This window comes from Vibrio pomeroyi (assembly GCF_024347595.1).
Lineage (GTDB): Bacteria > Pseudomonadota > Gammaproteobacteria > Enterobacterales > Vibrionaceae > Vibrio > Vibrio pomeroyi.
In genome coordinates this window covers 2,306,856-2,364,526 of record NZ_AP025506.1, presented here as the reverse complement: position 1 = coordinate 2,364,526, position 57,671 = coordinate 2,306,856, and the positions used below count along the sequence as shown (strand labels likewise).

Genomic DNA, 57,671 nt, shown 5'->3' with positions numbered 1-57,671 from the left:
GGCTGAATGTCGGAGGTGATCACCAAGTCTAATTCACCAGCCATTAATGCGGGTAGAGGCTCAAAACCAAAGCCCGATGAAAAATCTAATGTCACGCTTGGCCAAGCAACTTGGTACTCCTTCAAAGCGGGCATTAACCATTGGAAGCATGAGTGACACTCGATCGCCATGTGTAAACGACCATTCACATCCTCTTTCAGGCTTGCGAGTTCGTTCTCTGCTTTAGCGATTCTTGGCTGTATCTCATCGGCGAGCTTAAGCAAAATCTCACCTTCAGAAGTGAACTTAACTGGCCTAGTTTTACGTAGGAAAAGCTGACCGCCAATACGCGCCTCAAGGTCTTTCAATTGGTGAGAAAGCGCCGACTGCGTCAAATGAAGAGAGGTTGCGGTTGCTGTCAGTGAGCCGCTGTCTCTCAAGGTAGTCAATGTTCGAAGGTGTTTAAGCTCTATCATGAGTATTCCTCATATTCCCTAAGCCAATTCAATATTTCTTAATAATCACCCTACGGGGTTTTTTATCATTTGTAAACGTCTAGATGTCCAGATGGATTTAATTACCTCATCTTTGGTTTATTCAAGATGAATATTTTTAATAAACAAGATGAATATTTGGACGTTGTTCATTATTCAGATTGGGTGGATAGTTTAGCCATCCAGACGCCTTTTTGAAAAAGCGAAATTTTCAACAGGTGGTCTGAAAAGATACTAACAATTATTGAATAAGGAACAGGTTCATGACTACGACAACGCATATTCTTGGCTACCCACGCATCGGTGAAAAACGCGAACTCAAATTCACATTAGAGAAGTACTGGCGTGGTGATATTGACCAATCACAACTTAAGCAGCTCGGCAGCGAACTGAGAAATCGTAACTGGAATGTACAAGCCGACGCGAATCTAAGCTTTGCAACTGCGGGTGACTTCGCATGGTACGACCATGTGTTAACTACGACTTTGCTTTTAGGTCATGTGCCACAACGCCACGCTGGTGGATCTGAAGAAGAAAAAGCCTTCCCAGACTTAGATACCTTGTTCCGAGTGGGACGTGGGCAATCACAAGTTGAAGCTACTTGTTGTGGTGGGAAGCATGGTTCAGAAAGCGCTCAAGACGGTGCTGCTGCATCTGACATGACCAAGTGGTTCAATACTAACTATCACTACATTGTTCCAGAATTCAGTAAAGATGATTCGTTTGAAGTGAGCTGGCCGCAACTGTTTGATGAGGTGAATGAAGCCATTCAAGCTGGACATAAGGTTAAACCAGTCCTTCTTGGTCCGTTGTCTTACTTGTACTTGGGTAAGGAAGTAGAAGAGGGCTTTGATCGCTTAGCCTTGTTGCCGCGCTTGCTGACTGCCTACCAAGCGATTTTAGCTAAGCTTGCCAAACTGGGTGTTGAGTGGGTGCAAATCGACGAACCTATTCTGTCGCTTGAGCTTGAAAAGCAGTGGGCCGATTCATTCAAATTGGCTTATCAAGTAATTCAAGGTGATGTGAAGCTACTATTGACCACTTACTTTGATTCGGTGACGGACACCTTAGACAAAATCGTCAAACTGCCAGTGAATGGCTTACATATTGATTTAACCGCTGCGCCACAACAGCTCGATGAAGTCGTGAGTAAACTACCGGACGAGTGGGTACTGTCTGCTGGTGTCATCAACGGACGCAATGTTTGGCGAGCAGACTTGGCTACCCAGCTAGCGAAACTGCAACCTGTGAAAGAGAAGCTAGGCGATAAGCTTTGGGTGGCGAGTTCATGTTCGCTGCTGCACAGCCCTGTTGACTTAGAGTTGGAAGATTCGCTTAGCGATGAAGTGAAAAGCTGGTTTGCTTTCGCGAAACAGAAAGTCACAGAGGTTAGCTTATTGGGTGCGGCGCTAGACGGCGATCAAAATGCCATTTTAGCGTGTGAGACTTATAGCCAGCCGATTGTTGCCCGCAAGAGCGCGACTCACGTAAATAAGCGGCAGGTACAGGCTCGTATTAATACTATTACCAAAGCATTAGCGGAGCGCAGTGCACCTTATGCAGAACGCGCTGCACACCAATCTGAGGTTTTAGGTTTACCTTTACTGCCGACCACAACCATTGGTTCGTTCCCACAGACTGGCGAGATCCGTGTTCAACGTAGCGCTTATCGCACAGGAAAGTTGAGCGAAGCGGAATACACCACCGCATTAAAAGGTCACATCGCGGATGCGGTGAAACGCCAAGAAGCACTCGACTTAGATGTGTTGGTGCATGGCGAAGCGGAACGTAACGATATGGTGGAATATTTTGCTGAGAATCTAGCAGGCTTTCAAACCACCAAATTTGGTTGGGTGCAAAGCTATGGTTCTCGCTGCGTGAAACCTGCGATTGTGGTGGCAGATATCGAGCGCGAAAAACCGATGACGGTGGAGTGGTCGACCTACGCACAATCTCTAACTTCTAAACAAATGAAAGGCATGCTTACTGGTCCTGTCACTATCTTGTGTTGGACGTTCCCACGTGAAGATATCTCACGTAAAGAGATCGCTAACCAATTGGCATTTGCGCTGCGTGATGAAGTGTCTGACCTACAAGATGCGGGAATCAACATTATTCAGATTGATGAACCAGCGATTCGTGAAGGTTTGCCTCTGAAAAAACGCGACCACGCAGAATACTTAGAGTGGGCGGTAGATGCCTTTAAGATCTCAGCCGCGAGTGCTAAGCCAGAGACGCAGATTCATACTCACATGTGTTACAGCGAATTCAACGAAATCATTGATTCAGTGGCTGCACTAGACGCCGACGTGATTACCATTGAGACTTCTCGTTCGAACATGGAACTGCTTAAAGCGTTTGAAGAGTTCAATTACCCGAATGCGATTGGCCCAGGTGTTTACGATATTCACTCGCCAAACATTCCATCGCAAGAGTGGATCATTGGTCTGTTGAAGAAAGCAGCGGAGAAAATTCCGGCAGAACGCTTATGGGCAAACCCAGATTGTGGCCTGAAGACTCGCAATTGGGCAGAAACAGAAGCAGCACTGACTAATTTAGTCTCTGCGACTAAGGAGTTGCGTAAAGAGTGGGAGTCAGCAGAAGCTTAACTATCATTAGAGCTAGATGACTCAAAACAAAAAGCCTCGCGACTGCGAGGCTTTGACGTTTATATATGTTCGAATCTAGCTGCTGCTCTGGCAAGTATCTTTGCTGATCAGCTTCTCAACCATCAATTGTCCGCGTGTGTTGCGAATCTTGATGTTGTAAGCCAAGCCCATGTCTAGGTTTGCTCTTACTTCTGAGTTAGTGCAGTAGCTGTTCACACTCATATCGACAACTTGGTTTAAAGGCTTCGCACCTTTAGCATCTTGGTTGTAGATCATCATGATTTCAATCACGGTGTTTTTTGCGAGTACTCGCATGACCGACAACGGGCCATACTCAATCGGTAGGCCTGCAGATAAAACGCCAGCACGGTGCTGCGCCATCATCTCGAGTTGTCTTTGTTGGTCTTGCTCACTTGAAGCACAGCCTGCAAGCAGAGCCATCGCCAGTGAGCCAATAATCCATTTTTTCACGTTAAAATACTTTCTTGAATGGTTTTACGATGACATTTTGGTAGACACCAGCTTCGATATACGGGTCCGCGTCTGCCCATGCCTGTGCGTCTTCTAAAGAGTTAAACTCAGCAATCACAGTAGAACCTGTGAAACCCGCTTCGCCAGGGTTATCCGAATCAATAGCTGGCATTGGACCTGCTGTCAAAAGTCGGCCTTCATCGTGAAGTGTTTGTAGGCGTTCTAGATGTTGTGGGCGAACACTTAGGCGCTTTTCTAATGAATTTTCGACGTCTTGAGAAAAAATCACGTACCACATATTGAGATATCCTTATTTTACTTCACTGAATTGGGGCGTTTAAATTCGCTATCTTGCTAATTTACGCGAACTAATTGGTATTGGAAGGGCTAATGATAAGAAATTGTGAAATGGTGCGAGAGAGCAGTATGGTCTTTAGCGATTTCATTTGCTGAAACTAAAGACCACTGACGTGTATGACTTAGTGAAAAGTACTATTTGTTGATAGGGCGAGGCTTGCCACTTTCATCAACAGCCACGTAGTTGAAGGTCGCGCCACAAACTTTGTAACGGTCGCCTATGCCGTGATCAAGCACAGGCTTAACCCATACTTCTAAGTCGATATTCATCGAGCTACGGCCAATTTTGGTACAGTCGCCATACACACACACCACATCGCCAACCGATACAGGTTGTTTGAATTCAATGCTTGATACTGAAACAGTCACAATCTTGCCGTTAGAGATCTCTTTCGCCAAGATGCCGCCAGCTAGGTCGAGCTGAGACATTATCCAACCACCGAAGATCTGACCCGCAGCATTGGTGTCAGAAGGCATCGCTAATGTGCGAAGAAGTAAAGAACCAATAGGGTTCAAAGTTGATTGAATCGTCATTGTAGTACTCTTGGTGGTATTGATTATCTTAAATAAAAACTGATGTGTTGACTGGTTAAGCACATTGGCAAATGAGTGCAATGAACAACAAGAGACCAGATGACCGCTAATTTAGTGAGATTGTCATTAAATAATAGGTTTTATTTTGACCAGTTTCCGCAACACAAAAAAGCCAGTGGCCAATGATCACGAGTATCATTGGCCACTGTTAAATAGCATATTGATAAGAATTGTATCAAAAAGGGAATGAGGACTCATCCCTTAGGGTTACTTCTCGTCGGTATTTTTATCCGTTAACTCTTTCTGCTGATCTTTTGGCAAATGCTTATAGATGTACACACCTGTCAGTAATGTGAACAACAAGGTCGCGATGAGCAAGCCAAACACCTTGAAGTTAACCCAGACATCCAACGGCAGGCTGAAAGCAACGTAAACGTTGAGAATGGCGCATAGGGTAAAGAACAGAGTCCAAGCCCAGTTGATTTTTCCCCATACGGCATCAGGCAGTGTGATCTCTTTACCCAACATGCCTTTAATGGCTGACTTGCCCATAAGGTGGCTGACTGTCAGGCCAATAGCGAACAGAGCGTAAACGATCGTTACTTTCCATTTAATGAAGTTGTCGTCGTGTAAGAAGATGGTCATGCCACCAAATACGGCAACCATAAGGAACGTGACCACCTGCATTTTCTCTACTTTTTTGTAGATTAAGTACGTCAAAACAATCTGTACTGCAGAGGCAACAATCAACGCACCTGTCGCGGTGTAGATGTCGTACATCTTGTAGAGCGCAAAGAAAATGATGAGAGGGATGAAATCAAGAATTTGTTTCATGTGGACTGACTATCCAGTTAGTTGAGTTGCAAACAGTCTAACTAAAATTGCCCCGATGCTAAATAGCCCGAGGCAATTGGCTGTAAAACTAATTTTGTTAAGAACTAGTCAGCGGATTGACGAAGTTTGGTAGCGAGGAATCAACTTCTTGATGTCTTCTAAATAGCCTTCGCTTTTTAGATTATCTAAGGTGTTCTCAAGCTCTTGCTCGCTCATGGCAAAACACGTTGATTTTCCTGTCGTCAGGTCGAGATATTCGTGATATTCACGTTCAGTAAAGTGACCAACTCTATCCATTAGCAAGGTCTTAATTCCGTGGTGAATCAAGCCGTAATACGTATGTCTTTGTAAGGTCATAGCCTATCCTCCGTGACAAGCTGCATGATGAATAAGATGCAACCTGCTGTATATTGGTTGGGTTATCTATGACAAAGCAATTCGAATGCCATTTTCTCTATGAGGACAGATCTTTTAACCTAACGAAATGATTTGATTTGTATTTTCATTGAGCTAATAGAAGGTTTCGTCTGCTCTCACCCAAACAATACGTTGTGGAAGAGGAATAGTTTTATTTTGAGAATCGATTTCTTACATCAATTTGGGAATCACTTGATTCTCATTCTGACGAGCGAGGGTGCTTTCCCTTTATAAAGCCTTGTTTAAAATAACCTTATTGGATTCGTTTCAATTATTCCTTTAATCAACGAGCCAATCTACCAGAGTCGATAATGACGCATTTTGACGATTTTTAGGTTGCAGCAAGAAGTAACCGTTGCCGGAGAACACACTGCCTTCGCTCACTTTCACCAATCTACCCAAATCGATATCTTGCTTAGCGAGTGTGATATCGCCTATCGCTATCCCAAACCCTTGAATGGCCGCGTTCATCGCTTGGTCGAGTGTGGCAAATTGTTGGTTATTCTTACTGGAAAGATCATGGCTGCCGATGTGTTCTAACCAAAGTCGCCAGTCACTTTGCTCATTGTTAGCGTGTAACCAAGTGTACTGAGCAAGCTTGTGCGGCTTGATGACAGTTGAAGTGCTATCAATCAAGTGGCTTGGAACAATACTCTGTGCTTGGCAGATAGGGGCGAGTTGTTCGTTGAACAGCAGTTGACTAACAATTGAGTGCTGGCTTGGTTTCTTGCCATAGGTGATTACCGCATCGAAGGGATCAAAGCTAGGCTCAAAAACGTGCTTGATGGTCGATGTGAGCTCGACATCAATCTCAGGGTAGGCTTGTTGAAACGACATTAACTTAGGTAATAGCCAAGAGGTAATACAACTCGGGGCATTGAGTTTTATCTTAGAGGGAGAACTCGCGACCTGATTAAGTGCTGATTGCAGCTGCTGAATGGTCCCTTGAATGAGAGGAACCAGTTCTTCCCCTTTAGGCGTTAATGACAAACCACGAGCATGGCGATAGAAGAGATCACACCCAAGGCTTTCTTCAAACGACAATACCTGACGACTCACCGCACCTTGCGTCACATTGAGCTCATGTGCCGCGCGTGTAAAGTTGAGATGCCTTGCGGTAGACAGGAATGCGAGCAAGGTTTTGGTTGAAGGGAGTGTGTTGTTCATATCGTTACCTATGATTTTTTATCATGGCTATTATGTGATTATTTCGATTCATTTATCAATAGTGTTCTGTTTGAATGTAAATACTTACTCATCATTAGTGATTCAATATGTGTATAAATCACATTTTTTGAATATGAAAGCAGTGGTGAAGACATTGTGATTATGTGAAAGGGATAGCTTCTTGACATCTTTTATTGATAACTTAGTGCCTCAGGCTGTAAAAAAATTAATACCTTATCAATCAGCAAGAAGAATTGGTGGTGATGGACGTGTCTGGTTAAACGCAAATGAATTGGAAAGCCCTCTGTTTCAAGGAGAAGCCAGCCATAATCGTTACCCAGACTTTTTACCGCAAGACATTGCCAAGGCTTACCAAGCTTATTGCGGAACTGATGCTGCAACCGTTGCGGTGCGTGGTGCCGATGAAGCGATTGACTTACTGATCAGAACATTCTGCAAACCCGCTCAAGATAATATCCTTATCTGTTCACCAACGTATGCCATGTATGAGTTTTGCGCTGATGCACTAGCGATTGAAACGCTCGACTCTCCTTTGCAGGAAGATTTCAGCTTAGACGTTGCTGACATCGTGAATAAAGCCGAGTTGGCCAATATTGTTTTCCTTTGTTCACCGAACAACCCAACAGGCAATGTGATTCCGAAATCGGATCTGATTCAGGTGCTTGAAGGGACTCAGGGTAAATCTTTGGTTGTGGTGGATGAAGCGTATATTGAGTTTGAACCTCAAACATCAGCGGTGAACCTGATTGAACGCTACCCACATTTGGTTGTGATTCGCACCTTGTCTAAGGCATTTGGACTTGCGGCAGTACGCTGTGGTTTTATCTTGGCGAGTCAAAATGTGATGCAGTATGTTTCTAAGCTCATTCCGCCATACCCAATGCCAGATTGCTCGTCTCAGATAGTTTTAGAGGCGTTATCTCATGAGCGTGTTGCCGTGATGCAAGAAGCAACGTCAAAGCTGGTTGAACTGCGTAATCGCTTTGCTTGCGAACTCAATCAGTTTGATTTCATTGAGCAGGTTTACCCGTCTTCAACCAACTTTGTGTTATTACGCCACAAGCCTGAATATGAGCTATTTAGTGCATTGGCGAAAGATGGCATTGTGACAAGGAATCAACATCATGAGCCTGCATTACGTCACTGCGTTCGAATCAGTATTGGTAGCCCAGAGAGCATGGCGGAAGTGATAGCGTCACTTACAAGTTACCAGACCGAATTAGAAAAGAAGCAACAAACTCAACAGCTTCAAGATAAAGAACCTCAATTTCAACTCGACAAAGATCATATCTAGGATGGCAATGATGAAAAAGATAATACTAGGACTTGCTTGTGCGGCCGCTTTACTTGGTACAACGGTACAGGCGAAAGAAATCCGTTTGGCGTCAGACTTTACCTATCCGCCATTCAACTACAAAAATAGTGAAGGCGTGCCTGTCGGGTTTGATATCGAGATAGCTGACGCTCTGTGCGAGCAAGCTAAACTCGATTGTACTTGGGTATCACAAAGCTGGGATTCGTTGATTCCAAGCCTATTGGCAAGAAAGTCAGATGTGATCATGGCTTCTATGCGTATTACCGAAGAGCGTAAGCGCAAAATCTTATTTACTGATAAGTACTACCAAACACCAGCCGTGTTTGTTGCAGCCAAAAGCACAGAATTTGCGATTGATGAGAAGGGCTTAGCGGGTAAAACCATCGGTGTTCAGCAAGGCACGATTCACGACCGTTATGTAACGGATAAGTTTGGCAGTGTTGCCAACATCAAGCGTTACACAGGGCAAGATGAAGTGTATCTGGATCTGCAAAATGGCCGTCTGGATCTTACCTTCGGCAATTCCGATCAACTGTCGCTCGCTTTCTTAGATAAGAAAGAAGGAGAGGGCTTTGAGTTCAAAGGTAAAGCGGTAACTGACAAAGCCTACATCGGCGAAGGCACGGCTTTAGCCCTAAGAAAACAGGATTCAAAACTGGCAAAACAGTTCAACAACGCCATCGAAGAGATCAGAGCGAACGGTACTTACGACAAGATTGCTTCGAAGTACTTCACGTTTGATATCTATGGTAGTGATTTGTAATTGAGCTAGCGTCTAAAGTTAAATCAATAAAAACAAAAATCCGAGAGCTGTGAGGCTCTCGGATTTTTGTTACAAACAATTCTACCCGGTAAGATTCCCGCCGTTGCTCTCATACCCGTTTATCCACTCTTGTTACCAAAGCTCTACCTTTATCACCTCTCCTAAGCGCAGTTAACATCCCACTTTTCAATCGATGAATCCTTCTTTGCCCATGCTTCGAAATTGATTTTAAGGTCTTAAAATAACACAAGTTTGTATCCGGTTTTTAGTTAAGATCTTGTTCTTAAAGCAGTTGAAATCCCCAGAATTCCAAATAAATCCTAAATTAGGCTAATTAGTGGCTTAAATAGTGCCAAGTATGATTGGTATCACAATCAAATCAAGCATCAAGCACACATACGAACCTTAGTTCACAAAATATACAGATATTATTGTAATACAAAATTCATAGGGTAAGAATATTGTAATGAAGCGTTACACGGGTAAGCGGTATGCAATTGATTTTTTGACCTCAAGCTCGGTTCTAACGTGACATATAAAACTGTACCTCTTACAAAAATGGATTCTGGAGAAGAACATGAAAAAACACCTACTGACGATTGCTGCAGCATCAATTCTCATGACATTTGGAGCTCAAGCAAAAACTTTGACCCTAGGGCATGCAATGTCTCTAGAAAGCGCTGCTCACCAAGGCATGGTGATCATGGCTGATAAAGTTAAAGAAAAATCGAATGGTGACCTTACGATTAAGATCTTTCCGAACGGTCAACTAGGCTCTGAGCGTGACCAAGCTGAGCAAGTTGTTACTGGCGCGATTGATATGGCGAAAATCAATGGTGGATTAGCTGAATCTTTTGAACCAACGTTTAAAGTTAATGCACTGCCTTTCTTATTCCGTGATGTTCCACATATGAGAACGTTCATGCGAAGTGAAGCTGCACAAGAGATGCTGCTTTCAAGCGAAGGTAAAGGTTTCATTGGACTTACATTTTATGATTCAGGTACACGTAGCTTCTACGCTAAAAAAGCAATTAACTCGCCGGCCGATCTAGCAGGAATGAAAGTTCGAGTTCCTGGCTCTCCAACCATGATGGAAATGGTCAACCTATTAGGTGGTAAAGCAACACCTGTACCTTTCAATGAGGTATACACGGCACTGCAGCAAGGCGTAATTGATGGTGCTGAAAACAATATTTCTAGCTTAGTTGAAATGAAACACAGTGAAGTTGCTAAATTTTACTCTATGGACCAGCACATGATGACACCTGATGTGATCATCATTTCAGAATATAAATGGGCTTCACTAACGGCAGACGAACAAAAAATCTTAAAGGAAGCAGCAGCAGAGTCTCTTGAAGAGCAGATCAAGATCTGGGACGCAACAGATGACATGAACAAAGAGAAAGGAATCAAAGCAGGCGTAACGTTTGTTGAGGTTGATAAAGCCCCTTTCCGTGCAGCTGTTAAACCTATGATTGATGAAGCGAAAAAAGACCCTAAATTAGCTTCATTCATTGAAAAAATTGAAGTTCTTTAACCAGTATTAGTGAAAATAATTTTGCCTTGGTTCTGCTAAGGCAAAATTTTTGAGGTATCACCCCATGTTAGCAACTTTCAGAAACCTACTTGATAGGTTGATTCTTTTTGTCTCTTCTTTTGCACTCATGTTACTTGTCGTGACGGTCACTTGGCAGGTTTTTAGTCGCTATGTGTTGAATGACCCAAGTAACTGGACTGATGAACTTGCTCGTTATGCGATGGTATGGCTGGGGTTATTGGGAGCAAGTTACTTATTTGGTATCAAAGGACATTTAGCAATAACGTTATTGGACGGTTATCTTAAGGGCAAAGCACACATAGCACTGCATTTACTCATCAATGTAATTTCTGGCGCATTTGTCTCTTTAGCAATGCTTCAAGGTGGTATTGCCTTAATGGGAAGAACCACACAACAACTATCTCCAGCACTGCAATTACCGATGTCGACGGTTTATTCAATATTGCCAATTTCAGCCGTTATTATCCTCATCTATTTGGTCATGAATACGTTTGATCTTTTTTGTGAACCCAATAAAAAGTAAGTTATAAAAGGACCTTATATTATGGATTTGTCCATTGGTGTTTGGCTGCTAGGCCTCTTCTTATTCATGATCGCGATAAGCATGCCCATTGCGATTGCAATTGCTATGTCATCTTTAACGATCATGTATTTCATCTTACCGTTTGAAGTCGCAAGTATTACTGCGGGTCAAAAAATTATTACCGGTATCGATAGTTTCAGTTTATTAGCAATCCCTTTCTTTATCCTCGCTGGGAATATAATGAATGTGGGTGGTATAGCGAGTCGACTGATCAACCTTGCAAAGCTCTTGGTGGGTTGGATTCCTGGTTCACTTTTCCACGTTAATATCTTTGCAAATATGATGTTTGGCGCCGTTTCAGGATCAGCCGTTGCAGCTGCAGCAGCGGTAGGCAAAACCTTAGGCCCTGAATTAGAAAAAGATGGTTATGATAAAAACTTAGCAACAGCAGTAAACGTTGCATCTTGCCCTGCTGGTTTATTAATACCGCCGAGTAATTCGCTGATCGTATTTTCAGTGGTATCGGGTGGAACATCCGTTGCGGCACTGTTTATCGCAGGTTATGTCCCAGGTATTTTAATGGGTTTAAGTTGTATGGTCGTAGCCTATTTTATCGCTAAAAAGAAAGGCTATAAAACAAGTGCCAATGACGGCTTTACAACGAAAGATGTGCTCAATATTGTTTGGCAAGCAACGCCAAGCTTAGGGCTTATTGTTGTTGTTATTGGCGGTATTATTGGTGGTGTGTTCACTGCAACAGAAGGGGCATGTATAGCGGTTCTGTACTCTTTTATACTGTCACTCTGTTACCGAACCCTCAAGTGGGAGCACTTCCCGGTAATTTGTAGAGAAACCGTTCAGGTTACTGGCATTATGTTGTTCTTGATTGGTGCTTCTACCATTATGTCATGGGCAATGGCTTTTACTGGTCTACCAACAATGATCAGTGATTGGATGCTCTCTATTTCAGATAATCCGATTATCATCTTTATTCTGATGAATTTGATTCTACTGATTGTGGGTATGTTTATGGATCTAACGCCAGCCGTATTGATCTTTACCCCTATCTTTATGCCGATAGCCGAGCATTTAGGCATGCATCCCATTCATTTTGCGATGATGATTATCTTCAACTTATGTATTGGCATTGCAACGCCACCCGTTGGTACTGCGCTATTTGTAGGTTGTAGTGTCAGTGGTTCTAAAATTGAGAATGTTATAAGAAGTATCATGCCGTTTTGTGCCGTATTGATCGTCACACTGCTGGCTATTACGTTCATTCCTGAAATTAGTTTAGCGTTGCCTCGTGCATTTGGGTTAATCAATTAACCTTTCAAGTACGAGATTAATCGACTCAACCAGAATAAGTATCTAATAAAAAACCGCCTTAAAATAAGGCGGTTTTCATTTATTCATTCAAAGTGAACGACAAGATTAAGCTTGCTGTTTTTGTAGCTCAGCTTCTTTTGCTTCGTCTTCGATTAGAGAATCAACGATTACGGCACATGCTGCATCACCAGTGATGTTTAGAGCAGTACGGATCATGTCGAAAATACGGTCTAGAGCGAACAACAGAGGTAGACCTTCGATAGGGATGCCAGCTGCTAGAAGAACTGCAACCACTAGGAAAGAAGGACCTGGAACACCAGCTTGACCAACCGCACCTAGCGTAGACGTTACGATGATAGCAACGTAAGCACCCATAGATAGGTCGATGTTGAATAGCTGTGCGAAGAAGATAGCCACTAGGCCGTAGTAGATCGCGTTACCAGACATGTTGATCGTCGCGCCAAGAGGCAGAACGAATGAAGCGGTAGAGTTACGAACGCCAAGTTCTTTCTCAACTGTTTCCATTGTTACTGGCAGTGTTGCCATTGATGATGCTGTTGAAAGAGCAACCGCTTGAGGCTTCTTCATTGCTACTAGGAACTTCTTAGCAGAAGTCTTAGTGAAGATTTGAATCATCAGTGGGTAAGCAACAAAGCCGAAGATCAGGATCGCAGCGATGTAAACGATGAACAGTTTGAACACAACCATTAGTGCGCCGAAACCGAACGTACCTACTGCTTCTGCCATCAGGCCGAACACGCCAAGTGGTGCAATGATCATAACCTTGTTGATCATCCAAACCATAGCGTCAACAATCGCGTTTACGCCATTGATGATAGGGTCACGTTTTTCTTTCGCTTGCTTAGAAAGCGCGATACCAAAGAATAAGCAGAAAACTAGGATTTGCAGAATGTTTGCTTCATTCAATGATTGGAAAACGTTGGTAGGGATCATGCCAGTGATGGTTGCCCAGAACGTTGGAAGTTCGCCTTTCGCAGCGTATTCAGAAGAGAACATGCCTTCTACGCCAGAAACATCGATACCACGACCCGGTTCGAATACTTCACCCATTACAAGCGCTAGTGCTACAGCAAGTGCAGACGTTAGTGCGAAGTAACCCAGTGTTGTTACACCGACTTTACCAGCCGATGAGCTATTACCTAGACCAGCAGCACCTGAAATTAGGGCAACCGCGACTAGAGGGATAACCAGCATCTTGATCAAGTTGATGAAGATAGCACCCAGTGGAGCGAACATAGTTGCGCTGTCACCCATCATCGCGCCGACTACGGTACCGATGATCATTGCAATAACGACTTGAACGCCGATGTTGCTTAGTAAACTCTTTTCTTTTAACACTTCCATAACCTCTGTGCTACTAAATATAAAAATCCCAGAACTACCTACCAATGTACGATATACCATTGGATAAATATTTCGCGAAGAGTTTTACACGTATCCTTTACATTTATCAATATGAGCAGAGGTGAAAGACGGCTAAAAATAGGAGGTCTAATGTTATTTGGCGTTTTTTTGTACCGATGCAAACGTTTGCTTTTGTTTTTTATTGGTCGGTTATTTGTTGAGTTTATAAATGTAAATCTATCCGGTGTTTTGTGAATAATTTCTGTACTGCGGTGTTTAGTTGGTTTTGTTAACATTTGCGTTTCATTTTTGAGCTTTTTTTGCTCGTCACGATCGAGGTGAGATTTTGAGCTGTGTGTTGTGGGAAATTCAGCCTGAACTATGCTTAAGGTATCTATTTATTACCAAGATGTTACCTCTACGCTTTAAATAAAACGTCTATCTAGCATCTCAGTTGTAAGGAGAGGGGCTATGACTTTTATATTAAAGTGCTTGTTCGCGTTTCTTCTGTTGTTCGCCTCTGCGAATGTTCAGGCCGATGATGTCTGGGTGATAGAGGTGAATGGAGGTATAGGTCCAGCGACCAGTGATTACCTCACGAGAGAAATAGAACAGGCTCACGACGAGCAAGCTAAGCTCATTATATTGAAAATGAACACGCCCGGCGGGTTAGATACGTCGATGCGCGACATTATCAGATCCATCACCACGTCACCGATTCCAATAGCTACTTGGGTTGGACCAGCAGGTTCACGCGCAGCAAGTGCAGGGACTTATATTCTACTCGCCAGTCACATCGCTTCTATGGCTCCCGGAACCAATTTGGGTGCAGCCACTCCAGTGTCTCTTGGCGGAGGTAAAGGCCCTTCTAATCCGTTATCTCCTCAAGAAGACGCCAATAAAGACGACAACGCCATAGCCAGTGAGCAAAGTTCACCTCAAGAGGATAACTCTGAGCAAGTAAAAGCCACCACGGCGATGGAGAAGAAGGTGATCAACGATGCGTCCGCTTACATTGTTAGCTTGGCTAAATTGCACAATCGTAATGAAGAATGGGCAGAAAAGGCGGTAAGAGAAGCGGCGAGTTTAGATTCAGAGAATGCCCTCGCACTCAACGTCATTGATTTCATCGCGAGTGATTTACAACAGCTAGTGGAAATGAGCAATGGACGTACTATCACCATTAATGGCGTCAGTCAGCAAGTTCAACTTAGTGATGTGGCGTTTGTCGAGCGAGAACAAGATTGGCGTTTTAGTTTGCTTTCGGTGATCACCAATCCAAATGTCGCTTACATTCTCATGCTTATCGGTATCTACGGTTTGTTGCTTGAGTTCTATAACCCTGGTGTTGGCTTACCGGGCGTATTGGGCGGCATCTGTCTGTTATTGGCGATGTACTCCTTACAAATGCTGCCTGTGAGTTACGCGGGTCTTGCCTTAATCCTATTGGGAATAGCCTTAATGGTTGCAGAGGCGTTTAGCCCGAGCTTTGGTATTTTCGGCTTGGGTGGCGTGGCTGCATTTACATTGGGCTCAATCATGCTGATGGACACTGAGGTGCCGGGTTACCAAATCGCATTACCGTTAATTATCGGAATCAGTTTGTTCTCTGTAGCGTTTATCGTCGTAACAATATCAATGCTAGTCCGAGTGAGAAATAAGCCAGTAACCACGGGAATGGAAGCGGTTGTCGGTGAGATTGGTAAAGTCGTCAGTGGTTTCCCTGGTGCGGGTCGCGTGCTGGTAGAAGGTGAGATCTGGCAAGCTAAATGCGCGAATGAACTGAAAGCTGGACAGAGTATCAGAGTTACCAAGCTGACAGGGCTTTCTTTGGATGTTGAAGCGCTGCCCGATGAGACACCATCGAAATCTGGTTAGCGCGAACTGCTAGCACGGGCTGTTAGCGCGGAATGTTAGGACAGACTTGATTGAATTATTAATTGCTTAACCATCGTTACCATTAGGGGGCGGTTATGTTTATACACACTATAGGTATTGTCATTGTGCTCGTTATCTTGTTGATAGCCAGCATGTTCAAAGTACTGCGCGAGTACGAGCGTGCAGTGGTGTTTTTCCTTGGACGCTTTTACGGTGTGAAAGGGCCGGGGTTGATTATCATCATTCCATTCATTCAACAAATCGTAAGAGTGGATCTACGAACTATCGTGTTGGACGTACCGACGCAAGATTTGATCACACGCGATAACGTGTCGGTCAAGGTGAATGCGGTGGTCTATTTTCGAGTGCTGGATCCGAAGATGGCGATTAATAACGTAGAGAACTACCTTGAAGCGACCAGTCAACTTTCGCAAACAACGCTGCGCTCGGTGCTCGGTCAGCATGAGTTGGATGAGCTGTTGTCTGAGCGTGAAGAGCTCAATCGAGACTTACAAGCGATCTTGGATCAACATACCGACAATTGGGGAATTAAGATTGCCAATGTCGAGATCAAGCATGTTGATCTGGATGACAGCATGGTGCGAGCTCTTGCAAAACAAGCGGAAGCCGAACGTTCTCGTCGAGCCAAGGTGATACATGCGACGGGTGAGTTAGAGGCATCCACTAAGCTAAGAGAAGCTGCAGAAGTGCTGAACAAAGCGCCTAACGCCATTCAGTTACGCTATATGCAGACATTAACCGAGGTAGCGAATGAACGCACCACGACCATCGTATTCCCGATGCCTGTCGATTTGGTGGATAAAATCACTGACCCAATCAAAGCGACATTCAATGAGGCCGCGATTAAGAAAACGATGAAAGTGGAAGATTAACAAGTTTTTCCGACAGAAATAAGAAAGGCACCACAACTGTGGTGCCTTTTAGAATCTAAAGTCATGTTTAGCGAATGCTAAAGATTACCTCTGTGTTGCGGCTTTCATTGGCGTTACAAACTCAGCTAGTGCTTTAAGCATTGCTTCTGGCTGTTCAACGTTGTTCTCAATGATTTTTACAACCGCTGAGCCAGAGATAGCGCCAGCAGCGCCAGCTTGAATCGCTTCTTTTACTTGCTCAGGCGCTGAGATGCCGAAACCAAGCAGTGCTGGTGGCGCATCGAACTTGTTCAAACGATCAAGTAGCGCCGTTACTGGCATGTTTGCTTTTGTTTCTGCACCCGTTACGCCAGCACGAGAAAGTAGGTAAGTGTAGCCACCACCAAGTTCAGATACTGACTGAAGTGTTTCATCGCTCGCTGTTGGTGGAGCAATAAAGATTGGATGAACGCCAAATTTCTTCGCTGCCGCAACAAACTCGCCGCTTTCATTGGTTGGTACGTCTGCAATCAGTACTGAGTCGATACCCGCATTCGCACAACGCTCGTAGAAGTTCTCGATACCACGTGCGTAAACCAAATTTGCGTACATCAGTAGGCCGATTGGCAGCTCTGGGTATTTAGCGCGAATTTGACCAATAAGATCAAAACATACATCTGGCGTTACTTTAGAATCTAAAGCACGAATGTTCGCGCCTTGGATTGTTGGGCCATCAGCAAGCGGATCTGAGAATGGAATACCAAGCTCAAGTGCATCAGCACCCGCTTCAACTAAAGTTTCCATGATCTTAAGAGACTGCTCAGGGTTAGGATCGCCAACCGTTACGAATGGTACAAATGCGCCTTGATTCTTTTCAGCTAAGCGAGTGAAGAGTGATTGATAGCGATCCATTATAATGCTCCTTTCTCTTTAAGAATGTCGTGTACGGAGAAGATGTCTTTATCACCACGACCAGATAGATTAACCACTAATAGCTGTTCTTTCTCTGGGTCGTCGTGAGCCATTTTAACAGCATGAGCCACAGCATGAGATGACTCTAGCGCTGCGATAATACCTTCTTTACGTGCAATCAATTGGAACGCTTCTAGCGCTTCGTCATCGGTCACGTTGTCGTATTCAGCACGGCCAATGGCATTTAGGTGCGCGTGTTGAGGACCCACTGATGGGAAATCTAGACCCGCAGAAACAGAGTAAGACTCTTCTACTTGGCCGTTCTCATCTTGCATCAATGGTGCTTTCATACCAAAGAAGATACCGGTTTTACCGTGCTTAAGTGGCGCGCCGTGTTGGTCGGTATCAATACCTTTACCAGCAGGCTCTACACCGATTAGGCGAACAGACTCTTCTTCAATGAAGTCAGCGAACATACCGATAGCGTTTGAACCACCGCCGACACAAGCGATAACCGCATCTGGAAGGCGACCTTCACGAGCCAGGATTTGGTTCTTTGTTTCTTCACCAATCATGCGTTGGAAATCACGAACGATTGTTGGGAATGGGTGAGGGCCAGCCGCAGTACCTAGTAGGTAGTGTGCTTCTTCGTAAGTTGCAGACCAGTCACGTAGAGCTTCATTACATGCGTCTTTTAGCGTAGAAGAACCAGAATGAACAGGGATAACTTCTGCGCCCATCAGCTTCATACGGAATACGTTCGGGCTTTGACGCTCAACGTCTTTTGCACCCATGTAAACGCGACACTTAAGGCCCAATAGAGCACACGCTAGAGCAGTCGCAACACCGTGTTGGCCTGCACCAGTTTCAGCGATGATTTCTTGCTTACCCATACGTTTAGCAAGCAGCGCTTGGCCAAGTACTTGGTTTGTCTTATGTGCGCCGCCGTGAAGTAGATCTTCACGCTTTAGGTACAGTTTGGTTTTTGTACCTTTAGTAAGGTTACGAGCCAGCGTTAGTGCCGTTGGGCGACCTGCGTACTCTTGCAGAAGCGTCATGAATTCGCTGCGGAACTCAGGATCGGCTTGTGCATCGATAAATGCTTGTTCAAGTTGGTCTAGTGCTGGCACTAGGATCTGCGGTACGTATTGACCACCGTATTCACCGAAGTAGGCATCGAGTTTAGCCATTATCTTATTCCTTCAATTCTATTGGCGTGTCTTCACACCAAGTCGTTTAGTCTTGTTTGAGCCTCGCTAAGGCAAAGCTCATAAATAGGTTTTTAGTTTCTGCGTTTAAAGCCAGACTAGTAATTTCGAATCGCTGCAAAAGCGCGTTGTAGCTTGTCTGCGTCTTTTTTACCTGGAGCAGATTCAACACCAGAGTTTAGATCTAAGCCTAAGCAGCCCAACTTAGCCGCTTGGTTAGCATTTTCTGGGTTTAGACCACCTGCCAACATGATCGCACTTTGGTTGTTGATCAGGCTCCAATTGAACGCTTGACCTGTACCACCAGTTTGAGAACCCACTTTAGTATCTAGCAGGTGACGAGTCACGTTGCTTTCCAGTAATTCTGGTAATGCGCTCTCAGCGCCGCAAGCAACACCGTAAGCTTTCCAAATCTCAACGCTTTCAGGCAGTGATTGTTTTAGCTCATCGACATACGTTTGAGACTCATCACCGTGCAGTTGTACTGCAAACAAACCGAGCTCAGAAACCGTGTTAGCAACATCTGCCACGCTGTGGTTTTGAAACACACCCACGTAGTTCAATGGCGCGCCGCTCATCGTCAAACGAGCGGCTTCGATATCCACATGACGCTTAGACGCTTCAACGAAAATCAGACCGCCGAATACCGCGCCTGCTTGATACGCTTTGGCAGCATTGTCAGAGTGAGTTAAACCACACACCTTGTTTTCGCCCAGCGTTACTTTACGAACGGCCAGTTCAAGGTTCTTTTCAGCCATAAGAGAGCTGCCGATTAGGAAGCCATCTGCAAATGTTGAAAGGTCACGCACTTGTTGGTGGGTGTAGATACCAGACTCTGAAATCACGATGGCGTTTGGAGCCAGTTCGCGAATCAGTGGAGCCAACTCTTTGGTACGATTCAAATCAGTCGAAAGGTCACGTAGGTTACGGTTATTAATGCCGATAACCTTAGCGTTTAGAGCCACAGCACGGTGAAGCTCTTCTTCGTTGCTGACTTCCGTAAGCACGCCCATGTTAAGTGAGTGAGCAACCTCAGCAAGCGCTTGGTACTCTTCATCATTCAATACCGATAACATCAACAAGATCGCATCAGCTGAATAGTGGCGAGCTAGGTAAACTTGGTAGGTATCCACCATGAAGTCTTTACACAGGATTGGCTGCTTAGCAATGCTGCGAACCTTAGGTAAAAACTCAAAATCACCTTGGAAGTACTTCTCGTCGGTCAGAACTGAAATCGCGTTAGCGTGGTTGTTGTAAACCGATGCAATGTAGTCCAGGTCAAACTCGTCACGGATCAAACCTTTTGACGGAGAGGCTTTCTTACATTCAGTAATGAAAACCGTCTGTTCGCCGCTCAGTGCATCATAAAAGCTGCGGTCTGTTGCGGTTAACGCTGCTTTAAACTCTTCCAATGGTTGAGTTTGCTTACGCGCTGCAACCCATTGGTATTTATCACGAACGATTTTTGCTAGTACTTCTGCCATTTCAGCTTCTTTGACTGAAACGTGGGTCGACAGTTTATCGGTAGTCTGTGTCATGTTCTTTGTCTCAATTCGTCGTTCGTTAGGCGTGTGCAGCAAGCTTTTGTACAAGCTCGTATGCTTTGCCAGAGTTCATCGCGTCAATGGCTTGTTGTGCATTGGCTTTTAGGTCTTCGTGACCAAATAGACGCATCAATAGAGCAACGTTCACGGCTACTGCGCCAATTTGGGCTTCAGTGCCTTTACCTGTCAGGATATCTGTTGTGATAGCTTTGTTTTCTTCTGGCTCGCCGCCCTTGATTGCTTCAAGAGGGTGAGTGTTCAAACCAAAGTCTGCAGGTGTCACTGTGTATTCGTGAATTGCGCCATCTTTGATTTCAGCAACGATCGTTTCGCCGTGAATAGCCACTTCATCAAGTCCGCTACCGTGAACAACCGCCGCGCGCTTCATGCCCATTTGCAGCATGGTTTCCGCGATAGGGCGTACAAGCTCTTTGCTGTAAACACCCATTAGCTCGATGTTAGGGCGAGCAGGGTTAATCAGTGGGCCAAGGATGTTGAAGATTGTGCGTGTTTTCATTGTTTGGCGGACAGGCATCGCGTGACGCACGCCACCGTGGTATTGCGGAGCAAATAGGAATGCTACGCCAAGTTCATCGACAGCCGTACGTGTATCTTCGGCTGTCATCGCTAGGTTGATACCAAACGAATCCAGTAGGTCAGAAGAGCCTGATTTGCTCGATACACTGCGGTTACCGTGTTTAGCGACTTTTAAGCCACAAGCGGCTGCAACGAATGCTGAAGTCGTCGAAATATTAATGGTGTTGTGACCGTCACCGCCTGTACCTACGATGTCTGCAAAATCGTAATCAGGGCGTGGGAACGGATTTGCATTGGCAAGCAGTGCTTTCGCCGCGCCAGCAATTTCGTCTGGCGTCTCGCCTTTGATCTTAAGTGCAGTCAGTGCAGAAGCCATCAGGATTGGGTCTAGTTCACCCTTGATGATGACATCAAATAATTGTTGGCTTTCTTCTTGAGTAAGAGACTGCTGTTCGTAAAGTTTATTAATCTGTTCCATGATCGTTTCCTATATCGTCTTTTTCTCAAGAGCCCATTCGATTGCGTTCGCAAGAAGCGTTGCACCGTAGGTCGTCATAATTGATTCAGGGTGGAATTGGAATCCACACACCTTGTCTTGTTCTTGAACCACAGACATCACCAAATCATCGACTTCAGCTGTCACCGTTAGGCTATCTGATACATGCGTTGCAACTAAAGAGTGGTAGCGAGCAATAGCCAGTGGAGAAGGTAAGCCTTGGTAAGTCGCATGGTTTTGGTGTTCCATCATCGATACCTTACCATGAATGATTTCGCCTGCGCCTGCAACGGTACCGCCATAAGCTTCAACGATCGCTTGGTGGCCTAAGCAAATACCAATCATTGGCACTTTGCCTTTTAGCAGCTGAATCAGCTCAGGCATACAGCCCGCGTCTGCTGGAGCACCAGGGCCTGGTGAAAGTAGGGCTACAGGGTTGTCTAATTCGTTGATCGCCGCTTCAACGACCTTCGCAGAGATGTTGTTACGGTAAATTTTTACGTTGTGACCCAATGAACGGAACTGGTCTACAAGGTTGTAAGTGAACGAGTCGAAGTTATCGATGAATACAATATCAGCCATGATTACGACTCCTTCTTGTTAGAAATGGTTTTAGTATGTGCAGCTTGAATCGCTGAGATGACCGCTTGTGCTTTGCCGCGAGTCTCATCAGCTTCTGCTTGTGGGTCTGAATCGAATACTACACCAGCACCAGCTTGTACTTGTGCCACACCATCTTCAACGTAAGCAGAACGAATCACGATACACGTATCTAACGTGCCTTCACCTGTTAGGTAACCGACCGCACCGCCATAGCTACCACGACGCGTTTTTTCTACATCACGGATAAGCTGCATTGCACGGATTTTAGGGGCGCCTGTTAGCGTACCCATGTTCATACAAGCTTGGTAAGCATGCAGGGCATCTAAGTCTTCACGCAGTTGACCAACAACACGAGAAACCAAGTGCATCACATGGCTGTAGCGGTCAACTTTCAGTAAGTCTGCTACGTGGCGAGTGCCAGCTTCGGCAATACGTGCTACATCGTTACGCGCTAGATCGACCAGCATCATGTGTTCGGCGTTCTCTTTCTTGTCGGTGCGCAGTTCAAGCTCGATACGGCTGTCTAGGTCGAAGTCGATTTGACCGTCAGGACGCTTACCACGACGACGAGTCCCGGCAATTGGGTAGATCTCAATTTGGTTGGTTTCGGTTTCGTATTTCAGCGCGCTTTCTGGAGAAGCACCGAACAGAGTAAACAGCTCATCTTGCATGTAGAACATGTAAGGACTTGGGTTGCTTTGCTTAAGTTCTTTGTAGGCTGCCAGTGGAGCAGGGCAAGGAAGTGTGAAGCGGCGTGAAGGTACCACTTGGAACACATCGCCTTTTACTACGTACTCTTTTAGGTCGCGAACCGTTTGGCAGAAGTCTTCATCTGAAACGCTTGGTACGGCGTCAACATTGTCGAGTGGGGTGACTTCTGTAATAGCTTTCAGTGACTGACACTGTGTTTGAATGTCGGCTAGGCGATCAGTTAGCTGTGCTTTGATGCTCTCGTCTTGAGCGAACAAGCTTGCGTGTAGCAGGCCTTCATTCTCTTGGTGATCAAAACGTAATAGGGTTTCAGCCACGTAGAATACAAAGTCAGGACAATTGTTGGTTGCTTCAGCATCGCCTAGCGGTTCAAAGTTCGCCACGATGTCGTAAGCGAATAGGCCAGCCATGAACAAGGCGTGCTTATTATCAGTGTCTTGCTCAAAGCTGTGCTGAACCAAACGCAGTGCATCGAAAGAAGAAGCTTCTCTTAAGCGTGAGTCTTCGTCTAACTCGTTGCTTGGCTCGACAAAAGTCAGCGTCAGTAAGTTATCCGTCAAATCAGATTTAATCTCTGCTTTAACGTTTTGAGTCAGATGTTCGATAAGCGCTTGACCGTTTTGAGTCAACGCTTGAAAGGTTACTTCATGTCCGCGACATACAATACGAACAGCAGAGTCGATAAGGAGTAGGCTTGTCAGGTTCTGTTTAGATTCAATCTCAGCAGATTCCAACAGCAAACTGTCTGTTTTGTTCTCACACAAAGTATGAAAAACACTGGTTGGATCTTGCGAGTAAGGAACTGAAGAATTGATGACCTCAATAGTTCCCAGCTTTTTGATTTCAATGGCCTTGTTCACAAGACCTCCTTTATGATTCTTTAAATTTCCTGCCGTACATAGTCGCATAAAGATACCTTTCACCCAATCTAGAATATGGTCAATTCGATGATTTGTTAGTCAGTTGAATGTGAGATGTTCGACAAATTAAAAAGCCCGCTATTAAAGCGGGCTTAGTGATAACTTTTTTATAAACAAACTGTTTAATTAGAAGTACACGTTAGCCCACCAAGAACTTGTCCAAGTGCGCCACCAATTAAGCTCTGAACTTGCTTCTACTGAAGAAAGTTCTAAAACTTTATCTTTATGGTTTTGGTTAAATTCTTGTAACATGGTGAACCTATCAAATGTGATACTTCGTATTTGTGTACTAGTTAACTAGTTTTCCGCTTGCGGGTCAAGTGTGTTGACACAAATATAACGATAAAAATTGAAAACAATGAAAAAGAATATATGAGAATTGATCTACATAGTCATACAACAGCCTCAGATGGCCGACTTACTCCACCTGAGCTAATTGACCGAGCGCTAAGCTTTAACATCGAAGCGTTAGCGATTACAGATCATGATACGACTGATGGGCTTGCTGAAGCACGTAGCTACATTGCTGATAACAACCTTCCTATTCAGTTGATTAATGGCATCGAGATCTCAACCGTTTGGCAAAACAAAGATATCCATATTGTTGGGCTAAACGTTGATCCTGAATCGCCGGAATTGAAAGCACTGATTGAACAACAGAAGCAACACCGTATCGGGCGTGCCGAGCTTATTGCTCAGCGTCTTGAGAAAGCGACTCGCGAAGGGGTGCTGGACGAAGTGAAGTTAATTGCTGGTGATGCGCCTATCACTCGCGCTCACTTTGCTAAGTGGCTAGTCGATAATGGCTACGCGAAAACCATGCAGCAGGTATTTAAAAAGTTTCTGACTCGCAATAACCCAGGTTACGTTCCGCCAACGTGGTGTTCAATGAGTGATGCTGTCACGGCGATTCATGCGGCTGGTGGACAAGCAGTATTGGCTCACCCGGGGCGATATGGCTTTACAGCGAAGTGGGTTAAGCGCCTGTTAGCGGCATTTGTTGAAGCAAAAGGGGACGCGATGGAAGTCGCTCAACCTCAGCAAGCGCAACAAGAAAGACGCACACTTGCGGATTATGCTATACAATACAAACTATTAGCCTCCCAAGGCAGCGATTTCCATTACCCATCTCCGTGGATGGAACTTGGACGTAATCTCTGGCTACCTTCTGGGGTAGAAGAAGTATGGAAAGATTGGGAGTTTCAACCGGTTTCACCATCTGAATAGTCTTTAGGTGAGCCAGCTCCTTCTGATGATAGAGTCGAGAGATTCGATAACGAGGATCAACAATGAGCCAGTTTTTTTATGTACACCCAGATAACCCACAAGCACGTTTAATCAGCCAAGCGGTTGCGATTATCCGCAATGGCGGTGTTGTGGTTTATCCAACGGATTCCGGTTATGCACTGGGTTGTCAGCTTGAGAACAAACAAGCACTTGAACGTATTTGTAAAATTCGCCGTATCGACGATAAACATAACTTCACCCTGTTATGCCGTGACCTGTCTGAACTGTCACTGTACGCACGTGTAGATAATGTTGCTTTCCGCCTACTTAAGGCGCATACGCCGGGTGCTTACACGTTTATTTTCAAAGCAACCAAAGAAGTGCCAAAGCGTTTAATGAACGCGAAACGTAAAACCATTGGTATTCGTGTACCAGACAACAAGATCGCGCTAGACCTGTTGGAAGCGATGGGTGAGCCGTTGATGTCGACGTCACTGATTCTACCGGGTAACGAGACAACTGAATCGGATCCAGAAGAAATTCGTGACAGCCTTGAGCATGCCGTTGATGTCATTTTGAATGGCGGCTACTTGGGCGAGCAACCAACGACCGTTATTGACTTCAGTGACGATGACGCCGTGATTCTACGTCGTGGTGCTGGTGATCCTGCGCCGTTTGAATAATCGCTTTACTGATTAACAGTCTGTAACGATACAACGAACCTGCTATAGCAAATAACAAGTGCTTTTTAGCGGGTTCTTTGAGATAATACGCGACCGCGATTTGGTCGCGAAAAAATTCATTCGACGTCTGTGAAGACGACAATTAGGTAGAAAAGAGTAAATGAGCGAAAAATTACAGAAGGTTTTAGCGCGAGCTGGTCACGGTTCTCGTCGTGAACTAGAAGGTTTAATTAAATCTGGCCGTGTAAGTGTTAACGGGCAAGTTGCGAAACTGGGTGAGCGTCTTGAAGACGAGAACTCAGTGATCCGTATCGATGGCCATACTGTTTCAGGCAAAGCTTCAGAAGAAGTTGTTTGTCGTGTACTTGCTTACTACAAACCTGAAGGTGAGCTTTGTACTCGTCACGACCCTGAAGGCCGCCGTACTGTTTTCGATCGTCTACCTAAGATCCGTGGTTCTCGTTGGATTTCAGTTGGTCGTCTTGATGCAAACACATCGGGTCTTTTGCTTTTCACTACTGATGGTGAACTTGCAAACCGTCTAATGCACCCAAGCCGTCAGGTTGAACGTGAGTACCTAGTACGTGTATTCGGTGAAGTGACTGAGCAGAAGGTTAAGAACCTTGTGCGTGGCGTTGAACTAGAAGATGGTATGGCTCGTTTCGAAGACGTGGTTTACGCTGGTGGTGAAGGTATGAACCATACTTTCTACGTAGCAATCAACGAAGGTCGTAACCGTGAGGTTCGTCGTCTTTGGGAATCACAAGAAACAACAGTAAGCCGCCTGAAACGTGTACGTTACGGTGATATCTACCTTGATAAGAAATTGCCTCGTGGCGGTTGGAAAGAGCTAGATCTTGAAGAAGTTAACTACCTACGTCAGCTAGTTGAACTGAACCCAGAGAAAGAAACGTTGTTGGATCTTGATCCTTCAAACACTTCTCGTAAGCGTGAGCGTTCTCGTAGCCAAAAAATTCGTCGTGCTGTTAAGCGTCACGAAGAGCGTGCAAACGCACCTAAAGGCCGTAGCAACCAACCTAAGCGTAAGAAGCCAGCGACTCGCGGCACTACAACACCTGATTCAGGTCGTAGCGCTCCAGCAGCTAAAGGCAAGCCTCAGGCTAACAAAAGCAAGCCTAAGATGAACAATGGTCGTCCGGCTAAACCAGCTAAGCCAAGAACACGTCAGTAAGTTCTTAACTTAACGCTTTATTAGCTGAAAGCACTGAATACTAAAAAAACCTGCTCATTGAGCAGGTTTTTTTACATCTAAATCTTAGGTTTTATCCGCTCAATACCGCTTGGCATTGAAGCTCACCTTTCACAACTAACAAAGTATCAAGCCGTTTTGAGCCGTCATTCCCTAGAACGAGGAACGAGTGTCATAGGGAATCTCAAGCGCGGCCGAAACAAAAGTCGCTTACTATTTGTGGTTCGAAAAGTTATCGCCTTTCGCCAATCGATCGTAAAGCACAACGTTCACTGATGCGGCTAGGTTCATACAACCATTCGTTGGGACGTAAATCGTCTCGCGACAGAAGTCGGTGATCTCTTTCTTCAGCGTGCCGTCTTCAGGGCCAAAGATGTAAAACGCGCGTGGTGGATGCTTGTAATCAGGTAAAGGCTTAGCGCCCTCAATCAGATCGACAGCAACAGGTACGCAGCCTACTGGAATAATGTCTTTCAGATCTTCAACACCAATGAGAGGCAGCGCTAGGTGCTTCTCTTTGGTATCGGTATGGAATTTTCGCGCGTGGTCGTAGCGTGTGCCCGTGTAAAACACAGAGTTGGCGCCGTAGCAGCCAGCTGCTCGCATTACTGAACCTACGTTTTCAGGCGTCTTTGGGTTAACTAGGCCAATGCAGGCATAGCCTTTCGATTGTGTGTCTGTTTTTGCTTTGGTCATAATCAGTGAATCTAACGTTGATGATGAAAGTGGGTAGTCACGATGAGAAATAGCGCGATAAAAATAGCCGAGCAATGGGCTCGGCTAACTTTTAACTCGCGTACATGAATACTTGTTTACTCATGTAAATGAGCGTCGACAGCGGTACTAGTCGCGCTTCCACAGCATGTGACAGAACTTATGGTCTGGATCACGGCTGATTAGCATACGAGCAAATACGTCGTCTAGAACGTCATCAGCTTCATTCACAAGACCAATGCGCACTTCAGCGTAGATTTCTTTGTCGACTTCAAAGCCAACATGTTCAACCCAATCATCGCCAGTTTCAACAAGCTCTGCTGCGCCACGATCTTCAAACTGAGCCGTGAAAAGAATCACGTCTGCTGGTTCTAGGTTGTCAGGTGCCATCTCTAGGAAGATGTCGTATGCAGTGTCAATTGCGTCGTCATAAGACATTAGGTCGTTAGCTTCGGTCATAATAAGTATCTTAGCTTGCGCGGTTCATGTATTTACGTTCAGCAGTGTTTACTACTACTTTGTCGCCAGTCGCGATGTACTCAGGTACTTGGATAGTAAGACCTGTAGAAAGACGAGCAGGCTTAGTACGAGCAGACGCTGACGCACCTTTGATTGAAGGGTCAGTCTCTTCGATAACTAGCTCAACAGAGGTTGGTAGCTCAAGCGTTGCAGCGTTACCATCGATAAGGATCGCGTACATACCTTGAGTTTCTTCGTTGATGAACAGTAGTTCGTCTTCGATAGTTTCACCGTTGAAGATGAATTGTGTGTAATCTTCGTTATCCATGAAGATGTACTCGTTGCCATCAACGTAAGAGAACATTACTGCACGCTTAGTTACGTCGATAGTTTCAACGATTTCGTCAGCCTTGTGGCGAACTTCAGTTTTAACGCCAGTTGCTACATCGTTACCACGGAAGCGGTAAATCTTTTGGCCGCCGCGGCCGCCTGGTGTTGTTACTTCGATATCTTTAACGATCACTGTTTTGCTTTCTACTGTGATAGCAAAACCTTTTTTAATTTCACTTGCTCTAGGCATTTTGTGTTTGTCCTTATTGGGTCTATCCGCTGATTATATCTCGGAGATGCTATAAATAGGAATAGCTTGAATCATAAAGTCACCTAAGCGATCATAGAGTCACAGTTAAATCATGATTTTATTTGCCGAAACGACCTATGCAGCTACCTGTTATTGACCCAACACAGCCTTTTCAACCTGAATTCCAACCTGTGGTTAACGATCTGATTACCTTCTTAAAAGGTGGGTTAGGTTCTAATCTACACAGTGTCTATATTTATGGCAGTGTCGCTCGCAAGCAAGCCGTTGTCGGTCGCTCAAATCTTGATGTGGTTGTGGTGACACACCGCCCGTTTCCTGATCAGCGAACCACGCTGTTGAATACCATTAAATGGCGCTTCCAAAAAAGCTTCCCGCAAGTCACTCAAGTGGCAATTAAAACTACCTTAGTGAGTGAGATAGTCGACTTCGACAATATCTTCACTTGGGGCTTTATGCTGAAGCATTTGGCCGTGTGTGTGCACGGTGAAGACTTATCGGATTGCTATGGTGATTTTGAAACGAGTTGGGAAATTGCCAAGCATTGGAATATGGATGCGGAAAACTGGTTAGCGGTGTATCGCAACAAGATTGCCCGAGCAACAACGCCAGAACAACAAGTGGCCGCGCAAGTCATCATTGCCAAGAAGCTGCTAAGAGCGAGCTACTCTTTGGTGATGTATCGCGATAAGTATTGGTTTGATGATCCTGTCGAATGTGGCCAACAGTTCTTGAAGTATCACCCAGATAGAGAAGTCGAAATCCAACGATTGGGCATCTTACTTTCTGGAAGAGCGATTCCGAAGCGTTCGGTTATCGGCATTCTGGATGGTTTTGGAGAGTGGCTGGTTAAGCAGTATCAGAAAACAGAATTTCGAATCGGATAGAGCTTCATAACCTATCGATATAAAAAAGCAGAGCGAATTGAACATTCCTCTGCTTTTTTGTTTTGATGGAACCTCGACAAGAATCTTAGAATAGACCTAACTGCTGCCCGCTGACTCTCTCAAAATCTAAACCGATGAAGGGCAAAATAGCCTCTGCGACCGGTTTAATCTGTTTGTCGATGTAATGCTGATAATCGATACCACTCTTTAAATACTCTTTCGGCTCAGGGCCACTCAGAGTAATCAGATATTCAATACGCCCTTTGTTCTGGTATTGAAGCGGACGACCGAGCTGAGCGTTGATCTCGTCGGCCAATCTTGCGGCGCGAACTTGTGGCGGAATGTTCTTCTGGTACTCATGCAGTTTACGACGCAGACGCTTCTGATAAACCAATAAATCATCGTGTTTACCTGCTGAAGTCTCATCAACAAACTGTCTTACGTAGTCGGTTGGGTCTTGGTCATGAAACACCATCTCATATAGCGTTTGTTGGAACTGTTGTGCCAGCGGTGTCCAGTCTGTTCGTGCACTTTCGAGCCCTTTGAAAATGATCTTCTCTTGGTCGCCTTGATTGATTAAACCTGCATAGCGCTTCTTCGAGCCTGTTTCTGAACCTCGAATGGTTGGCATCAGAAACTTGCGATAGTGAGTCTCATATTCCAATTCAAGTATCGAGGTTAGGTTGTAGGTCTCTTTGAGATGATTCGTCCACCAATCGTTAATGTAAGCGACAAGTTCATTCCCGATCTCGTCGGCTTGTTGTTGATCATAACTGCCATTCAGAGACACGAAGGTTGAATCGGTGTCTCCGTAGATAACTTGATAGCCTTTATCTTCGATAAGCACCTTGGTCTGCTTCATGATTTCATGACCACGCATGGTGATCGATGAGGCTAGGCGAGTATCAAAGAAGCGACAACCAGACGAGCCTAACACACCATAAAAAGAGTTCATGATGATCTTAATGGCTTGAGAAAATGCCTTTTCGTTGTTCTTCTTTGCTACATCACGAGCAGCCCATAAGTTCTCGATCATTTCGGGTAGAAAGTGCTTAGAGCGATGGAATTGACCGCCTCGAAAACCATCAACCGCTTGATCTTCTGCTGGGCCAAGTTCTAACTTTAAACCCTCGATTAGCCCCATAGGGTCAATCAAAAATGAGCGAATGATTGATGGATACAGGCTCTTAAAATCGAGAACCAAAACCGAGTCGTAAAGGTTAGGGATTGAATCCATCACGTAGCCACCGGGGCTAGCGATCCAATTCTCAGGCTCTAAGTTAGGCGCGACATAACCCGCCCTGTGTATCTGTGGTAGGTATAAATTAGTAAAGGCAGCAACAGAACCGCCAACACGATCAAGCTCTACACCAGTCAGTCGTGAACGCTCAATCGCAAAATCGAGTAGGTGAGTATGTTCGAAGATTCGGTTTACCAACACACAGTCTTGAAGGTTGTACTTGGCGAGTGAAGGCTTATCGAACTTAAACATCCGGTTGATCTCATCCATGCGGTCATGAACGTTGTGGATGTCTTTGCCTTCGCCGAGTAGCTCTTGCGATACCGACTCCAGTGACCATGAACGGAAGTGGTAGGTCGCCGTTTTAAGCATGTCGATACCATCCAATACAACACGTCCTGGAATAGTGATAAAGCCTTGCTGGTTTTGTGCAGAGCTGCGAAAGAAGCTGGGTTGATTGTCTCGACCAATAGTTAATTTCACTTCGTTCCATTCTGAACGTTTGTGCAGCAGCCTAAAGTCGAAATCAATGACGTTCCAACCAATGATGATGTCAGGGTCAAACTCGGAAAACCAAGCAATCATCGCCTCTAGAAGAGCTTTTTCGTTGGCAACCCATTGGATGTTGGTGTCTGCTTGTTGCGGTTCGCCGACCATGATCACTCGGCTATCCATTGGGCTGTCTAAGCCAATGGAGTAAAGCACGCCTTTCTCGGAACACTCGATGTCCAGTGAGACCACCGACAAGCTAGGTAAGTAGTTTCCAGCGCGACATTTCGCTCTTGATACTCTGCGATGCTGATTCTTTTGTACCGCGGTGCCTGTGAACTCAACACTTCCTTTGATAAAGCGTTCCATCAAGAATCGGTCAGCGAGTCGAATATCGCTTTCAAAGGTTTGAATTTCTTCGTTATGGAAGGCTTGCGCTAAGCCAAAGCTGCTTCTTGAAAGCGATGTGTAACAAGCCGCGAGAGGCGTTTGTTCGAAGGTCGCGAGGTCTAAAGGCTTAAATTGGCAGTCTATCGATTCTTTGGTCGCAATAGTCTGACATGCTGGTACATCAGATTGAGCGACAAAAAATACAGGCTTTTCATTTTGAATAGTCAGCAGAGTTGGGCCTTGAGGGGTACTTAACCACAAATCGATTTGTGTGCGCCCTGAAAAATCTCTTGCTTGTCTAGTGAGTACAAAGCCTTGCTGAATATCCAATGTAGTAACCTATTGAAACTGGGAATCGAATACTACCATCTAGCGCTGGATTCCGCACAATAGGCTGGGCAAATAGTCATTAATTTATCGTTAATAGCATTGAATAACGGGACGATATAAGCAAATAAGTGAAATTGTCACGAATGGTTATTCAATGGTATTGAAAATATCTTTATCTTGTGTAATTTTATTGGGTGTTGTTTTAACTAGTTGATTTTTACCAAAAGCTTGTTGTTTTAGCTGGCTTATTTATAAATAAGTACTTGCTAAAGTTCGTGTTTCAGCACATATTCAACAGAGCTTTTTTTTACTAATTAAGTTAAGATGTACTCAATGCTGCGATCCACTGTTCCTTTGTTCAATTGTTTCAAACAGATGAAACGACACAGTGGTTGCAGAGCCAATTAATAGTGTGGAGATACAAGTTTGATAAATGTTTTCCTTGTAGATGATCACGAGCTGGTTCGCACAGGGATACGACGTATTATTGAAGACGTCCGTGGAATGAACGTAGCAGGGGAAGCTGAAAGCGGTGAAGATGCTGCAAAATGGTGTCGTACTAACAATACTGACGTTATTTTGATGGATATGAATATGCCTGGTATTGGTGGCTTAGAAGCAACCAAGAAAATCTTGCGTTTCAACCCTGATATTAAAATCATCGTTTTAACTGTTCATACGGAAAATCCGTTTCCAACTAAAGTGATGCAAGCTGGAGCTGCAGGTTACCTTACTAAAGGTGCAGGTCCGGATGAAATGGTAAATGCAATTCGAGTGGTTAACAGTGGCCAACGATACATTTCACCAGAAATTGCGCAGCAGATGGCATTGAGCCAATTCTCGCCTGCGTCTGAAAATCCATTCGCAGACTTATCTGAACGTGAACTTCAAATCATGATGATGATTACCAAAGGTCAGAAAGTGACGGATATTTCAGAACAACTCAATCTAAGTCCTAAGACAGTCAACAGTTACCGCTACCGTTTGTTCAGCAAGCTGGATATCAGTGGCGATGTAGAGCTGACGCACTTAGCGATTAGACATGGAATGTTAGACACTGAGACCCTTTAACACTGAGATCGTATAGTGACCAACTTGTTTGACTCAGTCTCATTCCTCAAGACAGTAACAGAACAGCCCGGCGTTTATCGAATGTATAACGCCGAGGCTGTCGTTATTTACGTCGGTAAAGCTAAGAACCTCAAAAAACGCCTTTCCAGTTATTTCCGTAAAAAAGTCGACAGTGAAAAAACTCGCGCTCTAGTCAGCAATATTGACAAGATCGATGTCACTGTAACGCACACGGAAACTGAAGCTCTTATTCTTGAGCACAACTACATCAAGCAGTATCTACCGAAATACAACGTACTTCTGCGTGATGATAAGTCGTACCCTTATATTTTTATTAGCGGTCACAAGCATCCTCGTTTGTCGATGCACCGTGGAGCTAAAAAGAAAAAGGGTGAATACTTTGGTCCTTATCCTGACTCCGGTGCTGTGCGTGAGACGCTACACCTAATTCAAAAAATCTTTCCTGCTCGTCAGTGTGAAGACACGGTTTATGCCAACAGAACACGTCCATGCTTGATGTATCAAATTGGTCGTTGTGCTGCGCCATGTGTCAGCTCGATTATCTCTGATGAAGAGTACAGCGAGCTTATCGACTATGTTCGTCTATTCCTGCAAGGGAAAGATAAGCTGGTGCTAGAGACGCTCATCGAGAAGATGGACACGGCCAGCCGAGAGCTTCGCTTTGAACAAGCCGCTGCTTTTCGCGATCAAATCCAAGCGATTCGACGTGTGCAAGAACAACAGTATGTATCTGACGACTCTATGGAAGATATGGATGTGTTGGGCTTTGCTCAAGAGAATGGCGTGGCGTGTATTCATATCTTGATGATTCGGCAAGGTAAAGTCTTAGGTAGCCGAAGCCACTTTCCTAAGATTCCAAACAATACGGTACGCGAAGAGGTCTTTTCGAGCTTTTTAAGTCAATATTACTTAGCGCATAATGAAGCGAGAACCATTCCAACCCGCTTGATTCTAAACGCAGACCTAATGGAAGACGTCACTCCGATTCAAGAAGCTTTGTGTGAGGTTGCGGGTCGTAAGATCCATTTCAACACTAATCCTTCTGGTACTCGTGGTCGTTACCTTAAATTGTCGAACACCAATGCGTTAACGGCGATTACGACCAAGATTAACCACAAGATGACGATTAATCAGCGCTTCAAAGAGCTACAAGAAGTGTTGTCGATGGATGCGATTAAACGCATGGAATGTTTCGATATCAGTCATACTATGGGTGAAAGCACGATTGCGTCTTGTGTGGTGTTCAATCAAGAAGGTCCTGTTAAGCCGGAATACCGCCGTTACAACATCACGGGCATTACCGGTGGTGATGATTATGCGGCGATGGCTCAGGCGCTTGAGAGACGTTATTCGAAGCAGCTTGATGTAGACAAAATCCCAGACATCATCTTTATCGATGGTGGTAAAGGTCAACTTAACCGCGCTCATGAAATTATTTCCCAATATTGGGGTGACTGGCCGTTTAGACCGAGAATGATGGGTATTGCGAAAGGGGTAACCCGTAAACCTGGTTTAGAGACTCTAGTGACCCTTGAAGGGGAAGAGTTTAATTTACCCAGTGATGCACCAGCGCTGCACCTTATTCAACACATTCGAGATGAAAGCCATAATCATGCGATTGCAGGGCACCGAGCGAAACGCGGTAAAACGCGCAGAACCAGTGCTTTGGAAGGAATTGAAGGGGTAGGGCCTAAGCGTCGTCAAGCTTTGCTGAAATATATGGGAGGCTTACAAGAACTTAAGCGTGCAACTGTCGAAGAAATAGCCAAAGTGCCGGGCATTAGTCATTCTTTGGCAGAAAACATTTATCAAGCATTGAAACAATAGTAAAAATCCCGCACCATTAAAGCGCAATTAATAAGAGCCCAATAATATGCGTTTGAATATACCTAACATTTTGTCCTTACTGAGACTATTTTTGATCCCAGTATTCGTTGTTGTTTTTTACCTACCTTATCAATGGGCTCCTTTTGCTGCTGCGATGGTGTTTTGGGTAGCAGGTTTTACTGACTGGCTAGATGGCATGCTTGCTCGTAAGTTAGGGCAAACCTCTCGCTTTGGCGCATTTATTGACCCAGTGGCCGATAAAGTGCTGGTGGCTACGGCTCTTATTCTGATTACTGAACACTATCATTCGATTTGGATAACTATCCCCGCGGTGACCATGATTGCTCGTGAAATTATCATTTCAGCGCTTCGTGAATGGATGGCCGAAATCGGTAAACGCGCAAGTGTTGCGGTATCTTGGGTTGGTAAAGTCAAAACGGTTTCTCAGATGTTCGCTCTTTGGGTACTTATCTGGAGATACGACGACTGGATGGTGTGGGTAGGTTACATTGCACTGTATGTTGCAACCGTTCTTACTTATTGGTCAATGGCGCAATACTTGATGGCCGCCAAAGACGATTTGTTAGACGAAAAACACCATTGATGAAGAAGCGAGCTGAGGCTCGCTTTTTTGATCTTTAACCTAAGGCTAAGTTATCAATACTCGATATCTAATGTGATATAGATCTCCTTTGAATAACCTGCTCACAGTGTCTTTTGCACATAAAGTCAGCTATTTGGCCTGTTTCGTATGAAATCTATTCAAACGAATTAAAAATACAAAAATAATATTGACTCAATCGTCTGAATCCGTAGAATGCATCCCGTACCCAAGAGGATGGCAACGAGCAATTCGATTGGAGTTACTAAGGCGCCTTGGCAGAGTGGCTATGCAGCGGATTGCAAATCCGTGGACCTCGGTTCGACTCCGGGAGGCGCCTCCATTCTCTCTTTCATTTTAGAAAGTTGATGAATGAAAATGCGATACTAGCTCAGTTGGTAGAGCGCAACCTTGCCAAGGTTGAGGTCATCGGTTCGAACCCGATGTATCGCTCCAAATTTTGTAATGTTGATTGGCGTCAGCATTAAGATGGTGTTTTACTTTTCAGTAATCGGCATCGCAATAAAGAATTGCGTGCCCTGGTGGTGGAATTGGTAGACACAAGGGATTTAAAATCCCTCGACGTTCGCGTTGTGCCGGTTCAAGTCCGGCCCGGGGCACCATCTATTAAAGTCTTTATCTCGATAAAGCAAATGCGATACTAGCTCAGTTGGTAGAGCGCAACCTTGCCAAGGTTGAGGTCATCGGTTCGAACCCGATGTATCGCTCCAAATTAAAAAGCCCGAACAGAAATGTTCGGGCTTTTTTGGTTTTTTTCGTTTAGTGTTTCTATGTCTGTATTCATTTTTTCGAATCCGCGCCCAAGCTTTATTTCTATAGCAAAACCTTCGTTATCAAATTCGTTTATATCACTCAGCTTTTAAAAGCGAGATTCCCGATGAACTCGTTCCTCGTTCTAGGGAATGACGTAAATGCGAGCAGGTGATTAACTTTTCACTCCCTTATCGTGTAGTGAGCTTTGATGGTTTCGGTGCAAGGTTCGCTATGAGGTCGTTTCCGATTTTAAGGAGTGACGCAAGCATCCAGCTTTAAAGCTTCTCTAGCAACGGTTATAACACCACGTCGTCATCCTCGGCCGTGAGGAACGAGCGAACCGGGGATCTCTGTAATGAAAGGACGTGTTGATGATATTTTCAACGATCTTTCCGTCACTTCCGTTATTTATTAAGCCATCATTAAAAACTATTGATAGTTCGTTTCACTTTATGTTACTTTCCCGCGCAATCTCGGAATGACCGATGCTCAAAAAGAGCCGTGATTGCTTCTGGGGGATACGCGTGATGACCATTCTTGCTGATTGGGACATTACGTAGGGTAGGTATTGGCTAGTCCTTTAGCTGATAGACGGGATACTTATGGCGCAGTTCGCCATGTTAATGGGAAACCCAACATTGAACACACTAACTACAACATTGCTAATCAGCTCTGCATTTCCAAAGGGACCAGCTCCACATAGCTGCCCGATCCTGCAAAAATGTCCAATTCTTCAAAACAGTAGCATTACTGAACCTTGAGCTTTCGCTAACAATTTTTCGCTGTCTTAAGACGGCCTAATTTCGTATTCGTCATTTGACTTATGCGAGCGTACAGCTATATCTCATTTCTAGACAATACGCGTGCTTCACCATGAACTCTCTCTAAATCAACAGAGGGTCGGTGTGTAATTGCGTCTGATGGAGGTGAGTATGAACACATTCAAGGGGACTTTTATGACTACCGCCTTTGAAGTCGATATCAATACTATCGCAAATTCATTTTCAACTATGGTTCCTATCGTAGAGGGAACTTACGACCTAACACCTGACGCTATTTTGCTTGAGCAAGAACAGCATGAGTCGGATGTTCGTTCTTACCCAAGACGCCTTCCTATTGCTATTAAGCGAGCATGCGGTGCTTTAGTCGAAGATACTCGTGGCCAACTCTTTCTCGATTGCTTAGCCGGTGCAGGTACACTTTCTTTGGGTTATAACCACCCGGAGATTAACCAAGCACTTAAAGACCAACTTGATTCCGGTCTGCCATACCAAACTCTTGATATTACGACTCAAGCAAAAGAGACGTTTATCAAGCGAGTTAAAGCGTTTCTTCCTCAAGACTTTTCAGATAACTCGGTTCTTCAATTCTGTGGCCCGTCAGGCGCTGATGCCGTTGAAGCGGCAATCAAGCTAGCGAAGCAAACCACAGGTCGTAACACCATGTTTGCTTTCCGTGGTGCTTACCACGGCATGACCAACGGCACCATGGGCATGATGGGCAACTTAGGCACAAAAGAACGTCGTAGCGGCTTGATGTCTGACGTGCACTTTATGCCTTTCCCATATAACCTACGCTGCCCGTTTGGCATTGGCGGTGAAGCGGGTGCGAACGCAAGCATTCGTTACATCGAACGTATGTTGAATGATGACGAATCTGGCATCATGAAACCGGCTGCGATGATCGTTGAGCCTGTACAAGGTGAGGGCGGTGTTATTCCTGCTCCTGCTTCTTGGTTACAAGGTCTACGTCGCATCTGTGATGAACACGGTATCTTACTGATTTTTGATGAAATCCAATGTGGTGTAGGCAAAACAGGTCATCGATTTGCGTTTGAAGAGTCAGGCGTTAACCCTGATATCTTATGTTTATCTAAAGCGATTGGTGGCGGACTGCCGATGTCGCTGCTCGTATTCGATAAGAGCATCGATACATGGAAAGCGGGTGAGCACACGGGTACTTTCCGTGGTAACCAACTGGCTATGGTGTCTGGTGCGAAAGCGTTAGAAATCATCGAGCGAGATGGTTTGGTTGAGCACGCGAATATTGCAGGCCAATACCTGCGTCATGGATTAGAGAAGATTCAATCTCGCGTGAACTGCATTGCTGAGGTTCGTGGTAAAGGCCTAATGCTTGGCGCTGAGATCAAGCAACCAAATGGCGAACTTAACAAGTTTGGTGAGCCGAAATCAGACGGCGAACTGACCCTAGCGATTCAGCGCGCAGCATTAGAGCGCGGTTTGATGGTCGAGAAGGGCGGTCGTGATGGCTCCGTGATTCGCTTCCTACCACCGATGATTATCTCTTTCGAGCAGATAGACTTTGCACTGCGCGTGATGGAAGAAGCCATTATTGCTGCTGGCGGAGGCGTTCAAGAAGATCAAGCTTCAAGTGAGCCAGCAAACCAAGAGTGGAACAAGCACTTCATTCACACAGGCTTAGGCGGTAGCGACGAATTCGCTAACGTGATGAACCAAACCACTCAAGCAATGAAAGCCGTTTTTGAGCAGGTTGAAACGCCATACTCAGGTCTAGAACCAAAAGTGCTAGAGGCTGCAATCAAGGCTGTCGACCTAGACAACAACCAACACGCTTTGGTTGACGTTGTAGATAGCACTGCAGACCTTGTCGCTGCTAACTCCATCTTTGTGCAACACCCTGACTGTATTGCACATCTTCACACACCTCCTCTTATGGCATCGGTAGCGGCGGAGTCCATTATCGCGGCTCTGAATCAATCAATGGATTCATGGGACCAAGCATCGGCTGCAACTTATGTTGAGCAGCGCGTGGTTGATTGGATGTGTGACAAGTACCAACTTGGCGAGAAAGCGGACGGTGTTTTCACCAGTGGTGGCACGCAAAGTAACCTAATGGGCTTATTGCTAGCGAGAGATTGGGTTGCGGATAAGCACGATGGTCACTCAATCCAAAAGCTGGGTTTGCCAGATTACGCGAGCAAGCTTCGTATCTTGTGTTCAAACAAATCTCACTTCACGGTTCAAAAATCCGCTTCACTACTTGGTTTAGGCGAGAGCGCGGTGTGTTGTGTTGAAACGAACGCAAACGGCACCATCAAACCTGATTTGTTGGACGCAGAAGTCAAAGCACTTAAAGCTCAAGGCCTGATTCCTTTTGCTGTAGTGGGGACGGCAGGTACTACTGATCACGGTGCTATCGACGACCTTGATGCGATTGCAGACATCGCAAGCCAACAAGGCCTTTGGTTCCATGTCGACAGTGCTTACGGTGGCGCGCTTATCTTGAGTAGCCACAAGGCTCGTTTACAAGGCATCGAAAAAGCGGACTCTGTGAGTGTCGATTTCCACAAGCTTTTCTACCAAACAATCAGCTGTGGCGCGGTGTTGTTGAAAGACAAAGCGAACTTTAAGTACCTTCTGCATCACGCAGATTACCTAAACCGTGAACACGATGAGCTGCCGAACTTAGTCGACAAGTCTATCGCGACCACCAAGCGTTTCGATGCATTGAAAGTCTTCATGACGATGCAAAGCGTTGGGCCAAAGCAGTTGGGAGACATGTACGACCATCTTCTTGAGCAAACGCTAGAAGTGGCAGACCTGATTCAAAACCAAGCTGACTTAGAGCTACTCGCGGAGCCTTCACTATCAACAGTGCTGTTCCGATCTAAGCCGAACAATAAGCAGTCAGTAAACGGTGAGCTAGATTTAGACAAACTGAATCAAACGCTAAGACTGGAAGCGCTGACTCGTGGTGTTGCGGTATTGGGTGAAACGGTCGTGGATGGTAAGAGTGCGCTTAAATTCACTATCTTGAATCCGTGCCTAAAGACTTCAGATTTCAAATCTCTAATTAACAAAATTCAAACTCTAGCCACTGAGCTAGCAGAACAACAAGGGTAATTAATACTATGGCTATTCTACAAATTGGTGCAGGCGGCGTTGGTTGGGTTGTTGCACATAAAGCAGCACAAAATAACGAAGTACTGGGTGATATCACAATCGCTTCTCGCACCATCGCGAAGTGTGAAAAAATCATCGAATCGATTAAAGGTAAAAACAACCTTAAAGATTCAACTAAAAAACTAGAAGCTCGCGCAGTAAACGCTGACGATGTTGATGCACTTGTTGCTCTGATTAACGAAGTGAAACCAGACCTAGTCATCAACGCAGGTCCTCCTTGGGTAAACATGGCGATCATGGAAGCGTGTTACCAAGCAAAAGTATCTTACTTAGATACATCGGTAGCAGTTGACCTATGTTCTGAAGGCCAACAAGTACCACAAGCTTACGATTGGCAGTGGGGCTACCGTGAGAAGTTTGCAGAGGCAGGTATCACAGGTATTCTTGGTGCGGGTTTCGATCCAGGTGTGGTTTCAGTATTTGCAGCGCACGCGGTTAAGCACCTATTCGATGAGATTGATACGATCGACGTAATGGACGTAAACGCAGGCGACCACGGTAAGAAATTTGCGACTAACTTTGACCCAGAAACGAACATGCTTGAGATCCAAGGCGATTCTTTCTACTGGGAAAATGAAGAGTGGAAACAAGTACCTTGCCACTCACGTATGCTTGAGTTTGATTTCCCTAACTGTGGTTCTCACAAAGTTTACTCAATGGCGCACGATGAAGTTCGTTCAATGAAGGAATTCATCCCAGCGAAGCGTATCGAATTCTGGATGGGCTTTGGTGATGCTTACCTTAACTACTTTAACTGCATGCGTGACATCGGTCTTCTTAGCCCAGACCCGCTAACACTGCACGATGGCACTGTTGTTCAGCCTCTACATGTTCTTAAAGCGCTACTGCCAGATCCAACGTCTTTGGCTCCGGGTTACACAGGTTTAACGTGTATCGGTACTTGGGTTCAAGGTAAGAAAGATGGTAAAGAGCGCAGCGTGTTCATCTACAATAACGCAGACCACGAAGTGGCTTACGAAGACGTAGAGCACCAAGCGATTTCTTACACAACGGGTGTTCCAGCTATTACGGCTGCACTTCAGTTCTTCCGTGGTGAATGGGCTGATAAAGGCGTGTTCAACATGGAACAGCTAAACCCAGACCCGTTCCTAGCAACGATGCCAGAAATCGGTCTAGATTGGCACGTTCAAGAGCTAGAGCCAGGACAAGGTCTACCTCTAATCCATACTTTGAAGTAATACATAGTTAGGTTCTTACCTCGCTTTGAATTACTGGGGAATGACGAAGGTGATGGTTACTTCTTCCATGAGATGACTAAGAACATCGTTGTTCCCTATAGAGAGGGGTGAGCATAATAGGGAATCTCAGTTGCTGTCGATTTCTATTGAACGACGGGTGGCTTTGGAAGATCCCCAACTCGCTCATTCTTCCCTCTTGGGGATGACGAAAGGTGATTATTTTCTCTGGTATTTGACGAAGACGATATTTGCTTCATCTAATCGGTAATGCAGAAATCGTCATTCCCTAAAGCGAGGGACGAGTGTAATAGGGAATCTCTAATACACTTAAATACTTCCAATGTACTTACTTATATCGAGCCGATGCATTAAGCGTCGGCTTTGTTCGATTATCATGTGCCTTCGTGAACTCGAGGGCCGCAAGGTATTAACATGCAAAACAACGAACTAAAAACGCCGTATTTCATGATCAATGAAGACAAGTTGATCGCGAACTTAGAGAAAGCCAAGCAGCTGAAAGAGATTTCAGGTGTGAAGCTGGTATTGGCACTGAAGTGTTTTTCTACATGGGGTGTGTTTGACATCATCAAGCCTTACCTCGATGGTACGACAAGCTCTGGCCCATACGAAGTGAAACTTGGTCACGAAACCTTTGGCGGTGAAACGCACGCTTACAGTGTGGGTTACAGTGAAGATGACGTGAGAGAAGTTGCGGATATTTGCGACAAGATGATCTTCAACTCACAAAGCCAATTCGAAGCGTACCGTCATATTGTTGAAGGTAAAGCGTCGCTGGGTTTACGTCTAAATCCGGGCGTGAGCTACGCAGGGCAAGACTTAGCAAACCCTGCGCGTCAATTCTCTCGCTTAGGTGTTCAAGCTGATCACATTAAGCCTGAGATCTTTGACGAGATTAATGGCGTGATGTTCCACGTGAACTGTGAGAACAAGGACGTCGATGCATTTATCGGCCTGCTTGATTCAATCTCAGAACAGTTTGGTGAGCACTTAGATAAGCTGGACTGGGTGAGCATGGGCGGTGGTGTGTTCTTCACATGGCCGGGCTATGACATCGACAAACTTGGCTTTGCGCTAAAAGCCTTCTCTGAAAAGCACGGCGTGCAAATGTACCTTGAACCGGGCGAAGCCATCATCACGAAAACGACAGACTTGGTTGTGACCGTGGTGGATATTGTTGAGAACGTGAAGAAAACGGCGATTGTGGATTCAGCAACCGAAGCACACCGTCTTGATACGCTTATCTACAATGAACCAGCATCGGTATTAGAAGCATCTGAAAACGGCAGTCATGACTACGTGATTGGTTCGTGTTCTTGTCTGGCTGGTGATCAGTTCTGTGAAACAAGCTTTGATGAGCCGTTGAAGATCGGTCAAAAGCTTCACTTGTTGGATAGTGCGGGTTACACCATGGTGAAACTGAACTGGTTCAATGGTTTGAAGATGCCATCAATCTACTGCGAGCGCAGCAATGGCGACGTTCAAAAGCTGAATGAATTCGGTTATGAAGACTTTAAACGTTCATTGTCACAATGGTCGGTTAAGTAACTGAATATTGTATTAGAACAATAAAAAGAGCAGCCGATGAGCTGCTCTTTTTGTTTTTATGTAACGCTTGGTTTGTGTCGTTAAATACTAACAACTAGCCCTCAATCATCACTCGAGTATCTTCACTGAGGGTTTCTAGTTCATTAACCACATCATCAATTTGAACTTCGATTGGTAGCTTAACGGCGATCTTTGAAGTAAATAGGCTTGAGCTCACACCACCGCCACCTGCGATAAATACTCGGTGACAGTCCATATCGAGAATGCTGATACCTTGTCTATCCAGTACATGAGTCACTTCATTAACGATACCTGCTCGGTCGTTTGAGTCGAGTCTTAGGTGATGGATTGTGTCTTGCACATTGTGTGAATGGTCTGAATCAACAAACTGCACGATGAGATCAGGATTAGCGCTGAAGGCCTCTTTAACAATCGATTCGTTGATGGCTGGAAGTTGAACCTTGAGTACGCCTGCGACTTGGTCTTCAATAAAATTCACTTTACTGATGAGCCATTTTCCGTCGTTTTCGTGAGTAACCGCAGCAAGTTGTTTGATTGTTGCTGGTGATGCTTTTCCGATAAAGTTTACGATAAATGTACTGTTCATATCAGCCCCCAAAGTCTCAATAAATCGTTGCTAATTAAATGTTTGATATCACGCGATAAAGTTCTTTAATTTCAGTGTAGAAGGTTACATCGAACAATGTTTGACCTGTGTCAATTTTTGAAACTAAGCTGTGATGCAAAAAAAGAGAATGAAGAGTAGGGCACAAAAAAAGCGGCTAGAGAGCCGCTTTTTAGAAGAGTTTTGTTTTTACGAAAGTAATTAGGTCGCTGGATTAGAAGGTTACTTTAAAGTTCATACCAACAAACTGAGAATCGTATGGTGCGCCAGCATCGTATGCGAATCGGGCTGCGTCTTGGTTATCCCACCAAGGATTAGTATTCAGATTAACTTCTGCGTCACCGCCCCAAGCATCACTTACCCAGTAGTGGATGTGTCCAACAGGGTTTAGGAAAAATAGAGACACATCACCCATGGTTTGAGAGCCCATCACTTCGCCGCCTGAAGCAATGATGTCTTGCTCTGCTTCTAGCATCATTTCACCAACAACCGCACCGAAGAATGGAGTGATGAACAGATCTTGCCATGATGGTACTTCAGCAAACGCTTCTACACCGTATTCCCAGAAGAACGTCGACATAGTCCACGAATATAAGAAAGACTCAAACTCATCGTAACCTGCGTGTCGAGCTGCGGTGTAGTAAACACCACCAAAATATGGGTGCATCACGTAGTTTAGGAAGTGTTCATCACGGTCCCATACTGGGCCATCAGACACGTTATCCTTCCACTTTTTACCTAATGAGCTGATGTCACGTTGGTCATCATCCCACTTGGTGATACTTTCAGGGAGTAGAGTCATTAAACCCACCGTAGCGACACTTAAGCCCAAAATGGTGTAGGTTTGGCCCATTAGGTAATCCCAATCCTTCTCTTGACTCACCAACATGTGTTTTGGTTGTTGGATTGAGAAGTCGTACTCGTCACTTGATTCGCTCAGTGCGTAATTGGTATTCGGCTTGTAGGTGTACAAGCTATCATTAACACAGTAATCTTGAGCACATTCATCCGAATAAGAAAGGTTGATTGGCTGGTCGAAGTCGTATTGGCTTGCAACCGAGTTAACTGACATTAGCATTGAAAATGCAGCAGTAACCTTTGCTAGTAACGGTGATTTGGCCACAAGGGTCTCCATGAGAAGTTAAGAATTGATCAGAGTCACAATTATCTATTAAACGTCTGATTTAGGGAACTAATAATTTGTCGCTTTTCCTAAGAAAACCTTAGATTTAACATTATTAATATTTGTGAAAAGCTGAAATGTCTCAAATTCAACCATAGACCAGTTTATGAATAATGCAGTGTCTTTTTATGACCACAAGGGATAGAAATATGACGAAAATCGCAATGTTAAGCACAGGTGAAGAAGTTCTTCATGGAGACATTGTAGACACAAACGCAGCTTGGATGTCTGGTGAGTTTTATCAGCATGGTTTTGCTCTCGCGAAACGTTCCACTGTGGGTGACCAAATGAGTGCTCTGGTTGAAGAACTGCTGATGCTGAGCTTTAACTATGATGTGGTTATCGTCAATGGTGGTTTAGGGCCGACAACCGATGACATGAGTGCAGCCGCTGCTGCCGCTGCTTCCGAGCAAAAGTTAGTCATGTTCCCTGAATGGCTCGCTCGTATGGAAGAGATGTTCTCAGGACGTGGTATGCCGATGCCTGACAGCAACCTTAAGCAAGCCTTGCTGCCAGCAAGTTCTGAGATTGTCGATAACCCTGTCGGCACTGCATGTGGCTTCAAGCTGAAAATCAATGATGCGACTTTCTATTTCACGCCGGGTGTACCGAGTGAATTCAAACGCATGGTGACCTTTGAAATCCTACCCGATTTGTCTCGCACGTATCCTCAAGTCGTTGCTTCAGAATGCAGTCGCTTGTTTACGTTTGGCTTATCTGAGTCGGGTATCTCGGATGTGTTAGACCAATTAAAGCTGCCTGAAGGTTATGAGTTGGGCTATCGCTCTTATCTGCCCTTCATTGAGGTGAAACTGTTTGGGCCTAAGTCTGGCTTAGAAACGCGCGTTAAACTGCTACAAATGGTGTACAAGCTGTTAGAGAGCAACGTAGTCAGTGTTGATGAACCGATGATTGATCATATTGGCCACATCATGGCAGAGAGAAAGAAAACCTTATCTGTATCTGAAGTGTCGACCAAAGGTGCGCTTTCGGCTTGGCTACAATCGAATGAGCAAGTTGAAGATTGCTTCGATCACTCATGGGTGATGGCTGATCCAAAAGAGAGTGAGCTCGAAAAGAGCGACCCATTGGCGGCGACTTTTGCCTTGGCGGGCGCAACCAGAGAAAAGTGCGGCACGGAATTGGCCTTGGTGACGGGCAAGTTAGACGGCAATACATTCAGTATCGCGTTATCGAGCGAAGCGGGTGAGTGGGGACAAGTGCTAGAGTTCTATCGCCAATACAATCGTGAAGATGCGCGTACCATTATCAAAACCGTAGCGGCTGACATGTTGAGAAGACACCTAGATAGCAAACCTATGTTTGGTGACTATTCATCACTAAAACGCGTGAAGGATATGTTTATCCCTTCAGCTATCATCAAGTAAGCAGCTCTTGCTGCTAACCAAGTTTTCTTGAGCCAAGACCTCTTGAACTAAGGTTAAGACAGAACAAATAAAAAGGCCCCACATCCATATGGTTGTGGGGTCTTTTGTTTATCTAGCCTTCTAGATAAGCCAACAAGTGGCGAATAGCATTGTAACCTGCACTTAAACTGAGTAAGTGATTACAAACCGCTTGTCATGTGTAAGCTGTAGAACAAACCACGGCCGATTAACTCTGAAGCTAAGAACAGTACCAATGCTAGGCCTAGGTTTACTGGGTTCACTTTTGCTTTGTTCAGCATAGGTAGAATCCAAATCAGTAAGCTTGCCATCAGTAATGCAACTTGAAGAATCACATAGCTGCCTAAACCGTCAACCAACTCAGAGGCTTTTGCTGCTGAAGTTTGGATGTCACCGATTAGGTTCAGTTTGCCTACTGTTACAAGTAAGCTGATCGCAACCGCAATCACAGCCAGCATGGTGATGTTACGGTCAACCGTAAAGCGGCTGTCGTTAGCAAATACAATTACGAACTGAGATAGCAGCAAGCCACCCACAACCATCGTCATGATGAAGCTCATCGGTGTGTAGATGTTGTCCCATGTAGGTACTGTGTTGATCATGTATACGTTGATCATCGCGTACATGAAGATAACACCCAGTACCATAGCGCCAACCATCAGTGCTTTTTGGATAGCTACACCACCTTTCTTAACCACAGACAGTAGCCACTGCAGGCCGCCTACTGCGAAGAATGCCGCGCCGAAGAACACTTCGTTAGACAACCAAGCCGAACCTAATTGGTTAAAGGCATTAAATGCGCGTAGTGGAGAGCCCAGGTGCGTTGTCGAGAACATAAAACCAAGACCCATTAATGCCCACAGAATGAACATTGGAACCTTGTAGCTGTTCAGTTTCTCTTCGTCATGACCAAGTACCAGTGCACGTGCGCCAATAAGTAAGTAACCACCCACAGCTGTTTGAGCCAGCACCGTAAAGAAGATCAAAGACCACTCATGAAAAATCATCTTACACCTCCTTCGGGTTTGCTAGGTGACCACTGGTATCGCCAGTCGGCTTCGCGTTTTTGTTTAGCTTAATCACGATGTTTGGCAGTGTTTCGGTTGAAGATGGCAGTGGCGCCACGTCTGCACCAGATCCGTACTTCTCGCGAAGTGTATTGATTTCACCAAACTCCAATGCACGAAGTGGGCAAGACTCAACACAGATAGGTTGTTTGCCTTCTGAAACACGTTGGTAACAACCATCGCATTTGGTCATATGACCTTTCTTCGCATTGTATTGTGGTGCGCCGTAAGGACACGCATTGCTACAGTGCTGACAACCAATACACACACTCTCGTCAACCACAACCAAGCCGTCTTCATCACGTTTGTGCATTGCGCCCGAAGGACACACTTTCACACATGCAGGGTTAGTACAGTGGTTACAAGCGATAGATAGGTAGTAAGAGAAAACATCTTTCTGAACCCAGGTATCGCCATCTTGAGTGAAGCCGCCACCTGCGTATTCGTATACACGACGGTAGTTCGTTTTGATGTCTAGATCGTTATAATCTTTACAAGCAAGCTGACAGGTTTTACAACCCGTGCATTTACTTGAATCAATGTAAAAGCCGTATTGTTTCATTCCAACCTACCTTATGCTTTCTTTAGCGCTTTGATTTGAACTAGGTTTGTATGCTGAGGGTTACCCTTAGCAAGTGGGCTCGGGCGCTGAGTCGTCAGCACGTTGATAGAGCCTGCATGGTCAATCTTCTGACCATCTGGTGCGTACCATGCACCTTCGCCTAGTGCGACAACTCGAGGAAGAATCCTTGGTGTCACTTTCGCTGGAATATGTACTTCGCCACGGTCGTTGAAAATACTCACCATGTCGCCGCTTTCAATACCACGTTCTTTCGCATCGATTGGGTTGATCCACAACTCTTGCGGTGCCGCAGCTTTGATCTCTGCAACGTTGCCGTAAGTTGAGTGCGTACGAGCCTTGTAGTGGAAGCCTGTTAGCTGAAGTGGGTACTTCTCTGCTAGTGGATCGTTATGACCTTCAAAAGAATCCGCGTAAATCGGAAGTGGGTGAATCACTTCGTCTTCTTTCAGCTTCCACGTTTTCGCGATATCAGCCAGTTGCTCTGAGTAAATCTCGATTTTGCCACTTGGTGTGGTAAGTGGATTCGCTTCAGGGTCTTTACGGAAATCTTCGTAAGCGATGTAGTGGTGGTCGTAACTACGCTTGTAGATACCCAGTTCTTTCATCTCTTCGAAGGTTGGCAGTGTTGGATCGTTCTTACGAGTTTCCGCGTAAAGGTGCTCAATCCATTGCTCTTGAGTACGACCTTCTGTGAACTCTTTTTCTACGCCCATGCGCTTAGCAAGTTGCGTACACATCTCGTAGATAGATTTTGCTTCAAACTGAGGCTCAATCGCTTTTTGTGCGTAGATGAAGTAAGGCATGTTCGATGCTTTACCATCCATACACCAGTCGTCTTGCTCTGATGTGGTTAAGTCAGGCAGGATGATGTCGGCGTATTTCGCTGAAGAGGTCATGTGGTTATCAACTACAACAATCATTTCACACGCACTCTCATCTTGAAGAATCGCGTGCGTCTTGTTGATGTCTGAGTGTTGGTTGATGATGCAGTTACCTGCGTAGTTCCAGATCATCTTGATTGGGTTCTTAAGGCGCTCTGCACCGCGAACACCATCAGTGATGTCTGTCATTTCGTGGTGACGGTGAATTGCGTCTGTCCACATGAACATTGAAATTGATGTTTCAACAGGGTTTGGCACAGTCGGGAATCGAACAAACGGAATGTTGATGTCACTTTCACGAGCACCTGTCGAACCGCCAGATACACCCACAGAACCAGTGAGTAGCGACAGCATTGCGATTGCACGACAAGCTAGCTCACCGTTCGCAGTACGTTGTAGACCCCAACCTTGGTGGATAGCACACGGTTTCGCTGTGCCCATCTCGCGGCCCAGTTTAACGATAGTATCAACTGGAATGCCTGTGATCTTAGAAGCCCACTCAGGTGTCTTCTCTACGCCATCTTCACCTAAACCTAGGATGTAAGATTTGTAGTCACTGTTTTTAGGCGCTGATGCAGGAAGGGTCTTCTCATCGTAACCGACACAGTATTTGTCTAGGAACGGTTGGTCGACTAGGTCTTCAGTGATCATCACGTGTGCAAGACCCGCTACCAATGCAGCATCGGTAGAAGGGCGAATTGGGATCCACTGATCTTCACGGCCACCGGCAGTATCGGTGTAACGTGGATCGATGATGATCGTTCTTGCGTTTGATTTGTTTTTGCTTTCTACGTAGTGGTGGATCAGACCGCCGCCAGACATACGAGTCTCAGCAGGGTTGTTACCAAATTGGATGTTAAGCTTAGTGTTCTCTAAGTCAGAGAAAGAGTTGTTGTTTGCCCAACCACCGTAGGTGTAGCTCAAGCCTTTCGCGATTTGCGCTGTTGAGTAGTCACCATAATGGTTTAGGTAACCACCACTTAGGTTCATTAGACGCGCAATCAGCGTTTGTGCTGGTGGCCAAGACTTAGTCACCGTACCACCAAGCGTACCTGTACCGTAGTTTAGGTAGATAGTGTCGTTACCGTAGTCTTTGATAAGGCGTTGCATAGTGCCAGCGACTTCATCATAAGCCTCTTCCCAGCTAATACGCTTAAACTTACCTTCACCACGTTTGCCCACACGTTTCATTGGGTATTTCAGGCGATCTGGGTTGTAAACACGGCGACGCATAGAGCGACCACGTAGACACGCACGCACTTGGTGATGACCGTATTCGTCAGTACCCGTGTTGTCTGTTTCTACGTATTTGATTTCACCGTTTTGCACATGCATACGCAGTGGGCAGCGAGAGCCACAGTTTACTGTACATGCACTCCATACGATTTTCTCATCCACATTCTCAGCAACCGCAGCCGCTACTGGTTTGGATTTGAAAGGTAAAGCGATACCGCCCGCGAGTGCGGCTGCACTACCTACCGCCGAAGAAGCTTTCATGAAGCCTCTTCGAGTAAGATTCATTACCCCAGATTCTTTCTTATTCGTCATTCTAAGATGCCTATTGTTATTGATAGCTAGCACTTTATAGGTAGTTTGGCTTCTATGTTTTTATTTCTAAATATTGATTGATTGGCATCAAATAAGAGAGAAATTTAAATTTTATGAATCGAATGTATAAAATAGATCAAAGAATCTAGTCGTCGTATTTATATAATTGTCGTTAAACCAATTACGGTATAAATAAGAATGATTATTGATACGCATAAATTGCTCGGTTCATTATTTTATCAAGCAACAAATAAAGAACAGTTATTAGATATTGTTCAGGCACTAGTAGAGAGCCAAGTCTTATCAGAAGATTGTTTACTGGCACTTCAAAACGAACAGGAAGACGCTCTAGCTGCAGAGTTTAGCCGCTTGTTTGAAGGCGTTGGAGACATGCCAGCTCCGCCTTGGGGCTCTGTGTACCTAGATAAGGACCGTGTGGTGTTTGGTGCATCGACTGTGGAATATCGACAGTTTCTAGAATTAAACCAAATTGAATTGGATACAGGTTTAAGAGAGCCAGAAGATCAATTTGGTTTAATGTTATTCGCCCATGCGTATTTGTTAGAAAATAATAATATTAATTCAGCTCGTGAATTACTCGAGTGTCACTTATTGCCTTGGTCTTCTTCTTATTTAGATAAATTAAATACAGCATCAGGTTTATCATTTTATAAGAAGCTATCAAGCGATGTAATTAATTGGCTTAATAAATTAACATCTGAATATAATTTAAACGTTGCTAATAAAAAGTTATATATCGATTAATGTCTGAGCAAATAAATTCAAATAGGCGTGGTTTCTTAACTCGACTCTCTAAGCCGGTTAAAGCTGCGGCAAGTTATGAAGAGAAATCACAGCGCTTACATGCTAGGCCACCTAGAGCTGTCGATGAGGTGCTGTTTGAGCGTCTTTGCGACGGTTGTGGGTTGTGTGAGCAAGCGTGTCCGAATAGCGTTATTGAGATGCTAGAGGGCAGTGCGTTGCTGAATTTGGATTACAACAGTTGTTCGATGTGTAATAAGTGCAGTGACGTGTGTCCGACTGGCGCGCTTCATCAAACCGTGACGCCTTATGTCGACCTGAAGCCCAGCTTTGCTGATAGCTGCAATAACTACATGCAAATGGACTGTAATGCGTGCCAAACCGCTTGTTCTGCCGGTGCGATACACATTGAAGTAGGAGAGTTGCCTACGGTCGTTCAAGATAAGTGCAATGGCTGTGGAGAGTGCCGAAGCGCTTGTTACATTGGCTCTGTGACTCTGAACCTGACTCAACAGTAGCCATCTAGTTTGGCTCGGTGGTTTAGAGCTAAAGAGACGAATAGAAAAAGGGTCCGCATTCCAAGAGGAGGCGGACCCTTTTTAATACTTATCATCTCTGATGAAGCGTTTGAACTTACGTGATTCTATCTAAAGCGAAAGCAAATGAAACTAAGCAAGCGAACTTAAATCGAATAGATTAGGCGCGCTTCTGTTTGCTTCTGTGAATCACGTTACTCAGCGATAAATCGGTTTTTGCTTTGCAGATGCATGGCAAAATCTCATCGCCTTGTGTGTAAGCCATAGCAAAACCAACGTACTCAACCTCACCAGAATCCAACGTACAGCGGCATGCGCCACAGTGGCCATCTCGGCAGTTGTATTCTGGTTCTAACCCAGCTTGTTCCATTGTTTCCAACAGAGTGTTTGAAGGGTTAGATTCAATCGAAGTCAGCTTGTTGATTTTGATTGTTGGCATTACAGCTCAAATCCTTCAAAGTCGTCAGCTTTTACTTCGTTGTCGATTTGGCCAACTAGGTAAGAACTGATTTCAGCTTCTTGTGGAGCAACTTGTACGTTATCTGAAGATAACCAAGCGTTGATCCATGGGATTGGGTTTGATGTTGCTGCTGGGTAAGCCGCACCTAGACCAACCGCTTGCATACGGATGTTGGTAATGTACTCAACGTATTGGCAAAGAATGTCTTTGTTGAGACCAATCATAGAGCCGTCTTTGAATAGGTATTCTGCCCATTCTTTCTCTTGCTCTGCTGCTTCTTTAAATAGGTCGAAACACTCTTGCTTGCACTCTTCAGCGATTTGCATGAATGCGAAGTCGTCTTGACCGTTACGTAGCAAGTTGATCATGTGCTGAGTACCAGTCAGGTGAAGCGCTTCATCACGAGCGATTAGCTTGATGATTTTAGCGTTACCTTCCATTAGCTCACGCTCAGCGAATGCAAATGAACATGCGAAACTTACGTAGAAACGGATTGCTTCTAGTGCGTTTACCGACATTAGACATAGGTAAAGCTTCTTCTTCAGGTCGTGAAGTGAAATCTTAACGTCTTCGCCGTTGATGCTGTGGTTGCCTTCACCGTAGCGGTGGTAGTCAGCCGTTAGCTTGATTAGGTCGTCGTAGTAGAAAGCGATGTCTTTAGCACGCTTAAGGATCTCTTCGTTTTCAACGATGTCGTCAAATACTACGCCTGGGTCATTCACGATGTTACGGATGATGTGCGTGTAAGAACGAGAGTGAATCGTTTCAGAGAAAGACCAAGTCTCAATCCAAGTTTCTACTTCTGGTAGTGATACCAATGGAAGTAGGGCAACGTTCGGGCTGCGGCCTTGGATAGAATCTAGAAGTGTTTGGTACTTCAAGTTAGAGATGAAGATGTGCTTTTCATGCTCAGGAAGCTTGTTGTAGTCGATACGGTCGCTAGACACGTCTACTTCTTCTGGACGCCAGAAGAAAGAAAGCTGCTTCTCGATAAGCTTTTCGAAGATTTCGAATTTTTGTTGGTCGTAACGTGCAACGTTTACCGACTGACCCAAGAACATTGGTTCTTTTAGTTGGTCATTTTTTTGCTGAGAAAAAGTACTGTAAGCCATAAATGCCTCAAATCCTTTAAAGACCCGTCATAAAACGGACCCTGTTAATGCTTTAAACCCAGAGAAGATAACTCTTCTCTGGGGTCTTAATGTTTATTGCGGTTTAGATCTTACAACCGCCGCCTTCACAATCTTCTTCCGGCACTTGAACTGCATCGCCTTGGTCGTCTTTAGCACCATCACGAGTGTTATGGTAGTAAAGCGTCTTAACACCGTACTTGTACGCTGTTAGTAGGTCTTGAAGCAGCTTCTTCATTGGTACTTTACCGCTGTCGTAAACACTTGGATCATAGTTAGTGTTTGCAGAGATAGCTTGGTCAACGAATTTTTGCATGATACCCACTAGGTGTAGGTAACCGTCGTTAGAACCAATGTTCCAAAGCAGCTCGTAGTTCTCTTTTAGATTTAGGAAATCTGGAACAACTTGCTTCAGGATGCCGTCTTTCGATGCTTTCACAGATACGTAACCACGTGGTGGCTCGATACCGTTAGTCGCGTTCGAGATTTGAGACGATGTCTCTGAAGGCATAAGCGCTGTTAGCGTAGAGTTACGCAGACCGTGCTCCATGATCTCTTCACGTAGAGAATCCCAATCGTAGTGCAGTGGCTCTTCACATACTAAGTCGATATCTTTCTTGTAAGTATCGATTGGCAGTAGGCCTTTCGCGTAGTTGGTCTCGTGGAAAGATGGGCAACGACCTTGCTCTTTCGCTAGTTCAACAGATGCTTTTAGCAAGTGGTACTGAATCGCTTCAAAAGTACGGTGAGTCAGGCCATTTGCGCTGCCATCAGAGTACTTAACACCATTCTTCGCTAGGTAGTATGCGTAGTTGATAACACCCACACCTAGAGTACGACGGTTCATTGTCGATTTGTATGCTGCTGGAAGCGGGTAGTCTTGGTAATCAAGAAGTGCATCTAGAGCACGAACAACCAGCTCAGAAAGCTCTGCTAGGTCGTCAAGTTCATTGATTGCGCCAAGGTTGAACGCTGAAAGCGTACATAGTGCAATTTCGCCTTCGTCATCTTCTACGTTAGAAAGCGGCTTAGTTGGAAGCGCGATTTCTAGACATAGGTTCGATTGACGAACAGGGGCAACTTCAGAGTCAAACGGGCTGTGTGTATTACAGTGGTCAACGTTCTGAATGTAGATACGACCAGTAGAAGCACGCTCTTGCATTAGCAGAGAGAATAGCTCAACAGCTTTTACTGTTTCACGCTTCACTGATGGATCGTTTTCGTACTTAACGTATAGCTCTTCAAAACGGTCTTGGTTTTCGAAGAACGCATCGTAAAGGCCAGGTACGTCAGAAGGTGAGAACAGGCTGATGTTGCCACCTTGAACAAGACGAGAGTACATAAGCTTGTTCAGCTGTACGCCATAGTCCATGTGACGAACACGGTTCTCTTCAACGCCGCGGTTGTTTTTCAGTACTAATAGAGACTGAACTTCACCGTGCCATAGTGGGTAGAACACTGTTGCTGCGCCACCACGAACACCACCTTGAGAACAACATTTTACTGCTGTTTGGAAGTATTTGTAGAAAGGAATACAGCCAGTGTGGAACGCTTCACCATTACGGATTTCAGAACCAAGCGCACGGATACGACCTGCGTTGATACCAATACCGGCACGTTGAGATACGTAACGAACAATTGAGCTTGCTGTTGCGTTGATAGAATCAAGGCTGTCACCACACTCGATCAGTACACAAGAACTAAATTGACGAGTAGGTGTACGTACACCAGACATGATCGGTGTAGGTAGAGAAATCTTAAACGTAGACGATGCGTCGTAAAAACGTTTGATGTAGTCAAGACGAGTCGATTTCGGGTACTTAGCGAATAGACACGCAGCAACTAAAATGTAAAGGAACTGAGCACTCTCGTAGATTTCTTTCGTTACACGGTTTTGCACGAAGTATTTACCTTCAAGCTGCTTAACCGCTGCATAAGAGAAGTCTAAGTCACGTTTGTGGTCGATGTACTCGTCAAGCTCGTCAAACTCAGCTTTCGTGTAGTCTTCCATTAGGTGGCTATCGTATTTACCCATATCAACCAGTTTTGCAACGTGGTCGTATAATGCAGGCGGCTCGTATTCGCCGTACGCTTTTTTACGTAGGTGGAATACAGACAGACGTGCTGCTAGATATTGGTAATCAGGAGTCTCTTCAGAGATTAAATCCGCTGCTGACTTGATGATAGTCTCATGAATGTCAGTAGTGGTGATGCCATCGTAAAACTGAATGTGAGCTTTCAATTCTACTTGTGATACAGAAACATTGTGCAAGCCTTCAGCTGCCCATGTAATCACGCGATGGATCTTCTCTAGATCGATCGTTTCTTTGCGCCCGTTACGCTTGGTAACAGTAAGTTGTTGGTTCATTCTGCTTAATTTCCCTAACAAAACTGAACAAGGCCGTGTTTTTGTGTATTTCTGTGTAATTTTTGTAAATTACGTTTCGGCTTTGTGATCTTGGTCTACCCATACATTGTAGTTCAAACACAACATATAGGGGTCATTTGTTTGTTGGGTTACAAGATAGTGCTACAACTGATATTTTTCAAGGTAAAGAAATTGGGTTGCTTGTGGATAAGTGGTGGATTGAAAAAAAACTGTAAGTGACCACTAACTGATGAGGTTAGATGTGACTTGATTGTATAAAACTCGGCTTTTAAGGATGCTTTATTTTTGCACTCCCATAAAAAAAAATCCCTTGATCTTTGAACAAAATGAGCGATGGATTTTGGGTGATTAAAATTAAATCTAGGTGGTCAAAATGGAAGCTAGCGCACGAAATTTAGACTGAAAAAAGTCGCAAAGTTATGTTAATTGCAACTCTTTTCATTAGTCTTTTTTACAAAAGGTTTTACGGTAGGGATACTGGTAATTATACAAGCAGTTATTGGGCGGAATTTTGAGTGTGAACGATGTAGTTTACATCGACATTGTGGCCCAAACGGTAGCTGTCAGTCAGTGGATTATAGTGAAGGCCAGTGATGCCTAACTCTTGCAGTGGGGTGTTATCAATCATCTTGATAAGTTCTGCCGGGCGAATGAACTTCTCGTGCTCATGAGTGCCCTCAGGAACGATCTTAAGCAGCTTCTCTGCACCAACAATAGCGAACAGGTAAGATTTGAAGTTACGGTTCAAGGTAGAAAAGAACACGTGACCACCCGGTTTCACTAATTTTGAACATGCACTAATCACAGATTGTGGATCAGGAACGTGCTCTAGCATTTCCATGCACGTTACTACATCGTAAGTTTGCGGATTTTGTTCTGCATGGTCTTCGATGGTGCTTTGGATGTAATCTAGCTTGGTGCCTGTTTCTAATGCGTGAAGACGTGCCACTTCTAGTGGCTCCTTACCCATATCTAGGCCAGTGACTACCGCACCTTCAACAGCCATGCTTTCAGCCAAAATGCCGCCACCGCAGCCAACGTCGAGTACTTTCTTACCAAATAAACCTTCGGTTTTTTCTAGCACGTAATTTAGGCGCAATGGGTTGATTTGATGTAGAGGCTTAAACTCGCCTTCCAGATCCCACCAGCGCGACGCCATGTCTTCAAATTTTTTGATTTCTGCTGGGTCTACGTTCTGTGATTTAGTCATAATCGGCATTTCCAAGTTAAATAATGCATCCATGAAATTGCAGGCATTATAACTTGCCTTTTCGCCCTGACCAGAAGATCTACAATTTTGCTAGTTTATTGGATGTAAAGTGACCATGTTTCAGCAAGATATGATGCGGAGGTGCAATTTCTCATCAATTGATTGGCTACAAGGGTCACAAGATGGTAAAAGGAGAGGGAAAGTGATGCCTCCGTAGGTAAATTTGTGTTATATTTTTCGGTCTTATACGTATTCAAAAATACGATCTGACTATAGAGGGAAAATGGCTCTATGAGCGATCTAGCGAAAGAGATCACGCCCGTAAATATTGAAGATGAGCTTAGAGGTTCATACCTAGACTACGCGATGTCCGTCATCGTTGGTCGTGCCCTTCCAGATGTGCGTGATGGCCTAAAACCTGTACACCGCCGCGTTTTGTTCGCGATGAATGTACTAGGTAATGATTGGAACAAACCATATAAAAAGTCTGCTCGTGTAGTAGGTGATGTAATCGGTAAATACCACCCACATGGTGATAGTGCTGTATACGATACTATTGTTCGTATGGCGCAACCGTTCTCACTGCGTTACATGCTAGTTGATGGCCAAGGTAACTTTGGTTCTATCGATGGCGACTCCGCGGCTGCAATGCGTTATACCGAAGTTCGTATGGCGAAAATTGCTCACGAGCTCCTGGCTGACCTTGATAAGGAAACTGTGGATTACGTACCGAACTACGATGGTACAGAACAAATTCCAGCAGTACTTCCTACAAAAATTCCTAACCTATTGGTAAACGGTGCTTCTGGTATCGCAGTAGGTATGGCTACCAACATCCCACCACATAACCTTGGTGAAGTTGTTGATGGCTGTTTAGCATTTATCAATAATGAAGATATCACTATTGATGAGCTAATGGACTATATCCCTGGTCCTGACTTCCCAACAGCAGCACTTATCAGTGGTCGTAAAGGCATCGTAGATGCTTACAAGACTGGCCGCGGTAAGGTTTACATGCGTTCAAAAGCGGATATCGAAGTAGAGAAGAATGGTAAAGAAACCATTATCGTTACTGAGATCCCTTACCAAGTAAACAAAGCTCGTTTGATCGAGAAGATTGCTGAACTGGTTAAAGATAAGAAAGTAGAAGGCATCAGTGCACTGCGTGACGAGTCTGATAAAGACGGTATGCGTATTGTTATTGAATGTAAGCGTGACGCAGTAGGCGAAGTGGTTCTTAACAA

The 57,671-nt window shown here is 44.9% G+C and carries 50 protein-coding genes, 4 tRNA genes and 1 other annotated feature (2 of these 55 cut by a window edge); of the genes, 26 read left to right on the top strand and 28 right to left on the bottom strand.

Going from position 1 to position 57,671, the window contains the following annotated elements; translation table 11 throughout:
- Nucleotides 1-455, bottom strand: partial view of a LysR substrate-binding domain-containing protein gene (locus tag OCV12_RS10340; RefSeq protein ID WP_132742993.1) — the 5' portion only. Its footprint begins 457 nt before the window's first position; only the first 455 of its 912 coding nucleotides appear in the window; its start codon is at nt 453-455; its stop codon lies off the left edge, out of view.
- A gap of 281 nt (nt 456-736) precedes the next feature.
- Between OCV12_RS10340 and metE the strand changes: the two genes are divergently transcribed.
- Nucleotides 737-3,082, top strand: coding sequence for a 5-methyltetrahydropteroyltriglutamate--homocysteine S-methyltransferase (metE, locus tag OCV12_RS10335; protein ID WP_261884598.1), 2,346 nt, complete (start codon nt 737-739; stop codon nt 3,080-3,082).
- A 75-nt stretch (nt 3,083-3,157) separates the two neighbouring features.
- On the opposite strand, the gene OCV12_RS10330 is transcribed toward metE, so the two are convergent.
- From OCV12_RS10330 to OCV12_RS10305, 6 genes are all read right to left on the bottom strand, one after another.
- Entirely contained in the window at nt 3,158-3,553 is a 396-nt protein-coding gene (locus OCV12_RS10330; RefSeq protein WP_176680106.1) for a GspS/AspS pilotin family protein, read from the bottom strand.
- A 1-nt stretch (nt 3,554) separates the two neighbouring features.
- Nucleotides 3,555-3,851: a YciI family protein gene (locus tag OCV12_RS10325; protein ID WP_017631803.1), complete on the bottom strand. Its 297-nt coding sequence runs from the start codon at nt 3,849-3,851 to the stop codon at nt 3,555-3,557.
- A 194-nt stretch (nt 3,852-4,045) separates the two neighbouring features.
- A complete protein-coding gene (gene yciA, locus OCV12_RS10320) occupies nt 4,046-4,444 on the bottom strand; it encodes an acyl-CoA thioester hydrolase YciA (RefSeq protein ID WP_017061510.1) in 399 nt (132 codons plus the stop codon).
- A 267-nt stretch (nt 4,445-4,711) separates the two neighbouring features.
- Nucleotides 4,712-5,278, bottom strand: coding sequence for a septation protein A (locus OCV12_RS10315; RefSeq protein ID WP_261884597.1), 567 nt, complete (start codon nt 5,276-5,278; stop codon nt 4,712-4,714).
- Nucleotides 5,279-5,386: 108 nt separating this feature from the next.
- Entirely contained in the window at nt 5,387-5,635 is a 249-nt protein-coding gene (locus OCV12_RS10310) for a hypothetical protein (protein WP_176680104.1), read from the bottom strand.
- Nucleotides 5,636-5,974: 339 nt separating this feature from the next.
- Nucleotides 5,975-6,862 (bottom strand): LysR substrate-binding domain-containing protein, encoded by an 888-nt coding sequence (locus OCV12_RS10305; protein WP_239848818.1) that lies wholly within the window; start codon nt 6,860-6,862, stop codon nt 5,975-5,977.
- A gap of 181 nt (nt 6,863-7,043) precedes the next feature.
- Here OCV12_RS10305 and hisC point away from each other — a divergent pair, with 181 nt between their 5' ends.
- The 5 genes from hisC (at nt 7,044) to OCV12_RS10280 (ending at nt 12,371) form a co-directional block, all read left to right on the top strand.
- Nucleotides 7,044-8,177 (top strand): histidinol-phosphate transaminase, encoded by a 1,134-nt coding sequence (hisC, locus tag OCV12_RS10300; protein WP_261884596.1) that lies wholly within the window; start codon nt 7,044-7,046, stop codon nt 8,175-8,177.
- 10 nt (nt 8,178-8,187) lie between these two features.
- A complete protein-coding gene (locus tag OCV12_RS10295) occupies nt 8,188-8,961 on the top strand; it encodes an ABC transporter substrate-binding protein (protein ID WP_261884595.1) in 774 nt (257 codons plus the stop codon).
- Nucleotides 8,962-9,538: 577 nt separating this feature from the next.
- Nucleotides 9,539-10,498 (top strand): TRAP transporter substrate-binding protein, encoded by a 960-nt coding sequence (locus OCV12_RS10290; RefSeq protein ID WP_261884594.1) that lies wholly within the window; start codon nt 9,539-9,541, stop codon nt 10,496-10,498.
- A 64-nt stretch (nt 10,499-10,562) separates the two neighbouring features.
- Nucleotides 10,563-11,042: a TRAP transporter small permease gene (locus OCV12_RS10285; RefSeq protein WP_239831084.1), complete on the top strand. Its 480-nt coding sequence runs from the start codon at nt 10,563-10,565 to the stop codon at nt 11,040-11,042.
- A gap of 21 nt (nt 11,043-11,063) precedes the next feature.
- Nucleotides 11,064-12,371 carry a TRAP transporter large permease gene (locus tag OCV12_RS10280; protein ID WP_239831085.1) on the top strand — a complete coding sequence of 436 codons (1,308 nt, stop codon included), beginning with the start codon at nt 11,064-11,066 and terminating at the stop codon, nt 12,369-12,371.
- A gap of 105 nt (nt 12,372-12,476) precedes the next feature.
- On the opposite strand, the gene OCV12_RS10275 is transcribed toward OCV12_RS10280, so the two are convergent.
- Nucleotides 12,477-13,796, bottom strand: a complete 1,320-nt coding sequence (locus tag OCV12_RS10275; RefSeq protein ID WP_390904524.1) for a dicarboxylate/amino acid:cation symporter — start codon at nt 13,794-13,796, stop codon at nt 12,477-12,479.
- A 411-nt stretch (nt 13,797-14,207) separates the two neighbouring features.
- Here OCV12_RS10275 and OCV12_RS10270 point away from each other — a divergent pair, with 411 nt between their 5' ends.
- Nucleotides 14,208-15,614, top strand: coding sequence for an NfeD family protein (locus OCV12_RS10270; protein WP_261884593.1), 1,407 nt, complete (start codon nt 14,208-14,210; stop codon nt 15,612-15,614).
- Between the two features lie 95 nt (nt 15,615-15,709).
- Entirely contained in the window at nt 15,710-16,507 is a 798-nt protein-coding gene (locus OCV12_RS10265) for a slipin family protein (protein ID WP_261884592.1), read from the top strand.
- Nucleotides 16,508-16,591: 84 nt separating this feature from the next.
- Here OCV12_RS10265 and trpA read toward each other — a convergent pair whose 3' ends face one another.
- From trpA to OCV12_RS10230, 7 genes are all read right to left on the bottom strand, one after another.
- The gene (gene trpA, locus OCV12_RS10260) at nt 16,592-17,398 is read right to left on the bottom strand and encodes a tryptophan synthase subunit alpha (protein WP_261884591.1); all 807 of its coding nucleotides are present in this window, start codon (nt 17,396-17,398) and stop codon (nt 16,592-16,594) included.
- Nucleotides 17,398-18,588 (bottom strand): tryptophan synthase subunit beta, encoded by a 1,191-nt coding sequence (gene trpB / locus OCV12_RS10255; RefSeq protein ID WP_261884590.1) that lies wholly within the window; start codon nt 18,586-18,588, stop codon nt 17,398-17,400. Before trpB ends, trpA begins: the two co-directional genes overlap by 1 nt.
- 116 nt (nt 18,589-18,704) lie before the next feature.
- Complete coding sequence (trpCF, locus tag OCV12_RS10250) at nt 18,705-20,144, bottom strand: bifunctional indole-3-glycerol-phosphate synthase TrpC/phosphoribosylanthranilate isomerase TrpF (RefSeq protein WP_261884589.1); 1,440 nt, start codon at nt 20,142-20,144, stop codon at nt 18,705-18,707.
- Nucleotides 20,145-20,169: 25 nt separating this feature from the next.
- Nucleotides 20,170-21,165, bottom strand: coding sequence for an anthranilate phosphoribosyltransferase (gene trpD / locus OCV12_RS10245; RefSeq protein WP_261884588.1), 996 nt, complete (start codon nt 21,163-21,165; stop codon nt 20,170-20,172).
- Nucleotides 21,166-21,174: 9 nt separating this feature from the next.
- Nucleotides 21,175-21,765 (bottom strand): aminodeoxychorismate/anthranilate synthase component II, encoded by a 591-nt coding sequence (locus OCV12_RS10240; RefSeq protein WP_261884587.1) that lies wholly within the window; start codon nt 21,763-21,765, stop codon nt 21,175-21,177.
- 2 nt (nt 21,766-21,767) lie between these two features.
- Entirely contained in the window at nt 21,768-23,357 is a 1,590-nt protein-coding gene (locus tag OCV12_RS10235; RefSeq protein ID WP_261884586.1) for an anthranilate synthase component 1, read from the bottom strand.
- A gap of 125 nt (nt 23,358-23,482) precedes the next feature.
- Nucleotides 23,483-23,597: a sequence feature (Trp leader region), on the bottom strand.
- Entirely contained in the window at nt 23,544-23,669 is a 126-nt protein-coding gene (locus OCV12_RS10230) for a trp operon leader peptide (protein WP_009848753.1), read from the bottom strand. Its footprint overlaps the feature before it by 54 nt.
- Nucleotides 23,670-23,789: 120 nt before the next feature.
- On the opposite strand from OCV12_RS10230, the gene rnm reads away from it, so the two are divergent.
- The 3 genes from rnm to rluB all read left to right on the top strand — a co-directional run bounded on the left by rnm (nt 23,790) and on the right by rluB (nt 26,519).
- Nucleotides 23,790-24,644 (top strand): RNase RNM, encoded by an 855-nt coding sequence (gene rnm, locus OCV12_RS10225; RefSeq protein ID WP_261884585.1) that lies wholly within the window; start codon nt 23,790-23,792, stop codon nt 24,642-24,644.
- Between the two features lie 62 nt (nt 24,645-24,706).
- A complete protein-coding gene (locus OCV12_RS10220; protein ID WP_060467459.1) occupies nt 24,707-25,327 on the top strand; it encodes an L-threonylcarbamoyladenylate synthase in 621 nt (206 codons plus the stop codon).
- Nucleotides 25,328-25,487: 160 nt separating this feature from the next.
- Nucleotides 25,488-26,519 carry a 23S rRNA pseudouridine(2605) synthase RluB gene (rluB, locus tag OCV12_RS10215; protein ID WP_017631784.1) on the top strand — a complete coding sequence of 344 codons (1,032 nt, stop codon included), beginning with the start codon at nt 25,488-25,490 and terminating at the stop codon, nt 26,517-26,519.
- Nucleotides 26,520-26,750: 231 nt separating this feature from the next.
- Here the strand turns inward: rluB and OCV12_RS10210 are convergent, their stop codons facing one another.
- The 3 genes from OCV12_RS10210 to efpL form a co-directional block, all read right to left on the bottom strand.
- Nucleotides 26,751-27,233: an RNA methyltransferase gene (locus tag OCV12_RS10210; RefSeq protein WP_017629620.1), complete on the bottom strand. Its 483-nt coding sequence runs from the start codon at nt 27,231-27,233 to the stop codon at nt 26,751-26,753.
- Between the two features lie 147 nt (nt 27,234-27,380).
- Nucleotides 27,381-27,710, bottom strand: a complete 330-nt coding sequence (locus OCV12_RS10205; protein WP_017055114.1) for an HI1450 family dsDNA-mimic protein — start codon at nt 27,708-27,710, stop codon at nt 27,381-27,383.
- 10 nt (nt 27,711-27,720) lie between these two features.
- Nucleotides 27,721-28,290, bottom strand: coding sequence for an elongation factor P-like protein EfpL (gene efpL, locus OCV12_RS10200; RefSeq protein WP_017055115.1), 570 nt, complete (start codon nt 28,288-28,290; stop codon nt 27,721-27,723).
- Between the two features lie 137 nt (nt 28,291-28,427).
- Here efpL and OCV12_RS10195 point away from each other — a divergent pair, with 137 nt between their 5' ends.
- A complete protein-coding gene (locus OCV12_RS10195) occupies nt 28,428-29,195 on the top strand; it encodes a nucleotidyltransferase family protein (RefSeq protein ID WP_017629621.1) in 768 nt (255 codons plus the stop codon).
- Between the two features lie 85 nt (nt 29,196-29,280).
- Here OCV12_RS10195 and OCV12_RS10190 read toward each other — a convergent pair whose 3' ends face one another.
- On the bottom strand, nt 29,281-31,644 hold the full coding sequence (locus OCV12_RS10190; protein WP_261884584.1) for a DNA polymerase II: 2,364 nt from the start codon (nt 31,642-31,644) through the stop codon (nt 29,281-29,283).
- Between the two features lie 426 nt (nt 31,645-32,070).
- Between OCV12_RS10190 and uvrY the strand changes: the two genes are divergently transcribed.
- The 10 genes from uvrY to nspC all read left to right on the top strand — a co-directional run bounded on the left by uvrY (nt 32,071) and on the right by nspC (nt 42,647).
- Nucleotides 32,071-32,715, top strand: a complete 645-nt coding sequence (gene uvrY, locus OCV12_RS10185) for a UvrY/SirA/GacA family response regulator transcription factor (protein ID WP_026084475.1) — start codon at nt 32,071-32,073, stop codon at nt 32,713-32,715.
- A gap of 15 nt (nt 32,716-32,730) precedes the next feature.
- Nucleotides 32,731-34,563: an excinuclease ABC subunit UvrC gene (uvrC, locus tag OCV12_RS10180; protein ID WP_102432892.1), complete on the top strand. Its 1,833-nt coding sequence runs from the start codon at nt 32,731-32,733 to the stop codon at nt 34,561-34,563.
- A 46-nt stretch (nt 34,564-34,609) separates the two neighbouring features.
- Entirely contained in the window at nt 34,610-35,167 is a 558-nt protein-coding gene (gene pgsA / locus OCV12_RS10175) for a CDP-diacylglycerol--glycerol-3-phosphate 3-phosphatidyltransferase (RefSeq protein ID WP_017061490.1), read from the top strand.
- A gap of 266 nt (nt 35,168-35,433) precedes the next feature.
- Nucleotides 35,434-35,507, top strand: a tRNA-Cys gene (locus tag OCV12_RS10170).
- Nucleotides 35,508-35,544: 37 nt separating this feature from the next.
- A tRNA-Gly gene (locus OCV12_RS10165) sits at nt 35,545-35,620 on the top strand.
- 80 nt (nt 35,621-35,700) lie between these two features.
- Nucleotides 35,701-35,787 (top strand) — tRNA-Leu (locus OCV12_RS10160).
- A 32-nt stretch (nt 35,788-35,819) separates the two neighbouring features.
- A tRNA-Gly gene (locus OCV12_RS10155) sits at nt 35,820-35,895 on the top strand.
- A 975-nt stretch (nt 35,896-36,870) separates the two neighbouring features.
- On the top strand, nt 36,871-39,822 hold the full coding sequence (locus OCV12_RS10150) for a pyridoxal phosphate-dependent class III aminotransferase (protein ID WP_261884583.1): 2,952 nt from the start codon (nt 36,871-36,873) through the stop codon (nt 39,820-39,822).
- 8 nt (nt 39,823-39,830) lie between these two features.
- A complete protein-coding gene (locus OCV12_RS10145; protein ID WP_123284447.1) occupies nt 39,831-41,081 on the top strand; it encodes a carboxynorspermidine synthase in 1,251 nt (416 codons plus the stop codon).
- Between the two features lie 432 nt (nt 41,082-41,513).
- On the top strand, nt 41,514-42,647 hold the full coding sequence (nspC, locus tag OCV12_RS10140) for a carboxynorspermidine decarboxylase (RefSeq protein ID WP_261884582.1): 1,134 nt from the start codon (nt 41,514-41,516) through the stop codon (nt 42,645-42,647).
- 94 nt (nt 42,648-42,741) lie between these two features.
- Here the strand turns inward: nspC and OCV12_RS10135 are convergent, their stop codons facing one another.
- The gene (locus OCV12_RS10135) at nt 42,742-43,254 is read right to left on the bottom strand and encodes a glycine cleavage system protein R (RefSeq protein ID WP_017632075.1); all 513 of its coding nucleotides are present in this window, start codon (nt 43,252-43,254) and stop codon (nt 42,742-42,744) included.
- Between the two features lie 232 nt (nt 43,255-43,486).
- On the bottom strand, nt 43,487-44,395 hold the full coding sequence (locus tag OCV12_RS10130; protein WP_017632074.1) for a DUF3943 domain-containing protein: 909 nt from the start codon (nt 44,393-44,395) through the stop codon (nt 43,487-43,489).
- 209 nt (nt 44,396-44,604) lie between these two features.
- On the opposite strand from OCV12_RS10130, the gene OCV12_RS10125 reads away from it, so the two are divergent.
- Nucleotides 44,605-45,843, top strand: coding sequence for a CinA family nicotinamide mononucleotide deamidase-related protein (locus OCV12_RS10125; RefSeq protein ID WP_261884581.1), 1,239 nt, complete (start codon nt 44,605-44,607; stop codon nt 45,841-45,843).
- 179 nt (nt 45,844-46,022) lie between these two features.
- On the opposite strand, the gene OCV12_RS10120 is transcribed toward OCV12_RS10125, so the two are convergent.
- Genes OCV12_RS10120 through OCV12_RS10110 form a run of 3 tightly spaced genes read right to left on the bottom strand, consistent with a single transcriptional unit; the run spans nt 46,023 to nt 49,940 of the window.
- The gene (locus tag OCV12_RS10120) at nt 46,023-46,868 is read right to left on the bottom strand and encodes a dimethyl sulfoxide reductase anchor subunit family protein (protein ID WP_261884580.1); all 846 of its coding nucleotides are present in this window, start codon (nt 46,866-46,868) and stop codon (nt 46,023-46,025) included.
- 1 nt (nt 46,869) lies between these two features.
- A complete protein-coding gene (locus OCV12_RS10115) occupies nt 46,870-47,490 on the bottom strand; it encodes a DMSO/selenate family reductase complex B subunit (RefSeq protein ID WP_004733360.1) in 621 nt (206 codons plus the stop codon).
- Nucleotides 47,491-47,501: 11 nt separating this feature from the next.
- Nucleotides 47,502-49,940 (bottom strand): DmsA/YnfE/YnfF family dimethyl sulfoxide reductase, encoded by a 2,439-nt coding sequence (locus tag OCV12_RS10110; RefSeq protein WP_017632071.1) that lies wholly within the window; start codon nt 49,938-49,940, stop codon nt 47,502-47,504.
- A 198-nt stretch (nt 49,941-50,138) separates the two neighbouring features.
- Between OCV12_RS10110 and OCV12_RS10105 the strand changes: the two genes are divergently transcribed.
- Nucleotides 50,139-50,705: a TorD/DmsD family molecular chaperone gene (locus OCV12_RS10105; protein WP_261884579.1), complete on the top strand. Its 567-nt coding sequence runs from the start codon at nt 50,139-50,141 to the stop codon at nt 50,703-50,705.
- A complete protein-coding gene (napF, locus tag OCV12_RS10100; protein WP_261884578.1) occupies nt 50,705-51,220 on the top strand; it encodes a ferredoxin-type protein NapF in 516 nt (171 codons plus the stop codon). The genes OCV12_RS10105 and napF overlap by 1 nt, the downstream gene beginning before the upstream one ends.
- A gap of 178 nt (nt 51,221-51,398) precedes the next feature.
- On the opposite strand, the gene yfaE is transcribed toward napF, so the two are convergent.
- The 4 genes from yfaE to ubiG all read right to left on the bottom strand — a co-directional run bounded on the left by yfaE (nt 51,399) and on the right by ubiG (nt 56,460).
- Nucleotides 51,399-51,677, bottom strand: a complete 279-nt coding sequence (gene yfaE / locus OCV12_RS10095) for a class I ribonucleotide reductase maintenance protein YfaE (protein ID WP_017632068.1) — start codon at nt 51,675-51,677, stop codon at nt 51,399-51,401.
- Nucleotides 51,677-52,810 (bottom strand): class Ia ribonucleoside-diphosphate reductase subunit beta, encoded by a 1,134-nt coding sequence (nrdB, locus tag OCV12_RS10090; protein WP_261884577.1) that lies wholly within the window; start codon nt 52,808-52,810, stop codon nt 51,677-51,679. The genes yfaE and nrdB overlap by 1 nt, the downstream gene beginning before the upstream one ends.
- A gap of 103 nt (nt 52,811-52,913) precedes the next feature.
- Nucleotides 52,914-55,196 carry a class 1a ribonucleoside-diphosphate reductase subunit alpha gene (nrdA, locus tag OCV12_RS10085; protein ID WP_048659581.1) on the bottom strand — a complete coding sequence of 761 codons (2,283 nt, stop codon included), beginning with the start codon at nt 55,194-55,196 and terminating at the stop codon, nt 52,914-52,916.
- A gap of 517 nt (nt 55,197-55,713) precedes the next feature.
- Complete coding sequence (ubiG, locus tag OCV12_RS10080; RefSeq protein ID WP_261884576.1) at nt 55,714-56,460, bottom strand: bifunctional 2-polyprenyl-6-hydroxyphenol methylase/3-demethylubiquinol 3-O-methyltransferase UbiG; 747 nt, start codon at nt 56,458-56,460, stop codon at nt 55,714-55,716.
- 258 nt (nt 56,461-56,718) lie between these two features.
- Here ubiG and gyrA point away from each other — a divergent pair, with 258 nt between their 5' ends.
- A protein-coding gene (gene gyrA / locus OCV12_RS10075) for a DNA topoisomerase (ATP-hydrolyzing) subunit A (RefSeq protein ID WP_261884575.1) crosses the window boundary here: on the top strand, nt 56,719-57,671 show its start. It continues 1,708 nt past the right edge of the window; only the first 953 of its 2,661 coding nucleotides appear in the window; the start codon lies at nt 56,719-56,721; its stop codon lies beyond the right edge, outside the window.

Excerpts from the sequence above, each read along its gene's own strand:
- trpA (WP_261884591.1), bottom strand. The coding sequence starts at position 17,398 with ATGGATCGCTATCAATCACTCTTCACTCGCTTAGCTGAAAAGAATCAA.
- OCV12_RS10275 (WP_390904524.1), bottom strand. The coding sequence starts at position 13,796 with ATGGTATATCGTACATTGGTAGGTAGTTCTGGGATTTTTATATTTAGT.
- yciA (WP_017061510.1), bottom strand. The coding sequence starts at position 4,444 with ATGACGATTCAATCAACTTTGAACCCTATTGGTTCTTTACTTCTTCGC.
- OCV12_RS10205 (WP_017055114.1), bottom strand. The coding sequence starts at position 27,710 with ATGACCGAAGCTAACGACCTAATGTCTTATGACGACGCAATTGACACT.
- OCV12_RS10240 (WP_261884587.1), bottom strand. The coding sequence starts at position 21,765 with ATGGCTGATATTGTATTCATCGATAACTTCGACTCGTTCACTTACAAC.
- OCV12_RS10295 (WP_261884595.1), top strand. The coding sequence starts at position 8,188 with ATGAAAAAGATAATACTAGGACTTGCTTGTGCGGCCGCTTTACTTGGT.
- OCV12_RS10230 (WP_009848753.1), bottom strand. The coding sequence starts at position 23,669 with ATGTTACAAGAATTTAACCAAAACCATAAAGATAAAGTTTTAGAACTT.
- efpL (WP_017055115.1), bottom strand. The coding sequence starts at position 28,290 with ATGCCTAGAGCAAGTGAAATTAAAAAAGGTTTTGCTATCACAGTAGAA.
- OCV12_RS10315 (WP_261884597.1), bottom strand. The coding sequence starts at position 5,278 with ATGAAACAAATTCTTGATTTCATCCCTCTCATCATTTTCTTTGCGCTC.
- OCV12_RS10265 (WP_261884592.1), top strand. The coding sequence starts at position 15,710 with ATGTTTATACACACTATAGGTATTGTCATTGTGCTCGTTATCTTGTTG.
- OCV12_RS10115 (WP_004733360.1), bottom strand. The coding sequence starts at position 47,490 with ATGAAACAATACGGCTTTTACATTGATTCAAGTAAATGCACGGGTTGT.
- OCV12_RS10145 (WP_123284447.1), top strand. The coding sequence starts at position 39,831 with ATGGCTATTCTACAAATTGGTGCAGGCGGCGTTGGTTGGGTTGTTGCA.
- OCV12_RS10220 (WP_060467459.1), top strand. The coding sequence starts at position 24,707 with ATGAGCCAGTTTTTTTATGTACACCCAGATAACCCACAAGCACGTTTA.
- OCV12_RS10310 (WP_176680104.1), bottom strand. The coding sequence starts at position 5,635 with ATGACCTTACAAAGACATACGTATTACGGCTTGATTCACCACGGAATT.
- OCV12_RS10270 (WP_261884593.1), top strand. The coding sequence starts at position 14,208 with ATGACTTTTATATTAAAGTGCTTGTTCGCGTTTCTTCTGTTGTTCGCC.
- OCV12_RS10135 (WP_017632075.1), bottom strand. The coding sequence starts at position 43,254 with ATGAACAGTACATTTATCGTAAACTTTATCGGAAAAGCATCACCAGCA.
- OCV12_RS10290 (WP_261884594.1), top strand. The coding sequence starts at position 9,539 with ATGAAAAAACACCTACTGACGATTGCTGCAGCATCAATTCTCATGACA.
- nspC (WP_261884582.1), top strand. The coding sequence starts at position 41,514 with ATGCAAAACAACGAACTAAAAACGCCGTATTTCATGATCAATGAAGAC.
- yfaE (WP_017632068.1), bottom strand. The coding sequence starts at position 51,677 with ATGCCAACAATCAAAATCAACAAGCTGACTTCGATTGAATCTAACCCT.
- trpCF (WP_261884589.1), bottom strand. The coding sequence starts at position 20,144 with ATGACACAGACTACCGATAAACTGTCGACCCACGTTTCAGTCAAAGAA.
- OCV12_RS10325 (WP_017631803.1), bottom strand. The coding sequence starts at position 3,851 with ATGTGGTACGTGATTTTTTCTCAAGACGTCGAAAATTCATTAGAAAAG.
- OCV12_RS10280 (WP_239831085.1), top strand. The coding sequence starts at position 11,064 with ATGGATTTGTCCATTGGTGTTTGGCTGCTAGGCCTCTTCTTATTCATG.
- nrdA (WP_048659581.1), bottom strand. The coding sequence starts at position 55,196 with ATGAACCAACAACTTACTGTTACCAAGCGTAACGGGCGCAAAGAAACG.
- rnm (WP_261884585.1), top strand. The coding sequence starts at position 23,790 with ATGAGAATTGATCTACATAGTCATACAACAGCCTCAGATGGCCGACTT.
- trpB (WP_261884590.1), bottom strand. The coding sequence starts at position 18,588 with ATGGCTAAACTCGATGCCTACTTCGGTGAATACGGTGGTCAATACGTA.
- OCV12_RS10210 (WP_017629620.1), bottom strand. The coding sequence starts at position 27,233 with ATGACCAAAGCAAAAACAGACACACAATCGAAAGGCTATGCCTGCATT.
- OCV12_RS10105 (WP_261884579.1), top strand. The coding sequence starts at position 50,139 with ATGATTATTGATACGCATAAATTGCTCGGTTCATTATTTTATCAAGCA.
- rluB (WP_017631784.1), top strand. The coding sequence starts at position 25,488 with ATGAGCGAAAAATTACAGAAGGTTTTAGCGCGAGCTGGTCACGGTTCT.
- OCV12_RS10125 (WP_261884581.1), top strand. The coding sequence starts at position 44,605 with ATGACGAAAATCGCAATGTTAAGCACAGGTGAAGAAGTTCTTCATGGA.
- OCV12_RS10285 (WP_239831084.1), top strand. The coding sequence starts at position 10,563 with ATGTTAGCAACTTTCAGAAACCTACTTGATAGGTTGATTCTTTTTGTC.
- trpD (WP_261884588.1), bottom strand. The coding sequence starts at position 21,165 with ATGGAACAGATTAATAAACTTTACGAACAGCAGTCTCTTACTCAAGAA.
- OCV12_RS10150 (WP_261884583.1), top strand. The coding sequence starts at position 36,871 with ATGAACACATTCAAGGGGACTTTTATGACTACCGCCTTTGAAGTCGAT.
- napF (WP_261884578.1), top strand. The coding sequence starts at position 50,705 with ATGTCTGAGCAAATAAATTCAAATAGGCGTGGTTTCTTAACTCGACTC.
- OCV12_RS10195 (WP_017629621.1), top strand. The coding sequence starts at position 28,428 with ATGCAGCTACCTGTTATTGACCCAACACAGCCTTTTCAACCTGAATTC.
- OCV12_RS10110 (WP_017632071.1), bottom strand. The coding sequence starts at position 49,940 with ATGACGAATAAGAAAGAATCTGGGGTAATGAATCTTACTCGAAGAGGC.
- pgsA (WP_017061490.1), top strand. The coding sequence starts at position 34,610 with ATGCGTTTGAATATACCTAACATTTTGTCCTTACTGAGACTATTTTTG.
- OCV12_RS10305 (WP_239848818.1), bottom strand. The coding sequence starts at position 6,862 with ATGAACAACACACTCCCTTCAACCAAAACCTTGCTCGCATTCCTGTCT.
- OCV12_RS10120 (WP_261884580.1), bottom strand. The coding sequence starts at position 46,868 with ATGATTTTTCATGAGTGGTCTTTGATCTTCTTTACGGTGCTGGCTCAA.
- metE (WP_261884598.1), top strand. The coding sequence starts at position 737 with ATGACTACGACAACGCATATTCTTGGCTACCCACGCATCGGTGAAAAA.
- ubiG (WP_261884576.1), bottom strand. The coding sequence starts at position 56,460 with ATGGATGCATTATTTAACTTGGAAATGCCGATTATGACTAAATCACAG.
- nrdB (WP_261884577.1), bottom strand. The coding sequence starts at position 52,810 with ATGGCTTACAGTACTTTTTCTCAGCAAAAAAATGACCAACTAAAAGAA.